The organism is Cupriavidus sp. IDO, assembly GCF_000812465.1.
Taxonomy (GTDB): domain Bacteria; phylum Pseudomonadota; class Gammaproteobacteria; order Burkholderiales; family Burkholderiaceae; genus Cupriavidus.
The window spans coordinates 169777-224760 of the sequence record NZ_JWMA01000104.1 but is presented as its reverse complement, the minus strand read 5'-3'; the positions used below and the strand labels follow the sequence as shown (position 1 = coordinate 224760).

Sequence of the window (54984 nt, the reverse complement as noted above, 5' to 3'; positions counted from 1 at the left end):
GCGAGACCGGCACCGGCAAGGAACTGGTGGCGCGCTGCCTGCATGAGGCCAGCCAGCGCCACAAACGCCACTTCGTCGCCATCAATTGCGGCGGCCTGCCGGAGCAGTTGTTCGAGAGCGAGATCTTCGGCCACGAGGCCGGGTCGTTCACCGGCGCCGCGCGCAAGCGCATCGGCAAGATCGAGCACGCCGAGGGCGGCACCCTGTTCCTCGACGAAATCGAAAGCATGCCGATGCCGCTGCAGATCAAGCTGCTGCGGGTGCTGCAGGAGCGCGTGGTGGAGCGGCTGGGCTCCAACCAGCCGGTGCCGGTCGACGCCCGTGTGGTGGCAGCCACCAAGGCCGACCTGAGGACCCTGTCCGATGCCGGCCAGTTCCGTTCGGACCTGTACTACCGCCTGAACGTGATCACGCTGGAATTGCCGCCGCTGCGGGAGCGACGCGAAGACGTGCCGCTATTGTTCGAACACTTCGTCGCACAGGCCGCGCTGCGCTTCGAGCGCGAAGCCGTGCCGGCCAGCCCGGCCGAGCTGGCCGCGCTGGTCGCTTATCCGTGGCCGGGGAACGTGCGCGAACTGCGCAACCTGGCCGAGCGCCATGTGCTTGGCCTTGGCTGCAACCCCGGACATGGGACCGACACGCCCGCCGCGCTGCCGCTGGCGCAGGCCGTCGAACAGTTCGAGCGGGCCCTGATCGCCGACGCCATGCGCCGCCACGACGGCAACCTCAGCCGCGCCAGCGAGGCGCTTGGGGTGGCCAAGACCACGCTGTTCGACAAGGTACGCAAGCACGGCCTCTGATCTCTGCCGTGTACGGGAACCACGCTCGGGCAGGCCTGTCTCCATACAGGAACGCCAATCTCCGCGCGCAAGGTGTGACCGATATTCGACTTACACCAATGTGCGCCAAAGTACAAAAATGTGAGTCAAATGTTGTTTCTTCTCACTTATATTATGTGCACTAAGGCATATTATTGGCTTCCGTAAAACCGGAGTCCCCGGGCGCACAAAAGTGACAAAGATCACAGGCATCCGCGGAATAACAAAAACGGCAGATAAGCAGCAATCAGCAACTGCAGCCCGATCGGCAGGGGAGCGGATCGGCACACAGGGTCACGAAACCATTGGCAGCCGGCATATCGAACGCGGCGCAACCGCCTGGCGCACAACGCGTCGGCCGGCGTCCGCGGGCGCGGCTGCCATCAGGACTACGGGTGATTGGATGAAACTGGATCCGGCACTGGCCGAAAAGCCTTACTACAGCACGCGTACAGCGGCGAAACTGCTCAATGTGTCGTTGGGCACCGTTCAGAAGATGGTCGAACGCGGCGAGCTTGGCGCCTGGAAGACCAATGGCGGCCACCGCCGCATTCACAAGGAGACCGTGCATCGCCTGCTGGCGACCCGCATCGGGCAGGAGACACCATCCCCACACGGGCTCGACCTCGTGGTATTCCATCCAAACCACCAGGAAGCACAGCGTATCCACAGCCAGCTGGCCAAGTGGGGCCTGCCGCTCAAGAGCGTGGTGGTGGACGACGTGCTCGACACGGTCATCACCTCGGTCAGTTCGCATCCGCGCGTAGTGCTCTACTACGTGGACGAACTGAACGACGCGGAATCCGCGACCATCGAAAAGCTTCAGAACTTCTTTGCCAGCCAGCATGTGATCTTTGCCGTCATCACCAACCGGCAGGCTTATGAAGGCGTGGCGGACGCGCTGCAGCATTGGGGCATTATGGTGTTTCTGAAGACGCCGTCGCTGGAGGAAGTGAAGGGATTTCTGCGTGCGCAGTTGATGATGGGGCGGGCTGGGTGATTGAGGTGGTGGCGACTTGCTCGAGAAGGCCGATTTGAGGTTGGTGGCTGCGGTTTGGCCCTGTCGTTGCTCTAAGGCCCCGTTTCGCCCGGCAGGGCGAAACGGGGCGGTCGACCATCGACAGCGCCAAACCGCAGCCACCAACCCCAGCCGCAAACCCTCAAGCCACCGCCACCTCCCTCACCCCAACCTCGCCGCCAGCCTGCGCCTCAGTCATCCAGCCATAAAGATTACGCGGATCCGGCGGCATCGCCACCAGTTCGATATGCTGGCCGGCATGGTGCGCATGGGATGCCGCATACAGCCACCGCAGCGCCGAATAATCTTCCAGCGCAAACCCCACCGAATCGAATATCGTCACCTCGTCCGCCGCCGCGCGTCCGGGCGCGTGGCCGGCAAGCACCTGCCACAGCTCGGTCACGGGCGCGTCAGCCGGCAGTTGCTGGATTTCGCCTTCGAGCCGCGTCTGCGGTGCGTACTCCACCACGATCCGTGCGCCCTCCAGGATGGCCGGATGCAGCTCGGTCTTGCCCGGGCAATCGCCGCCAATCGCATTCAGGTGTACGCCTGGCTGCACCATGTCCGGCGTCAGGATGGTCGCGCGGGTCTTGTCGGCGGTGACGGTCGACACGATATCGGCGCCCGCCAGCGCCGCGCGCACCGACTTCACCGGCACGATCGTCAGGCCGGGCACACCGGCCATGTTGCGGACCAGCTTTGCGGTGGCATGGGGATCGATGTCGTAGGCGCGGATCTCGCTCACGCCCAGCAAGGCATGGAACGCCAGCGACTGGAATTCCGCCTGTGCGCCGTTGCCGATCAGCGCCATGGTGGCGGCGCCGTGCCGCGTCATGGCGCGGGCGGCCAGCGCCGAGGTGGCTGCCGTGCGCAAGGCAGTGGCCAGCGTCAGGTCGGCCAGCATCAGCGGAAAGCCGGTCTCCACCTCGGCCAGCATGCCGCAGGCCATCACGGTCGGCATGGCGTGCTGTGCATTGCGCGGATGCCCGTTGACATACTTGAAGGCGTACTGGACGCCGTCGGTGACTGGCATCAGCTCGATCACGCCGAGCGGCGAATGGCTCGCGAGCCGCGCGGACTTTTCGAATGACTCCCAGCGCAGGAAGTCCTGCCGGATGTGGTCGGCCAGTTGCACGATGGCGGCCTGCACACCGATGCCGCCCACCAGGCGGGCGACGTCGGTGGCGTCCAGGAAGCGCGTCATGGCGGTTTCTTTCATGATGGTTTCCTCGCTAATTCATTCCTCGCTCGTTCATGCCAATGTCAGGCGGCGGCGGCCGCGCCGGCCGCGGCCGTCACGCCGCTGCTGCGATCCAGGCGCAGCGTCATGCAGTAGGCGCCCCCGCCCGACAGCATGAACGGCGACAGGTCGACTTCGCGCAGGTGGTAGCCGCGCCCGCCCAGCTCCGCACGCAGGTGCGGCGTGGTGCGGGTCATCACGACCTGGTCGTGCAGGTTGACGGCGTTCACGCTGAAATGGCGCAGGTCGTCCTCGGTGGCCTCGATGCGCAGGTGGGCCGGCACGCGTGCGCGCAGGTCGCGCAGCGACGCTTCGGTAAAGGCAGGCGGGTAGTACAGAACCTCGCCGCCCGACAGCGGGCAGAAGCACACGTCCAGGTGATAGCTTTGCTCCGTGGCCAGCTCCAGCGCGACCACCTCGCGGTCGAAATGCGCGGACATCGCGTCCGCCGCGACACGCGAGGATCGCGGGCCGAATCCCGCCCAGAAATGCCCGCGGCCGGCATCCCAGATGCAGTCGCCGGCGCCTTCCTGGTAACAGCCTTCAGGCAGCGTCGTCACCTCGTCCAGCAGGCCGCGCTGGCGGAGGTTCTCGAAGATCTGTTCGAACGGTACTTCCTCGCCGCGCCGCTGCGGATAACGGAACCGTGCGAGCACGGCCCGGCCGTCCAGCACCACGGCGGCGTTGGCCGGGAACACCATGTCGGGCAGCCCGGGGGCGCCCGGCGCGGCCTCGACCGTGAATCCGGCTTGCTGCAGCGCAGCGTGCAGCGATTCGAAGGCACGCGTGGCATTGCGGTGCATGCCGCGCGGATCGCGCGCCCAACTGGCCGGATCCATCCACGGATTGATGCTGTAGGACACGTCATAGAAAGTCGGTTCGACAAGCAGGATCGTGGGGGTAGTGATCACGGCGGCTCCTTTTGAAGGTGATGGGTTGCGGGGCTTAATCGCGCTTCGGTTGCGCTTCGGTTGCTTGAATTCTCGTGCAAGGTCGGGTTAACTAATAGCCAGCAACTTGCGCAAAATGCGCGCAGCATCTTGCAAATCGCCAGCACAATTCAGCGCTTTGCAAGATACGCATCGATAACCCGAGAAAACGCCCCGAATGGATGCCACCGATCAACAACTGCTCGCCCTGCTGCGCGACAACGCGCGCACGCCCGTCACGGCGCTGGCCCAGGCCCTGCGCGTGTCGCGCGCCACGGTCCAGAACCGGATCGACAAGCTGGAACAGGAAGGCGTGATCGTCGGCTACACCGTGCGCCTGCGGCCGGAGGCCGAGGCGCACCGGATTCGCGCATGGATGACGGTGGCGGTGGAAGGGAACAAGGCGCGCACCGTGCTGCAGGCACTGCGCGGCGAGCCCAACGTGCAGGCGCTGCACACCACCAACGGACGGTGGGACATCATTGCCGAGCTGCGGGCCGATACGCTGGAGGCGTTCGACCGCACGCTGGACCGGATCCGGCTGATCGATGGCATCAGCGCCACCGAGACCAGCATCCTGTTGTCGACCTACAAGCTATAGCTAAGCAGCTGTCAGGCGGCTGCCGCGCCGCGCAGGCGCTCGCGCCTGGACTCCTCATGGAAGACATGGCCGCTTGGCCGCAGCAGGTCGCGCAAGGAGACGATGCCGACCAGCTTCATGGTTTCGTGGCTTTCCACCACGGGCAGCCGCGCGACGCTGAGTTCGGCCATGCTGCCCGCTGCCACGCGCGCGGTCTGTGCCGGCACCAGCACCTGCGCCGCGGCGGTCAGCAGATCGCGGCAGCGCAGCCCGGCCGGGACCTCGCCGGCGGCTACCCCGCGGATAGCGGCGCGATCAAGCATGCCCAGCACGCGCGCGCCGGACACCACCGGGTAAGCCCGGTGCGCGGCATGCTCGCCGAAGTAGCGGGCGATGGCCTCGGCCACCGGCAGGTCGGCGTCAATCGACACCACGTCGCGCGTCATCAGTTCGGCCACATGGGCGCGCTCGAGCGGATCGACGCCGTACTCCCTGTAGATATGCAGGCCGCGCCGTGCAATCTTTTCGGTCATGATCGAGCGCTTCATGGTGAGCACCGAGAAACCGTAGGCCACGGCCGTGGTCAGCAGCAGCGGCAGCAAGGCCTCGGTGTCGTGCGTCAGCCCGAAGGCGAACACGATCGCGGTCAGCGGCGCGCCGAGCACGCTGCCCAGCACGCCTGCCATGCAGACCAGCGCCCACATCTGCGGCGAGCCGCCCGGCAGCCACGGCGCCAGGACCACGCCCAGCCCTGCGCCGAGCATCAGCAGCGGCGCCAGCACCCCGCCCGAGGTGCCTGAGCCCAGTGCCGCGATCCAGATCAGCGCCTTGACCGTCAGCAGCGCCACGGCCACGCCAACGGCGATGTGGTTGTTGAGCAGGTCGCCAATCACGTCGTAACCCACGCCCAGGGCGCGCGGCTCGAAGTAGCCGCCGATCCCGACCAGCAGGCCGCCGATGGCCGGCCACCACATCCAGTGCAGGGGCAGGCGCCCGAAGGCATCTTCCGTCCGGTACAGGGTCAGCGTCAGCGCGGCGCCCAGTGCACCGCACAACAAGCCGGCCACCACGCAGGAGCCAAGCGCGATGGTGCTGGCGGGCGCGGTCTGCAGCGGGAACAGCGGGCCGGACTCAAAGAAGAACGGACGCAGGAAGCCTGCCACCGCGCAAGCCAGCGCCACCGGCAGCAGGCTGCGCGGGCGCAGTTCGAACAGCAGCAGTTCGATCGCCAGCAGCACTGCCGCCACAGGCGTGCCGAAGATAGCCGTCATGCCCGCGCAGGCGCCCGCCACCAGCAGCGACTTGCGCTCGCCGGCCGTGAGGTGCAGGTATTGCGCCAGCAGCGAGGCCAGCGAGCCGCCCGTCATGATGATCGGCCCTTCCGCGCCAAACGGTCCGCCGCTGCCGATCACGATGCCGGAAGACAGCGGCTTGAGCACGGCCACGCGCGGCGACATCTTGCTCTTGCCGAACAGCACCGCTTCGATGGCCTCGGGAATGCCGTGGCCGCGGATCTTGTCGCTGCCGTAGCGGGCCATCAGCCCGACCACCAGCCCGCCGATGGCCGGCACCGCAATCACCCATGCGCCCAGCGCATGGTGTGCCGGCGAGCGATCGGCCAGCGACAGGGACTGGTAGAAGAACAGGTTGGTGAAGAACCGGATCAGGTTCAGCAGAACGTCCGCGGCCACGGTGCTGATCGCCCCGATCAGCAAGGCAATGGCTGACAGCATCAGCAAGCGCCGGTTGACGGTGTAATCGCGTTTCTCGAAATGCATTGGGGGCGAACTCCTGGCTTCCTTATTTTGCGGCATAGCAGCAAAACCGGCCGCCGCCTGAGGCGGCCAAATATATCACCACGTGATATATTGCGCGAACCATTCCAACGCGCCCCCGTTCCCGAATGCCCAGCGCCCCCTTTACCTCCAACTTTGCGCAGACTGCCCGTGCCTGGCTGCGCACATTCGTACCCCTTCCGATCTCTGCGAGCCGCCGCGAGCGCATCAAGAGTTGCATCGGCGCGCTGCTGGGACTCTTCCTTACCGAATGGATCAGCCGCCAGACTCTGGGCGGATTCAACCCGTGGTTCGTCGCGCCGATGGGGGCTTCGGCCGTGCTGCTGTTCGCGGTGCCGTCGAGCCCGCTGGCGCAGCCCTGGTCGATCATCGGCGGCAACCTGGTTGCGGCGCTGATTGGCGTGGCCTGCGCGCGCTGGATTTCGGACCCGGGACTGGCGGCCGCCACGGCGGTCGCCCTGGCGATTGCGCTGATGTTCCAGTTCCGCTGCGTGCACCCGCCCAGCGGTGCGGTCGCCATCACGGCGGTGTTTGGCGGCCCGGCGGTCCATGCGCTCGGCTTCGGCTTTGTGGTGGTGCCCGTCCTGTTCAACTCGATGCTGCTATTGCTGATGGCGCTGGCCTTCAACAATCTGTCGCGGCGCCGCTACCCGCACCGTCCGCCCGAGCCCGCGGTGCAGCATCACACCCGCGACGTGCCGCCCACCCAGCGCGTGGGCTTCACCCGCGCCGACCTGGATGCGGCGTTGCAGGCGCGCGGCGAGTTCCTCGATATCGAAGAAGATGATCTCGAGGCCATCCTGGTAGCGGCGCAGTTGCGCGCCTACCGGCGCCGTTTCGGCAACGTGCTCTGTGCCGACATCATGTCGCGCGATATCGTCACCGTACGCCCCGAGCAACCCGCCAGCGAAGCCTCGCACCTGCTCGCGCGGCACCGCATCAAGGCGCTGCCGGTGGTGGACGAGCACCGCAGGCTCGAAGGCATCATCACCCAGAGCGATTTCTTTGCCGCGCAGCGCGACACCGGCGCGCGCCGGCTGGCCGGCACCGTGCGCCAACTGATGACGCGTGCCGTGGTAACGGCCCGCGCCGACCAGCCCATGGTCGAACTGGCCCAGGCGTTCTCCGACGGCGGGCTGCACCATGCACCGGTCATCGACGAGCATCGCCACGTGGTAGGCATGGTCACGCAATCGGACCTGGTTGCAGCGCTGCTCAAGGACGGCGCGATGGCGGCGGCGGACTGATCCGCCGCCCCACCTGGGCTTCCCGATCCCCCACGGACGCAGGCCGGTTGCCCGCGTCCGGCCCTCGCCCCTCCCTCCCCCGGCACGCCCGTCCGCGGCGCGCAGCCAATTGCCGCAAGGCGCTGTTCAATGTCACCCGGCTATGGCACTGTAAGTTGCGTCGGTGCGGCGCAACAGAACCGCCCATGGCGTCTGCTGCACTTGCGAACTTGTAACAAGACACTGGCTGGCGCGCGACCGACCTAGGCTATATTTACGGCGTTTCCGTCACACCGGCTGCCTGAGGAGGTGCCCCCAATGAGTTCAGGCCAACTAATTGAAAAGATCGCCGCGGTCTTTGCGCTGATCATCCTGATCGGCGGCTCGCTGCTGGTGCTGGCGCCATTCACCACCGCTTTGCTGTGGGGCGCGATCCTGGCCTTCAGTTCCTGGCATCCTTATTCGGTCCTGTCGCGCTGGCTTGGCAACCGGCGCAGCCTGGCCGCGCTGATCTGCGTGCTGCTCGCGTCCGTGGTCGTGCTGGGCCCGTTCGTCTATGCCGGCGCCAGCTTTTCGGCGCATATCGACGAGCTCTCGGCCCTGGTCGACCGCTATGTCGAGCAAGGCATCCCCCAGTTGCCGGACTGGCTGAGCAGCCTGCCCTATGTCGGCTCGTACCTGCAGTCTTCCTGGAGCCAGCTGGGCCACGCCGATTCCGAGATGGTGGCCAACCTGCGCAAGCTGATCGCGCCCGTCGGCCATGTGCTGCTGGGCGCCGGCCTCTCGATCGGCGCCGGGCTGGGCCAGCTGGCGCTGTCGATCATCCTGGCGTTCTTCTTCTATACCGGCGGTGAATTCGCCGTGGCCTGGCTGCGCGCGGGCATGCGCCGCATCGCCGGCGAACGCGCCGACCACCTGCTGTCGCTGGCCGGCAGCACTGTCAAGGGCGTGGTCTACGGCGTGCTCGGCACGGCCTTCATCCAGGCTGTGCTTGCCGGCATCGGCTTCTGGATTGCGGGCGTGCCGGGCGCGGCCATCCTCGGCTTTGTCACGTTCTTCCTGTCGGTGATCCCGGTCGGGCCGCCCCTGGTCTGGCTGCCGGCCGCGCTGTGGCTGTACCACACCGGGGCCACCGGCTGGGCCATCTTCCTGGTGATATGGGGCGTGGCAGTGGTGAGCATGGCGGATAACATCGTCAAGCCGCTGCTAATCAGCAAGGGCACCGGGATGCCGCTGATATGGATCATGATGGGCGTGCTCGGCGGCGCGCTGGCGTTCGGCTTCCTCGGCGTGTTCATCGGCCCGACCCTGCTGGCGGTGGCCTATGCGCTGCTGCGCGACTGGACCGTCGGCTCCTACAGCGGTGTAGCGATGGGTGAACCGTCACCGGTTGCGCCCGCTGAGACCCTGCCCGCCACCACCGACAACCCCGACGTGCCCGCCGTGGCCCCGGGCAAGCATACGGGCTGAGCCGCCTCACGCATGCAAGACCACGAAACGCCCGCGCCCGCCGATCTCTCGTCGCCCGCCGCGCTGCACGGGCTGGTGGCCTGCGAATACTGCGACGCGGTCTATGAGCGCACGGTTGTCGCCCCGGGTGAACGCGCACTGTGCCTGCGCTGCGGCGGGCAGCTGTATCGCGAGAGCAGCCAGGCCTATCGCCGGCTGCTGCCGCTGGTACTGACGGCGCTGATCCTGTTCGTGATCTCCAACGCCTTCCCGATCGTCGCGATGGACCTGAAGGGCGTGCGCACCGAGACCACGCTGCTGGGCGCCGTGCAGGCGCTCTACGCCGACCAGATGGGGCTGGTGGCCGTGCTGGTCTTTGCCACCACGATCTTCGTTCCGCTGTCGGAGATGCTGATGATGGCCTACCTGCTGGTGCCGATGGCCGGGCACCGCATGCCGGCCGGCTTCGACCGCATCGTGCGCGGCATCCGCCAGACGCGCCCGTGGGGCATGATCGAGGTGTTCATGATCGGCGTGCTGGTCACGCTGGTGAAGCTGTCGACCATGGCGCAGGTGCTGCCGGGCGTTGCCCTGTGGTCGTTCGGCGCGCTGGTGGTGGTGCTGGCCGCGATGCTGTCGTTCGACCCGCGCGATCTGTGGGACTACCTCGAAGCGCCCGAGGCCAGCGCCGCGCAAGCGCGAGACGAGCCATCCCCATGAGCCATACGCCAGAACCGTCCCGCCCTTCCGGGCCACGCCTCACCGCGCGCGAGCGCCTGGAGCGCTCGCGCCGCCTCGCCGCCGGCGTGGTGGCGGAGCTCACCGATGACGACGAACGCACGCCGATTGCGCAGGTGCCCACCGCCACCACGCTGGGCCTGCTGTCCTGCCACGCCTGCGACCTGGTCAGCCCGCGCACGCTCGAAGGCGAGCCGTGCCCGCGCTGCGGCGCGACCCTGCACCACCGCAAGCCGAACAGCGTGGCGCGCACCTGGGCCTTCCTGCTGTCGGCCTATATCCTCTATATTCCGGCCAACCTGCTGCCGGTGATGGTGACCCAGTCCATCCTTGGCACGCAGAAGGACACCATCCTGTCTGGCGTGCTCTACCTGTGGCTGTCGGGATCGCACCTGCTCGCGGGCGTGGTGCTGATCGCCAGCATCATCGTGCCGCTGCTGAAGATGCTGATCCTGACGCTGCTGCTGCTGTCCGTCCATTTCCGCTCGACCTGGCGCATCCGGCAACAGACCAAGCTCTACGGGCTGGTCGAAGTCATCGGGCGCTGGTCCATGCTCGACATTTTCGTGGTGGCGCTGCTGGCCTCGCTGGTGCGGGCCGGCGCACTCGCCACCATCATCCCCGGAGGCGGCGCGCTGGCCTTTGCATCGGTCGTGGTGCTGACCATGCTGGCCTCGCTGAGCTTCGATCCGCGCCTGTTGTGGGATTCGCTGGAACAAAAAGATGCCCGACACTGAAATCCCGACACCCTCGCCCTCGGCGCCGCCGCCGGGGCTGCCCCGGCCCGAACACCGCCGCCGCGCGCGCTGGCTGCCTTCGCTGGTCTGGCTGATCCCGATCGTTGCCGCCGTGGTCGGCATCTCGCTGCTGGTGCATACGCTGGCGTCGCGCGGGCCCGAGATCACGGTCACCTTCCGCTCCGCCGAGGGGCTGACACCGGGCAAGACCGCGGTGCGCTACAAGGACGTGGATATCGGACTGGTGAAGTCCGTGCGTCTCGCCCCTGACCGCTCGCACGTGGTGGCGATGATCGAGCTGACCAAGGATGCTGAGAGCTTCGCCGTGGCCGATTCGCGCTTCTGGGTGGTGCGCCCGCGCTTTGCGGCCAGCGGCGTGTCGGGGCTGGAGACGCTGCTTTCGGGCGCCTATATCGGCGTGGACGCGGGCAAGTCGGCGGAACGCAGGCGCGACTTCAAGGGCCTGGAAGTGCCGCCGGTGGTCACCACGGATTCGTCCGGCAAGCAGTTCGTGCTGCGCGCCTCGGACCTGGGCTCGCTCGATATCGGCTCGCCGGTGTACTACCGCCGGGTGCAGGTCGGACAGGTGGTGGCCTACCAGCTCGATCCGAACGGGCGCGACATTACGCTGCGCGTGTTCGTCAACAAGCCCTATGACAAGCTGGTGACGGCCGATACCCGCTTCTGGCACGCCAGCGGCGTCGATCTCAAGCTCGACGCCGGCGGCCTCAAGCTGTCCACGCAGTCGCTGGTGACCGTGCTGCTGGGCGGCGTCGCCTTCCAGGCGCCGGACAATTCGCCGACCACCGACGCGGCGGCGGAGAACACGCAGTTCCTGCTGGCGAGCGACCAGAGCGATGCGATGAAGGAGCCCGAGGAACTGGCCCCGACGCTGGCCGTGCTCAACTTCGACCAGTCCGTGCGCGGCCTGTCCCCCGGTGCGCCGCTGGACTTCCGCGGCGTGGTGGTAGGCCAGGTCCGCTCGATCGGCATCGAATACCAGCGTGACAAGAAGGCCTTCCGCATGCCGGTGGTGGTGGAGTTCTATCCGTCCCGCATGGGCTTCCGCCAGCGCGACGTGCAGGACCAGAACCAGCGGCGCGCCATCCTGGAGGGCCTGCTCAAGCGCGGCATGCGCGCACAGCTGCGCACCGGCAACCTGCTGACCGGCCAGCTCTACGTGGCGCTCGATTTCTTCCCGAAGGCCCCCCCGGCCACCGTCAACCTTGACGCGCCGATTCCGGAACTGGCCACCACGCCGGGCACCTTCGACCAGCTGCAGGCCCAGGTGGGCGACATCGTCAACCGGATCGACAAGGTGCCGTTCGACAAGATCGGCGAGGACCTGCGCACCGCGGTTGCCAGCACCAACGCCATGCTGGCCAGCGCCGACAAGCTCGTGCAGCAGCTCCACGGCGATGTTGCGCCGCAAGTGCTGGCCGCGTTGCAGGACGCGCGCAAGACGCTGAACTCGGCCAACGGCACGCTGGCCTCCGACGCGCCGCTGCAGCAGGACACACGCCGCATGCTGCAGGAGCTGACCCGCACCGCGACCTCGCTGCGCACGCTGACCGACTACCTCGAACGCCATCCCGAAGCGCTGCTGCGCGGCAAGACGGAGTAAGAATGATGACTCGCATCCACGCCGCACGCCGGCCCGTCCTGCTCGCTGCGCTGGCGCTTGCCCTGCTGGGCGGCTGCGCCTCGCCCGAGCCGCGCTACTACACGCTGGCGCAGGGCCCGGCCGCCGCCGCTGCCGGCGCCGCGATCCCGACCGACAACCCGATCTGGATCGAAGTCGCGCCGGTGCGCGTGCCCGAACGCCTTAACCGGCCGCAACTGGTCGTGCGCGACGCCAACGGTGGCGACGATGCCACGCTGCGGTTGCTGGACCTGGCACGCTGGTCATCGCCCCTGCCTGACGAGCTGCGCGACGCGCTGTCGCAGCGGCTGCAGGCAAACCTGGGCGCGGTCGACACCTACCAGCAGGGCCTGGCGGACGTCACGCCGGTCTATCGCATTACCACGGAAGTGACCCGGCTGGATGCCGACCTCGGCCAGCGCGCTGGCGCCAGCATCAACTGGACGGTGCGCCGCCTGCCGGACGGCAAGGTGGTGGCCGGCCGCACGCAGGCCGAGCTGCCGGCGCCGGGCTCGGTCGATGGCGTGGTGGCGGCGTACCGGGAAATCGTGTCGGGCGCCGCGAACGAGATCGCGTCGGGGCTGCGGTCGCTGCGGCAATAGGCGGCGTCGATAAGGGGGGGCGCCAGGCCGCGCGATCAGTCGTTCGCGTCCCAGTTCGATCCATCGCGTTCGCGCCGGGCGGCGGCCTCTGCTGCCCGCCGCCGCGCCCTTTCCGCGATCGCCTCCAGGCACTCCTTCGCACCTCCCGCCACCAGCCGCACCGAGCAGGCCAGCATCAGGTTCTTGGCCAGGCCGAAGTCTTCCACCACGAAACCGCGCGCGTCGAGCGCCATACCGTCAGCGTCCTTGCTCACCGCAACGCGGTCCAGCAGCGTGCCGGCGTCGGCGCTGTAGGCCCATACGGGCTTTTGCAGGGCCACCGCAAATCCGACTTCGAACGCCGTGCCGGAATCGGGCTCGCCCGGGCCGCGGAAATCGTCCAGGTTGGCCATGACCATGTCGGCGCGGCGGATCAGGGCCAGGTTGGCGTCGTAGATCCAGCGCGCGGTTTCGGGGCCCGGCATGCCGGCGGGCGCTGCCTTGTCGAGCGGATAGAGGCCTTCGAAGTCATACGCCGCGCACAGCGCCTTGAGCTGCTCGCCGTGGGCAAGCGCATCTTTGCGGAAGACATCGAAACCTGCGAGGTAGATGGTTTTCATGACGAAGCTGCGGAACACGCCGGCGAATTGAAGGAATGGCAGGGAGCATAACCCGGCGGGCGCCCGCAAAACCGTGGCATACCGCTCTAAGTGACGCGGTCACGGCAGCCCGCCAGCATGGCCTGCGGTCTTGCGCTACCATTTGCCGGCCGGATTCCAGCCCTCATCCCCTCCCCTGGCTTTCTTCATACCCATGTCCGCTCCCCAGATTCTCCAGGTCGGCCCGCTGGCGCCGCAGACCAACCATACGCTGCAGGAACAGCACGGCGCGGCAGCGCTGTGGCAGCAGGCCGAGCCGCTGGCATGGGCGCGCGAGCATGGCCGGCAGGTGCGCGTGGTGGTGACGTCGGCCCGCCACGGCTGCAGCGCGGCACTGATCGCCGCGCTGCCGAAGCTCGAAGCCATCGTCAGCTTTGGCGTCGGCTACGACTCCATCGCGCTGGACGCGGCCCGCGCACGCGGCATCCAGGTCAGCAATACGCCCGACGTGCTCAATGACTGCGTGGCCGACCTCGCCTTCGGCCTGCTGATCGACGCCGCGCGCGGCATTGCCTTTGGCGACCGCTTCGTGCGCGCGCAGCGCTGGCCGCAAGGCGGCTTCCCGCTCACCACGCGCGTTTCCGGCAAGAGGCTCGGCATCCTCGGCCTGGGCCGCATCGGCAAGATCGTGGCGCGGCGCGCGAGCGGCTTCGACATGGAAATTGCGTACCACAACCGCCGCCCGCGCGACGGCGCGCCGTGGCGGCACGAGCCGGACCTGAAGGCGCTCGCCACGTGGTCGGACTTCCTTGTGGTGACCTGTGTCGGCGGGCCTGAAACCGCCGGGCTGGTGTCGCGCGAGATCATCGATGCGCTCGGGCCGAAGGGCATCCTAGTCAATGTCTCGCGCGGCAGCGTGATCGACGAGGCGGCCATGGTCGAAGCACTGGCCGGGAAGCGCCTTGGCGGCGCCGGGCTCGACGTGTTCCGCGACGAGCCCAATGTCCCGCCCGCGCTGCTGGCGCTCGACAATATCGTGCTGGCGCCGCATATGGCCAGCGGCACGCACGAAACCCGTGCCGCCATGACGGCGCTGACGCTGCGGAACCTTGAGGCATTCCTCGCTACCGGCAAGGTGGTCACGCCAGTCATCTGAAGCCCCGCCCCGCGCCCTATACTTCAAGACGCCGGCCGCCGGGCCGGTGTCAGGAGGCAATATGGGACGCAAGTACATCGATTGCCGCGACTACCCGAGCGAGAACAACTGCACCGTGGCGCTGAGCGCCGACAGTGAAGGCGAACTGCTCGAAGCCGCGGTCCAGCATGCCGTGGCGGTGCACCAGCATCAGGACACCCCTGAGCTGCGCGCCCAGTTGAAAACCTTGTTCAAGGACGGCTCCCCGCCGGCCTGAACCCGGGTCGGCGCGCCGGAAAGGCGGCGCGCCGAAATCCGCTTCCGTTTCCCGCTGCCAGCCGGCACAACGGCCGCCCGGTATGCGGCGCCGCTGATACGCCACTTCCGAGTTCCGGAATACCCAGGTCACGCGTCATGGCGCATCATTGACGCCCCGCTATATACAGACTTATATTGCGCCTGACAGTACATATCAGGCCTCGCGGCGGCATATTCCCTTGCCCGCCCTCCTTAACCCCAGGAATCGCCCAATGTTCAGCCGACGTCTCGCCCGCTCCGACCGCCCTGCTTTCGCGCGCCGCGCCGCCCACCTGGCCAGCGCCGCCATTGCCGCGCTCGCGCTGGCTGCGCCGCCCGCCTTCGGCGCCGACCTGGTCGTCTCCGCCGCCGCGAGCCTGACCAACGCATTCAAGTCGCTGGCCGAATCGTACGAGCGGGGCCACCCCGGCACCAAGGTCGTGCTGAACTTCGGGGCGTCGGACGTGCTGATGCAGCAGATCGTCAAGGGCGCGCCGGCCGATGTCTTTGCTTCGGCCGACCAGGAGGCCATGAACAAGGCCGAGGCCGAGAAAGTGGTTAATCACGCCACCCGGCACGACTTTGCCGCCAACCAGGTGGTGCTGATCGTGCCAGCCGACAGCAAGCTCAATATCAGCGCTCTGCAGGACCTGGCCCGGCCCGAGGTGAAGCGCGTGGCCTACGGCAATCCGGCATCCGTGCCGGTGGGCCGCTATACCAAGGGGGCGCTGGAAGCCGCCGGCCTGTGGGACGCCGTGTCCGCCAAGGGCGTGCCGGCGCAGAACGTGCGCCAGAGCCTGGACTACGTGGCGCGCGGCGAGGTCGAGGCAGGCTTTGTCTTCGCCACCGATGCGGCCGTCATGCCGGACAAGGTGAAGGTCGCCGTGCGCGTGCCGAGCCGCACGCCGGTGACCTATCCGATCGCCGTCACGAGCCAGACGAAGCAGGCTGCGCCGGCCGCGAGCTTCGTCAGCTACGTCATGTCGCCGGAAGGCCAGGCCATCCTGGCGCGCTACGGCTTCCAGAAGCCCTGACTGGGACGATCGCCATACCATGGACGCCGTCTGGGTACCGCTGCTGCTGTCGCTCAAGGTGGCAGGCTGGGCCACCGCGCTGAACACCGTGCTGGGCGTCGCCACCGCCTACGCGCTGGCACGCTGGCGTTCGCCCGCGCGCGACGTGGTCGATGCCGTGCTGACGCTGCCGCTGGTGCTGCCGCCTACCGTCCTTGGCTACTACCTGCTGGTGCTGGTCGGGCGCCGCGGCGTGTTCGGCGAGTGGCTGGACAAGCTGGGCATCGAACTGGTCTTCACCTGGCAAGGCGCGGTGCTGGCCTCGACCATCGTGGCGTTTCCGCTGGTGCTGAAATCTGCGCGGGCCGCGTTTGAAGGCGTGGACCATCAGCTGGAGAACGCCGCCCGCGTGCTGGGCGTGCCCGAGGCCGGCATCTTCTTCCGCGTCACGCTGCCGCTGGCCGCGCGCGGCATCGTTGCCGGCGTGCTGCTGGCCTTTGCCCGCGCGCTGGGCGAGTTCGGCGCCACGCTGATGGTCGCCGGCAACCTGCCCGGGCGCACCCAGACGCTGTCGGTCGCCATCTACGAAGCCGTGCAGGCTGGCGACGACAACACCGCCAACCTGCTGGTGCTGGTCACGTCAGTCACCTGCGTGCTGCTGCTGGTGGTAGCTGGCAGGCTGGTGCCCGCTGCCGCGCGCAATCCGGCCGAAATCTACGAGCGCGGCCGCCTGCGCCGTTCCCGCGCGTCACAGTGAGCCGCCCATGAGCATGCAAGTCAGCATCCGCAAGCGCATGACCTCGGCCGACCGCCAGTTCTCGCTCGATATCGCCTTCGACTCCGACAGCCGCCGCATTGCGTTGTTCGGCCCTTCGGGCGCGGGCAAGAGCCTGACACTGCGCGCGATTGCCGGGCTGCTGATGCCGGACAGCGGCCGCATCGTCCTTAACGACCGCACCCTGTTCGATGCCGACGCCGGCATCAACGTGCGTCCCCAAGAGCGCCGAGTGGCCTACCTGTTCCAGGAATATGCGCTGTTCCCGCACCTGACCGTGGGGCAGAACATCGCGTTCGGGCTCTCGAAAGGATGGCGCAATCCGCGCCGCAACGGCACGCATCCGGAGGCCGTGCGCTGGATCGACGCCTTCGGCCTGCGCGAGATCGTCGGCAACTATCCCGCGGAAATCTCGGGCGGGCAGAAGCAGCGCGTGGCGCTGGCGCGCGCGCTGGTGGCGCGGCCCGACATCGTGCTGCTGGACGAGCCGTTCTCCGCGCTGGACCCTGCCCTGCGCAGCCGCATGCGCGCCGAGCTGCGCGCGCTGCAGGCCAGCCTCGACGTGCCGATGCTGGTGATCTCGCACGATCCGGCGGATGTGGAAGCGCTGGGCGACCACGTGCTGGAAATCCGCGACGGCCGGATCTTCGGCAGCGGTACCAGCAAGCAGCATCCGCCGGTCTACGCGCCCTTGTCGGCGCGCGTGGCCTGAGCCTCGCGCAGCAGATCCACGTACGCGCCTTCGATCAGGCTGCCGGCATCGATGCCGAGCTTGCCCAGCAGCACATGGGCCTCGGCAATGCCGTCTTCCACGCTTTCATCGTCGGCCAGCACGACCTCCAGTTCGAGGAAGTCGCCAAGCCCTTCCACGCGGTCAAGGTGCACGCGCGTGCGGCCAGCCATGAACAGCGTGCGCACTTTGCGCACGCGTCCGCCCTGCCCATGCGCGGCGGTCAGCGCCGCGCGCAGGGTGTCGGGCGCTGCCGTGGGCGAGAGGATGTAGAAGCTCTCTTTCGGCCCGGCTTCGTCTGCGCGTGCGTAGAAGATCAGCTCGCCGTGTCCCGAACCAAATGCCCGCAATTTCAGTCGTCCGTTGGTGCAGGGGAAGAAGGTATCGTCCTGGTGGATCAGTTCCGGGCCATGATCTGCGATGCCGGCCGCGCGTGGCTGGATGGCTTCCACGCTGGGGATTCGCGCCTTGATTTCCACGTTTCTTGACATGATGCCGGGGCCTTTCAGCTCACACCCAATATCACGCTGGACGCCTTGAAGATCGCCAGCGCCCGCACGCCGGGCGCCAGCCCGAGTTCATCCACACTGCCGTTCGTGATGATGGCAGCGACCGTGCCGCCGCCGTCCAGGTCGAGCACGACTTCCGCATTCACCGCCCCCGGCACCACGCGGGAGACCACGCCAGGCAGCTGATTGCGCGCGGAGAGCCGCGCCGCCGGGTCAGGCAATCCGATCAGCACCGACGATGCCTTTACCAGCGCAAACGCTTCCGCGCCCTGCTTCAGTTCCAGCGTCTCGACGCTCTCATGCGTGATGGTCGCCACGATCTTCTGGCCGCCCGGCAGGGCCAGCGTGACTTCATCGTTGACCGCGCCGCCGTGCACACTGGCGACGTGGCCGAAAAGCTTGTTGCGGGCACTGGTCTTGATCATGAATCGCCTTATCAGGTGGAGATCGTCGGCTGCCGCTTCGCCAAGACGGCCGAGGTGGGCCACGAAGCGCCGGTGCTCGTCCTCGAGCGCGCGGTAGGTGCGGATGAGCTGCTGGCCTCGCTCGGTCAGGTGCGTGCCGCCGCCGCCCTTGCCGCCTGCCGCGCGCACGACCAGCGGCTCGCCGGCGCTGTTGTTCATCGCGTCGATGGCATCCCACGCTGCCTTGTAGCTGATGCCGACCGCGCGCGCAGCCGCAGTGATGGAGCCGTGTTCGCCAATCGCTGCCAGCAGGGCAATGCGATCCTTGCCGCCCCAATCCCGTGAGCCGGACCGGAACCAGATCGCGCCTTCGAGTTCGAGCATTGAAAGCATGGCGCTACCTGCGAGGCAGCGCGCCAGAGTCGGAATGCAGCTATGGTAATCCCAACGATCCTGGCGCGGTGCTGTGGCTGGCGCAGCAAGGCATGACCGCCAGCGACATCCAGGCGATGCTGTACCAAGACTCTGGATTGAAAGGGATTTCGGGGGTCAGCAGCGACATGCGTGCGCTGCTGGCAAGCGAAGAACCGTGCACACGGCTCGCGATCGATTTCTACGCATACCGTGCCGCGCAGGAAATCGGCAAACTGGCGGTCACGCTGGGGGGGCTCGACGGCCTGGTCTTCACCGCCGGCATCGGCGAGTGCGGCAAGCTGTAACGGCCTGGGAAGCAGGCGGCCGGCCGCCCGCCGCTCAGTCTTCCAGGTAGTGCGCGCGCAGGCGCTGGACATCGATGCCCAGCCCGCGCGACAGGTAGGCATCGATGTTGCCGTAGGTGCGCTCGATGGTCTGCACCGAGGCGGCGAGATAATCGGGACGAACCTCAAGCAACGGCATGATGACCTCGGGCCGGATGCCGAATTCGGCGATGCGGGCCAGCGCGGCCTGGTTGAAGCGCTGGTTGCGGCGGTTCGATTCGAGATAGTTGGCAAGGATGTCATCCGGTGCCACGCCCAAGGCCGACAGCAGCAGCATCGATGCAAAGCCGGTGCGGTCCTTGCCCGCCGTGCAGTGGAACATCAGGGTCTTGCCCGACTGCGCGGTCTGCATGAAGCCGCCGAACGCATCGCGATAGCGCACCGGGAAATCGCGGTAGACCTCCAGCATGAACGCATCCACCTGCTCCGGCGTGCTGTCGCGCAGGCGCGGCATCAGCACGTCCATCGCCATGCTGCCCTCCAGCACCGGCACGGCGACCCAATTGAAGCGCTCGCCAAAGCCGGTTTCGTCCGGAGACTTCTCCCCGGGCGAACGGAAGTCCACCACGATGTCGAGACCGAGCGCATCCAGGCGCTCGATATCGGCGCTGCTGGCCAGCGCGGGATTGCCGCTGCGATAAAGCCTGCCCCGGCGCACGCGCCGGCCATCGGCGCCCGCCAGTCCGCCGAGGTCGCGCGCGTTGCTGATGGTCTCGAGTCCCAGTTCGCCGTCAATTGCCGCGGGGGCTTGCGGCACCACCGCGTGAGCATGCATGCCGGAACCCATCGGGAATCCCGTCCATGCGAACCATTGCCTGATCATTGTCTGTCTCTTCTCTGTAACGGCCGTCCAGGCGCGCCACCAGCTTCTACACGGTCATCGCGCTGGCCGCGACGCCGGCCCACGCCCACGGACGCTCCGGGTCACCCGAACGCACCATTTCCACATCGCGTATGTCGGCATGCGCTGCCAACGCCTTGCGCAGCGTTTCGGCATCCAGGCCCGCTTTCAGGCCACAAACTAAAACCTTCCTCACCGCTCAATTATTTCAGATCGCCCCGACGTATGCATCACCTTGCGCAACCAGACCGCAGGTGACGCGGAAGAGTCGGCCGCATCTGGACATCATCCGGCGATCTGGCGCAATCGCGAGCAGCTCGCGCAATCGCTGAAGGTGCCCGTGCCGCTGCCGCAAGCTTGATGCCAGTGCCCTGCGGGGCTGGCACAATACGCGGCATGAAGCGCCTCATTTCCACCTTTTTCAAGCTGGCGCTGCTGACGGTAGTCGGCGGCGCGCTGCTTGCCACCGTTGCCGTGCTGGCAGCGAACCGGCAGTTGCCATCGCTTGATGCACTGACTTCGTTCCGCAGCACGCCTGACTACGTTCCCATCGGCCGGTTTCCACGCGAGCTGACGGAAGCCGTAGTGGCCATTGAAGACGAGCGCTTCTATCTGCATGACGGCATCGACTACGTTGGCGTCATCCGTGCGGGCGTCGCGAATCTCTCTGACGAACTCTCGCAGGGCGCATCCACCATCACCATGCAGGTGGCGCGCAATTTCTTCCTGTCACGTGACAAGACCTATACCCGCAAGCTGTACGAAGTGCTGCTGTCCTATCGCATCGAGCATGCGATGAGCAAGGATGAGATCCTTGAGCTGTACATGAACAAGATCTACCTTGGACAGGGGGCGTATGGATTTGCCGATGCGGCGCAGACCTACTTCGGCAAGCCGCTTTCCCGGCTGACGCTGGCGGAGAGTGCGATGCTGGCCGGGTTGCCCAAGGCGCCGTCGGCGAACAACCCGGTGGTCAATCCGCGGAGGGCGCGGCAGCGGCAGGCTTATATCCTGCATCGGATGCTGGAGTTGGGGAAGATTTCGCGTGGTCAGTATGCCAGTGCGTTGTTGGAGCCGTTGAGGTTGAGGTGATGGGGCATTACGGTCGCGGGTCGTTCTTGGCAGGCGCTTTTTGGTTACTTTCTGGCGCCGTCAGAAAGTAACTCGCCCGGCAGGGCGAAACGGGACCGTCGACCTACGACAGCGCCAAGCCAGAGCCAGAGCCAATCAATTACTCCAAAACCCCCCGATACCTCCCCACCGCCTCCCTCACAATCTCCATCAGCCCATCACCGCCATCAGCATCCACATGTCCAAGCAAGGCCCGCCGCATCCGCGGCTCCCAGAACCGCTTGATATGCCCGGCGATATCCGAGACCGCTTCCTCGCGATCCGGCATCGCCTCGAAAAAGCTGCCAATCTGGTTGGCCATGGTGATGAGGTTGTCGATCTTCATGCCAGACTCGCTTCGTGTTGCAGACGTTGGGGATGCGCGTAGACGACGTGGCCGCCTGCGCGGACAAAACCGGCGAGCGTGATATTGGCCTGCTCGGCCAGGCGCACGGCCAGCGCAGTAGGCGCCGATACCGCCGCCAGTAGTCCCGCGCCGATGGCGGCAGTCTTCAGCACCATTTCATAGCTGGCACGGCTGGTCACCAGCACTGCGCCAGTGGCGATATCCTCGCCGCTGCGTGCAAGTGCTCCGGCGAGCTTGTCGAGCGCATTGTGGCGGCCCACGTCTTCGCGCACCATCGACACATGCCCGTCGGCCCGCAGCCAGGCGGCGGCGTGCGTGGCACCAGTGTGGCGCTGCAAATCCTGCCGCAGCTGCAGCTGCACGAACGCAGCCTGGATCACGTCGGTATGAAAACTGGCGTCGCTCTGCACCGGCGCCGGCATACGCATGACCTGCTCGAGCGATTCAGTTCCGCACAGCCCGCAGCCGGTTCGCCCAGCCAGCGAGCGGCGGCGCTCCTTCAGGCCCATGAACGACCGCGAAGCGATCTCCAGCCGCACCGCGATGCCATGCTCGCGGGTTTCGATCTCGATGTCGTAGACGTCGCGCGGACTGGCCACGATGCCTTCGCTCAGGCTGAAGCCGAGTGCAAAGTCTTCCAGGTCGGCCGGCGTCGCCAGCATCACCGCATGCGAGATGCCGTTGTATTCCAGCGCAACGGGCACTTCCTCGGCCACTTCATCGGGACTGAGCACGATCTCGCCCTGCCGCCAGCGGCTGACGGCAAAGGTGCTGTGCGTGGCCGGCGCACTGGCATCCACTACCGCGGGCTCCACTTCAGGAGATTGCATGCAGCGCATCATGATACGTTCCTCCGCTCAGCCCGCGGCGGCTTGCGCCGGGTCCGCGCTGGCAGCTTCGAGCAGGCGCAGCTGCTCCGTATTGAAGTCGTGATACTCGCGCTGCCATGCCGACGGCTGCGCCACCGGCATCACCTGCACCGCGGTCACCTTGTACTCGGGGCAGTTGGTGGCCCAGTCCGAGTTGTCGGTGGTAATCACGTTGGCGCCCGATTCCGGGAAGTGGAAGGTGGTGTAGACCACGCCCGGCTGCATGCGCTCGCTGACGATGGCGCGCAGCACGGTATCGCCTGCCCGGCTCTGCACGCCGACCCAGTCTCCGTCCTTGATGCCGCGCTCCTCCGCATCATGCGGATGGATCTCCAGCCGGTCCTCCGCATGCCAGTGGACGTTGTCGGTGCGCCGTGTCTGCGCGCCCACGTTGTATTGCGACAGGATGCGGCCGGTGGTCAGGATCAGCGGGAAGGCGCGCGTGATCTTTTCGGTGGTCGGCACGTACTTGGTGATGATGAACTTGCCCTTGCCGCGCACGAATGCATCGATGTGCATGGTCGGCGTGCCTTCCGGCGCGTCGGCGTTGCAAGGCCACTGGATGCTGCCCAGCTCGTCCAGGCGCTTGTAGCTGACACCCGAGAAGGTCGGCGTCAGGCGCGCGATCTCGTCCATGATTTCCGAAGGATGCTTGTAATCCATCGGGTAGCCGAGCGCATTGGCCAGCAGGATGGTCGCCTCCCAGTCGGCGTAGCGTGCCTTGGGCGGCATCACCTTGCGCACGCGCGAGATACGGCGTTCGGCGTTGGTGAAGGTGCCGTCCTTTTCGAGGAACGACGAGCCCGGCAGGAATACGTGGGCGTACTTGGCGGTTTCGTTCAGGAAGATGTCCTGCACCACGATGCATTCCATCGACGACAGCGCCTCCGACACGTGCTGCGTGTTCGGATCGGACTGGACGATGTCCTCGCCCTGGCAGTACAGGCCCTTGAAGCTGCCGGCCAGCGCGGCTTCGAACATGTTCGGGATGCGCAGGCCCGGCTCGGGGCTGATCTCGACATTCCACGCGGCTTCGAACAGGCCGCGCGTGGTCGAGTCCGACACGTGGCGATAGCCCGGCAGCTCATGCGGGAACGAGCCGATATCGCACGAGCCCTGCACGTTGTTCTGCCCGCGCAGCGGATTCACGCCCACGCCTTCGCGGCCGATATTGCCGGTGGCCATGGCGAGGTTGGCGATGCCCATCACGGTGGTGGAGCCCTGCGCGTGTTCGGTCACGCCCAGGCCGTAGTAGATGGCCGCATTGCCACCGGTGGCGTACAGGCGGGCAGCGCCGCGCAGTTGTTCGGCCGGAATGCCGGTGACTTCGGCCATCGCCTCCGGCGAATTCTCCGGCAGCGAGACAAAGTCGCGCCACTGGTTGAAGGCGCGATCCTCGCAGCGCTCGGCAATGAACGCTTCGTTGAGCAGGCCTTCGGTCACGATCACGTGCGCGAGCGACGTCACCAGCGCCACGTTGGTACCCGGGCGCAGCTGCAGGTGATAGTCGGCACGGATATGCGGGGAATCGACCAGGTCGATGCGGCGCGGGTCGACCACGATCAGCCTGGCGCCGGCGCGCAGGCGCTTCTTCATGCGCGAGGCGAACACCGGGTGGCCGTCGGTCGGGTTGGCGCCGATGACCATGATAACGTCGGCTTTCTCCACCGACTTGAAGGTCTGCGTGCCGGCCGATTCGCCCAGCGTCTGCTTCAGGCCATAGCCGGTCGGCGAATGACACACGCGGGCGCAGGTGTCGACGTTGTTGTTGCCGAAGGCGGCGCGCACCAGCTTCTGGACCAGGTAGCCCTCTTCATTGGTGCAGCGCGACGACACGATGCCGCCGATGGAGTCCTTGCCGTGCTCGGCCTGGATGCGCTTGAACTGCGACGCGGCATAGTCGATCGCTTCTTCCCACGACACCTCGCGCCAAGGGTCGGTAATCTTCGCGCGAATCATCGGCTTGAGGATGCGGTCCTTGTGCGTGGCGTAGCCCCAGGCAAAGCGGCCCTTGACGCATGCGTGGCCTTCGTTGGCCTTGCCGTCCTTGTACGGCACCATGCGCACCACCTCGTTGCCCTTCATCTCGGCCTTGAACGAGCAGCCCACGCCGCAGTAGGCGCAGGTGGTCACGGTGCTGTGCGAAGCCTGGCCCAGCTTGATGACCGAGGTCTCGGTCAGCGTGGCGGTCGGGCAGGCCTGCACGCAGGCGCCGCACGAGACGCAATCCGATTCCATGAACGACTGGCTGGTGCCGGGCGAGACGCGCGAATCGAACCCGCGGCCGCTGATGGTCAGCGCGAACGTGCCCTGCGTCTCTTCACAGGCGCGCACGCAGCGGTTGCAGACGATGCACTTGGAAGGATCGTAGGTGAAGTAAGGATTGGATTCGTCCTTCTTCATCTCGGTGTGCGTGGCAATCGGCTTGGCTTCCGGGCCGCCGTCGTTGTAGCGCACTTCGCGCAGCCCCACCACGCCGGCCATGTCCTGCAACTCGCAGTTGCCGTTGGTCGGGCAGGTCAGGCAATCGAGCGGGTGATCGGAGATATAGAGCTCCATCACGCCGCGGCGCAGGTCGGCCAGCTTGTCGCTCTGGGTCTTCACCTTCATGCCCGCTTCCACCGGCGTGGTGCAGGAGGCGGGATAGCCGCGGCGCCCTTCGATCTCCACCAGGCAAAGGCGGCACGAGCCGAATGACTTGAGGCTGTCGGTGGCGCACAGCTTGGGCACGGCGATCTGGGCTTCCATCGCGGCGCGCATCACCGACGTGCCGGCGGGCACGGTGACGCTGACGCCATCGACCTCAAGGGTGACCAGTTCGGTGGCTTCACTGGCGGGGGTGCCGAAATCGATTTCGTTGCGGGCGTTCATGACTGGTTGTCTCCCGATTCTTGTGTGGACCCGGCGCTCAGGCGGCCTTGGCGGGGTTGGAGGCGAGGCCGAAGTCCTCGGGGAATTCGTTCAGTGCCGAGAGCACCGGGTACGGCGTCATGCCGCCCATCGCGCAAAGCGAACCGTTGAGCATGGTGTCGCACAAGTCGCGTACCAGCGCGACATGTTTCACCGGCTGCTCGCCGGCGATGATGCGGTCCATCACTTCCACGCCGCGCGTCGAGCCGATCCGGCACGGCGTGCACTTGCCGCAAGACTCGATCGCGCAGAACTCCATCGCATAACGGGCCTGCTTCGCCATGTCGACGGTCTCGTCGAACACCACGATGCCGCCGTGGCCCACCACGCCGCCGAAGGCGGCATAGGCTTCGTAGTCGAGCGGCACGTCGAAGCGCGATTCCGGCAGATACGCGCCCAGCGGGCCGCCAACCTGCACCGCGCGGATGGCGCGGCCGCTGCGCGTGCCCTGGCCGTAGTCGATCAGCAGTTCGCGCAGCGTGACGCCGAACGCCTTCTCCACCAGGCCACCCTGTTTGATATTGCCCGCCAGCTGGAACGGCAGCGTGCCGCGCGAGCGCCCCATGCCGAAGTCGCGGTAGAACTGCGCGCCGCGCGCCAGGATCACCGGCACCGTCGCCAGCGAGATCACGTTGTTGATCACGGTGGGCTTGCCGAACAGGCCTTCCAGCGCCGGCAGCGGCGGCTTGGCGCGCACCACGCCGCGCCGGCCTTCCAGGCTCTCGAGCAGCGCGGTTTCCTCGCCGCAGACGTAGGCGCCGGCGCCCTTGCGCACTTCGAGGTGGAAGCGCTTGCCGCTGCCGCGGATATCGTCGCCGAGCCAGCCCGCCGCATTGGCGATGCCGATCGCGCTTTCCAGCACGGCAATCGCATGGGGGTATTCGGAGCGGCAGTAGATGTAGCCCTGCTCGGCACCCACAGCGAGGCCCGCGATGGTCATGCCTTCGATCAGCATGAACGGGTCGTCTTCCATCACCATGCGGTCGGAGAACGTGCCCGAGTCGCCTTCGTCGGCATTGCAGACGATGTACTTGACGGCAGACTTCGCGCCCAGCACGGTCTTCCACTTGATGCCGGTCGGGAACGCCGCACCGCCACGGCCGCGCAGGCCTGAGTCGGTGACTTCCTGCACGATCTGCGCAGGCTCCATCGCCAGCGCGCGCTCCAGGCCGGCATAGCCTTCGTGCGCGCGGTAGTCGTCGAGCGACAGCGGATCGGTGACGCCGACGCGGGCGAAGGTCAGGCGCTCCTGCTTCTTCAGGAACGGGATCTCTTCGGTCAGGCCTTGCGACAGCGCGTGCGAGCCACCTTGCAGCAGGCCGGCGTCGAACAGCGCGGGCACGTCAGCCGCGCTGACAGGACCATAGGCCACGCGGCCGGCATCGGTCTGCACCTCGACCAGCGGCTCCAGCCAGAACATGCCGCGCGAGCCGTTGCGCACCACGCGCACGCTTTCGCCGCGTGCGGCGGCTTCGCGCGCAATGGTGCGGGCCACATCGTCTGCACCGAGGGCCAGCGCGGTGGAATCGCGCGGCACGAAGATGGTGGTAGTCACGGCGCTCATGCCCGGGCCTCCGTCTGTTCAGCCGAATGGTCCTGCGCGTCGCGCAGCGAGCGGATCAGCGCATCGAAACGCTTGGGGTCAACGTAGCCGTGCAACTGCTCGCCGATCATCATGGCCGGGCCGCAGGCGCACTGGCCGAGGCAATAGACCGGCTCCAGCGTGACCTGGCCGTCCGCGGTGGTTTCATGGAAGCCGCAGCCGAGCGCACGCTGTGCGTGATCGGCCAGCGCCTCCGCCCCGACCGACTGGCATGCTTCGGCGCGGCAGACCTGCACCACATGGCGGCCAGCGGGCTGCTGGCGGAAGTGGTGGTAGAAGGTGATCACGCCATGCACTTCGGCGCGCGACAGGTTCAGCGCGCGAGCGATCACGGGGACGGCGTCGTCCGGGATGTAGCCCTGCGTGTCCTGGATTTCGTGCAGGATCGGGAGCAAGGCACCCGGCATGTCCTGGCGCGCCGCCACGATCGCAGCAATGCGCGCGGCGTCGGCCTGGGCCGGTGCGGGAGTGGCGATATCTGGCATGGCGTCTCCTGTGGGGCTCGCACGATCCGGCAGCGCGGCCTTTTATATGCTATTTTTTTCCTATTTACGGGCTTCTGGGTGTGGCGTTTTGCCCGTGGAACCGACTATATGAGAGTGTCGGCAGGCCATCAATAAGCTATTTTGTACATATGATCCGCATCTCGATCCATCCGCACCTGCAGATCCGGGACGATGACAGCCCCGGCGGGGAGCCGCTTGACGTATCGCGGCTGGTGGCCCTGCTCGGCCATATCGAAGACTCGGGCAGCATCAGCCAGTCGGCGCAGGCGGTGTCGTTGTCGTACCGCTACGCCTGGGGCATCCTGCGCGACGCCGAGGCCCTGTTCGGCGGCCCGCTGATCGACAAGACACGTGGACGCGGCAGCGCGCTGACGCCGCTGGCGCAGCAGCTGGTGTGGGCCAGCAAGCGCATTGGCGCGCGGCTGTCGCCAACGCTGGACAGCCTGGCTTCCGAGCTGGAGATCGAGCTGAAGAAGCTGATGGACCAGTCCGATCCGGCCGTGCGGCTGCACGCCAGCCACGGCTTTGCGGTGGCGGCACTGCGCGACTTCCTCGACGAGCAACAGGTGCGGCACGACTTGAAGTACTGCGGCAGCGTGGAGGCCGTGGCGGCGCTGGCCGAGGGCGCGTGCGATATCGCGGGCTTCCATGTCCCGGTCGGCGAGTTCGAGCACGCCATGTGGTGGCACTTCACCACGTGGCTCAAACCCGACACGCATTGCCTGGTCCACCTGGCGGTGCGCAGCCAGGGGCTCTTCGTGCGGCCGGGCAACCCGCTCGGCATCCGCACGCTTGAGGACCTGACGCGGCGCGAAGTGCGCTTCGTCAATCGCCAGGTTGGCTCCGGCACGCGCCTGCTGCTGGACCTGATCCTGGCCGCGCACGGCATCGATCCGGGCCACATCGAGGGCTACAGCAACGGCGAGTTCACGCACGCGGCAGTGGCGGCGTATATCGGCAGCGGCATGGCCGACGTGGGGTTCGGGGTGGAGACCGCGGCGCGGCGCTTTGGCCTGGAGTTCGTGCCGGTGCTGAAGGAGCGCTACTTCTTCGCGATCGAGAAGACGATGCTGCGCAGCAGTGCGCTGGCCGGCGCGGTGGACGCGCTGACCAGCGAGGCCTTCCGCCAGCGCGTGAACGCGCTGCCGGGCTACGATGGCTCGCTCACCGGGACCGTGCTCACGCTGGAGGAAGCCTTTCCGGAATACAGCAGCGCGCTGCGCGGCTAGCGCACCAGCAAGGAAAGACGGTCAGGATGATCGGCCCAGTCCTCGTGGCCGGCAACGGGGCCCTTGGCCTTCAGCAGCGGCGGCCAGTCCGGGCGGCGCGACAGCTCGGCGTTGAGGGCAAGGAAGTGGCGCTGCTCTTCGGGCAGGTCGTGCTCGGAATAGATCGCCCCTACGGGGCAGAGCGGCACGCACATCGAGCAGTCGATGCACTGGTCGGGATCGATCGCGAGAAAGTTCGGGCCCTCGTGGAAACAGGACATCGGGCAGACTTCGACGCAATCGGTGTGGCGGCACTGGATGCAGGCATCCGTCACAACAAAGGTCATCGAGGTGGGGCAGCAGTGGAGAACGGGAGTCCTGCGCCGAAGGTGCAGGACAGGCACAGATGTTAGCCCGGCAGGCTGCCAAGCAGGGCGGCGGGCATTGTCCGAGTCTTTGACCTCCTCCCCGGCCTAAAGACCGGAGATTCCTACGGCGCTCATCCCGGCATCGAGCCGGAATGAGTCGCTTCGGTGGGTTCCTGCTGCTGGTGGCATTCCTGCACCACTCACTTCACAGGCTAACCGGGCGTGTCCCGCCCTTAGAACATTGATCGCGCCGACTACATCGGCGTTTTCCTCGAAGCCGCATTCCATGCACTTGAACCGGGCTTGCGCCTGCCGGTTGCTCGCCGATACATGTCCGCAGCACGGACAGGTTCGGCTCGTGTTCTGCGGTGGCACGGCGACCAGCCAGCCGCCGTTCCATGCCAGCTTGTAGTCCAGTTGGCGGCGGAACTCGAACCAGCCCTGATCGAGGATGGATTTGTTCAGGCCGGACTTGGCCCGAACTTGCTTTCCCGGTTGTTCGGCGCTGCCCTTAGCGGACTTGGACATGTTCCGCACCTGCAAGTCCTCGATACACACCATCGCGTGTTTTTGGCTGATCGCGGTTGAGGTCTTGTGCAGGTAGTCGCGGCGGGCATCGCCGATACGGGAGTGAATGCGCTGGACGCGGGCTTTCTCCTTCTTCCAGTTGTTGCTGAATTTCACCTTGCGGCTCATGGCCTGCTGCGCTTTACGCAGCGCAGTCTCCTGCCGCTTGAAACTGTTGAGCGGCGCGTAGAACGTGCCGTCCGAGAGGGTGGCGAAACGCGCCACGCCCATATCGATACCGACCGCACCACCCTGCGGGACAGGCTGCGCCACTTCCCGCTCAGTCTGAATGCTCACATACCACTTGCCGCCCGACTGGCTGACGGTGATGTTCTTCACCGCACCGAGCACGTCCCGGCTGTTGCGGTAGCGCAGCCAACCAAGCTTGGGCAGGAACAAGCGACTGTTTCCCTGATCCAGCTTGATCTGTTTCGGGTCGGGATACCGGAAGCTGTCCGCCTGGCCTTTCTTCTTGAAGCGTGGGAACTCGGCTCGCTTGGCAAAGAAGCTGGTGTAGGCCCGCTCCAAATCCTTCAAGGCCTGTTGCAGCGGGTGAACGGGGGCCTCGGCCAGCCATGCCGTTTCCGTGCTGTTGCGCCAAGCTGTGAGTTCCTTACAGAGCCCGACGTAGCCGAGCTTCTTCTCCCCTTGCTCGTAGCGCTGCTTCTGCAGCGCCAGTGCCTTGTTGAATACGAACCGGCACGACCCGGCGAAGCGGCGCATGTTGCGCTGCTGCACGCCGGTCGGCATCAATTCGTATTTGAAGGCTTGAAGTCGCTGCATCGGCCCATCATACTCTTGGTCTATGAGCGATAGCAATGACATTAGGCACGGCAGACATTGCATTTTTAAGATGCATGTCCATTTGGTCTTTGTGGCGAAATATCGCCGCAAGGTGTTCGATGGCGACGCTATTCAGCGGCTTCGCGCCATCTTTGCTAACGTCTGCGCCGACTTCGAGGCCGACCTGATCGAGATGGACGGGGAGGACGATCACGTCCACCTGCTGGTGGAGTATCCACCAAAGGTGGCGGTATCGAATCTGGTAAACAGTCTTAAGGGCGTGTCCAGCCGCCTGCTGCGCAAGGAAAGACCTGACATCCAGAAACGCTACTGGAAAGGCGCGCTCTGGTCGCCGTCCTACTTCGCTTCATCCTGTGGCGGCGCACCAATTTCCATCGTGCGCCAGTACATCGAGCAGCAGCAAACTCCACACTAAAACCCAACGGCAAGGACGGCTACGCCGTCCGCACTATCCTTCCCCGTCCTGAAGGATTCCTGAAGGACGGGGCTTGCCGCGCACCGGGTCAGCATCGGTTTGTTGTTCATTGGCCGCCAGCGACTGTATCGACAGGCGGCTCACCGAGGAGCTGATCACCGACGGCGTCACCGTTGGCATGATCTGCGGCAGGCCGGTGGTATTGGTCAGCTACAGCGACACCGATTGGCCGCTCAGGCCCGCGATGGAGAACTGCACGTCGGCGGCAGCGCCGGTGCCGTTGGCGCGGGTCCAGATTCCGACACCTGAGCCCGCATAGCTGGCCGGCGTTGCCGCGCCGCAGCCGGTGCAGGCCTGATCGAGGCCCGTGATCACCAGCGGCGTGCTGGCCTGGGGAGGCGCCGGCGGGGCCGGGTCCGGCTGGGCAGGCGTAGTGGGCGCGGTTGCGGCCGGCGTGCCGGACGCGCTGGCCGACGGCGAATCCCCACCGCCTCCGCCACAGGCGGCAAGCGCTGCCGCAGCCAGTATCGAGGCAAGGGGGCCCAGGTATGAACGACTACCAATACTGCTCATCAGAACACTCCAGAATCCAGAAAAATGGGCACCCGCATGGTGCCGCCGTACCGATGAATATCGGCGCGGCAAAGCAACGCTTTAGCCACTTTTTATGATTGACGCACCTCACGCTGCGCAGTTGCGCAAGCGTGGCGGGAGCGGATTATGGAGTCGGAGGCGCCAAAAAAGGCGCAGCCTCTGCACTTTAGTGCAGTTCAGAACACTTCTGGCACGATCATGTTTCCGGGCACGGGCTGGCGGGTGTAGTCCGGACGCCGCTCCCGCTCGGGCAGCTCGATGGCTGGCTGCTCGACCTCCTCGTAGGGCATCTGCCCGAGCAGATGATGGATGCAGTTCAGGCGCGCCCGCTTCTTGTCGACCGCCTGCACGATCCACCACGGTGCCTCGGGAATGTGCGTGCGCTCCAGCATGATTTCCTTGGCGCGCGTGTAGTCCTCCCAGCGGCGGCGCGACTCCAGGTCCATCGGGCTGAGCTTCCACTGCTTGAGCGGATCATGGATGCGGCCCAGGAAGCGCAGGTGCTGCTCTTCGTCCGAGATCGAGAACCAGTACTTGATGACCTGGATGCCGGAACGCACCAGCATGCGTTCGAACTCCGGCACCGAGCGGAAGAATTCTTCGTACTGCTCGTCGGTGCAGAAGCCCATCACGCGCTCGACCCCCGCGCGGTTGTACCAGCTGCGATCGAACAGCACGATCTCGCCCGCGGCCGGCAGGTGCGAGACGTAGCGCTGGAAATACCACTGCGTGCGCTCGCGGTCGTTGGGCGCCGGCAAGGCCGCAACGCGGCAGACGCGCGGATTCAGGCGCTGCGTGATGCGCTTGATGACGCCGCCCTTGCCGGCCGCGTCGCGCCCCTCGAATAGGATCACCACCTTGTGGCCGGCGGCGACCACCCAGCTCTGCAGCTTGACCAGCTCACCCTGCAGCCGGAACAGCTCGCGGAAATACTGTTGCCGTTCGGCATGTTCGCCGGGCCCATCCGGCGCGATCCCGATGCTGCCGTCCGGCCCTCTCACGAAGCTGCGGTCTTCCAGCTCCAGTTCGAGCTCTTCGTCATAGTAGTCAGCCACCTCGCGGTGGATGCGGCGGACCAGCGCCTCGTCTTCGTATCGCATCGCTCGCTCCCAGGCGTCTCTTCTGCCGCCCGATGCTAGCGCAATTGCGTGGCAGTCCTGTGAAAGGCGTCGGAATTCACCGGCGCTCCTTGCGAAAGGCCCAGCGCCCGGCGAGCACGGTAAAGGCGGCAACCAGCGCCACCAGCACCCAGAAGCCGTGCGGATGGTCCGCCAGCGGAATGCCGCCCACGTTCATGCCGAAGAAGCCGGCCACGATGTTGATCGGCAATGCCAGCACCGTCACCAGCGTCAGCGTGAACAGGGTGCGGTTGGTCTGTTCGTCGAGCTTGGCGGCGATCTCTTCCTGCAGCAGCTTGATGCGCTCGACCAGTGCGGCAAGGTCGTTCAGCACCAGCGAGAACTCTTCGGTCGATTCGCGCAGCTCCTGCAGGTCAGCGTCGCGCATCCACGCAGGCGGCCGGTTGAGCAGGCGAAACAGCGCGCCAGGCTCGGGCGCGAGCAGGCGCTGCAGCCGCACCAGGCCCCGGCGCATGGCGCCAAGGTCGGCACGGTTGTCTTGCAGCCGTTGCGACAGCAACTGGTCTTCGATCTGGTCGACGTTGATGCCGGTCTCGCGCACGATCTGCACCAGCACGTCGGCCTGGTCGCGCAGGAGATGCACCAGCAGGTCCAGCGGCGAGCGAAAGCCCTCGCCCTGGCGCACTGCGGCACGCAGCTTGTCGACGGAACGCAGCGGCCGCGCGCGCTGTCACCAGCAAGCGGCGGTCGGCACAGGCCCAGAGCGTGGAGATATCGGTGGACGTCACGCCAAAGTTGTAGATGACGTCATTGACCACCGCCAGCAGCGCCGCATCCTGGCGCTCGATGCGTGTGGAATGCGAGCCCTGGCGCAGCGATTCGAAGAAGTCCTCCGGCAGCCCGAGCTGGCCCTTCATCCAGCGCTCGCAGGCGCTGTGCGACAGGTTGAAATGCAGCCACAGGAACTCGTCGCCGGGATCCCCGCCCTGCAACCAGGTTGCGGCGGCGGGCGAGTCAATCGGTTGCGCCGGCTGGCCTGCCTTGAAACGGAATCCGTTAACCAGTCCGACGGGATCGGAACCATAGCCGGATTCGACGGTGGCAGATTGCATGCGTGACCTCGCTTGCCGGAAATCAGGAAGCCGGACACATTAGCATGGCCGGATGACAATCCGCCGCGCACGGACTCTTACGCACCACACTGTGGAAACTTCTGCATGCCTGGCGATGCGGAAGGACACGTGGACCCAATGGTTGATGTGGAATGGCGCCCTATACTGGAAACCGCCTGACAGGACATCAGGAGAACGTCATGGATCCTCTGCAAGCCCGATCGTGGGCCGTTGCCGTGTTTGCTGCTTTGGCAGCACTCGCCGCAGGCATCGGCAATGCAAACGCCACGACAAACCGCCAGCCGGTCACCAACTCAGCGTCAGTGAGCGTGCCATCCGTGGTGGAACTGGCCGTTTCCAGGCCAAAGGACTGCGACCCGCATTGTGGCGGCGAGCGGCAGCCTGAATCAAACGGAGTCGCCTGAGTGGCGGCGTTTTCACTAACGAAGACGATGCTCGAATTCGCATGGGGATGCCGGGAGGCCCGGCGGGGGCCTTCCTGACTCCCCGTGCGGTACATCTCACGGGATTCGCGCATAAGCCTGGCGCACACAGTATCCATGAAGCCCTGCACCATGCGTGCCTTGCGAGCCTGCTGCGCCCTCAGCGCACTTGGCGCCGCAGCCATCGCGCCCGCGCCGGGCACAGCGGCTGCGCGGGACTACGCATACACCATCAATGTCCAGGTGCGCGACGGCAAGACCGTGCAATGTGCGGTCAACCTGCCGCCGCAACCGCCGGCCGTACCGACACCGCCACTCAGCGCCGATGAGCGCGTGGAAGCCGAAGTGCTGGCAACGCAGCGCCTGCGCCTGCTGTCCGGTCCGCGCGCGCCGTATCCGACGCCATATACCGCACCGGCGGTGAGCTGCTTCGCGCTTCCCGGTTAAGCGGCCTGGTCAGGCGGCCAGCGGCAGGCTGACCGTCAGCGTGACGCCCTTGCCACCGATGCCGGGTGAGAGGCCGACCGAACCCTGCGCCGCCAGCACGATCTCCTTGACGATCGCCAGGCCCAGGCCGCTGCCTTGCTGGTGCGGCTCGGCGTTGCGGTAAAAGCGATCGAATACCTTGGGCCGCGCCTCGGCCGGAATGCCAGGCCCGTCATCGCTGACGGACAGCGTGGCATAGCCATCCGCCGTGGACAGAGCGACGGTGACCTGCCCGCAGTCGGGCGTATAGCGGATGGCATTGTCGACCAGGTTGGAGACCATCGACGCCAGCAGCCATTCCTGGACGCGCACCTGCGCACCGCTGACCGCCAGGTCCGCACCGAGATCGATATGCTTGCGTTGCGCCAGCATCACGAGGTCCTCCAGCACCGTCGTGACGACCGGCACCAGGTCGGCGGACGCATTGCCGGCCTGCCCCCCGGCGGTCTGCGCTTCGGCCTGCGAGAGCAGCAGCAGCTTGTTAGCCAGGTCGGTCATGGCCTGCGTGCTGCCCTCCATCGAACAGAGGATCTCGCGCAGCTTGCTGTCGTCGCGCAACTGCGAGGCGTATTGCAACTGCGCACCGAGCACCGCGAGCGGGGTGCGGATCTGATGCGCGGCATCCGCGATAAAACGCTTTTGCTGCAGCACGTATTCGTTCAGCCGCTGGATGCACTGGTTGATGGCCTCGACGATCGGACGCAGCTCCTGCGGCAGGTCGCCCGGCCTGATCGGCTGCAGGTCCATCGGATCGCGTCCCGCCACTTCATTCCTGACTCGCACCAGCGGACGCAACTCCACCGTCAGGCCACGCGCCACCAGGAAAATCGCCAGCATCAGCAGGACGATCTCGCGCGTGAGCGCGGGCACGCTGAGCGTTTGCGCCAGGTCCCGGTTTTCTCTCAGGGTCTGGCCGACTGCGATGGTGACCTTGTGCGCGCGGCCCGAGTTGAACATCCGGCGCGATATCTGCACCACACGTACCGGCAGGCCCTGGAAGGTGGAGGCATAGAACACGGGCGAAGCGGCGCCCGCCAGCGGGGGCTGCGCGAACACAGGGTTGCCGGCCAGGATCAGCCCGGTGTCGTCCACCACGCTGTAGAAGACCTGGTCACCGAAAGGCGAGTCGAACAGCGACAGGGCTGCGGGTGGCACCTGCACCACCAGGCGGCCGTCGCTCCAGTGGACCTGGCCTGCAATGACTTCGGCCGATGCCCGAAGCGCGCGGTCCTGCACGCGATTGGCGGTATCGACCCCGCGCAGATAAGACGCAATGCCGCTGCCCACCACAAAGATGGCCATCGGCAACAGCAGCCAAAGCAGCAGCCGCGCGCGCAGGCTGTGGATCATTGCTTCTGCTGCAGCAGGTAGCCGAGCCCGCGCAAGGTCACGATGGCGGCCTGGCAACCCTCCAGCTTCTTGCGGATGCGATGGATATAGATCTCCACCGCATCCTCGCTGGCGTCTTCCTCGAGCGCGTAGATACCCTCCATTAGCGTCGTCTTCGACACGGTCTTGCCCAGGCGCTTGATCAGGATCTCGAGCGTCGCGTGCTCCTTGAGCCGAAGCGCCAGCGGCTCGCCACGGACATGGAACTGGCGCGTATCGTTGTTGTAGCTGAGATCGCCGCAGGTCAGATCCGACTGCTTCTCGCCCGCCTGCCGGCGCGCCAGCGCCTTGATGCGGGCCACCAGCTCGCGCACTTCGAAGGGCTTGACCAGGTAGTCGTCGGCGCCGAGGCCGAGGCACTCCACCTTTTCATCGACCGAGCCGCTGGCCGTCACCATCAGCACCGGCACGTTGTTGTGCCGGGCACGCAGGCGGCGCAAAACGCTCTTGCCGCTCAGGCGCGGGATCTGCAAGTCCAGCAGCACCACGTCGTAGTGCTGCATCTGCAGCAACTGGTCGGCCACTTCCCCATCCAGCGCGGTATCGACTACGAAGCGGTCCTCCTTCAGCAGCCTGGCGAGCCAGTGGATCAGTGAAACGTTATCTTCGATCAGCAATACCTTCATGAACTGTTCTGGCGGTCGGGGCGGTCGGGGCGGGCTCGCGGCTTACTTTTAACGCCGCACGCCGGTTTCGGATGCCTCGGGATTTCCCCTAGCACCGGGGAAAGCTGCGTGAAGGATTGGGCTGCCTAGAATCAGATTTGGCTGCGACCCTGCGCCGCATCCACACCGAGATCAAAAACACAAAGGTTGGAGACAGGCATGAAAGGAATCCGAAAGGTTGCACTGGCCACGATGCTGGCAACGCTCGCGGTGTCTGGCACCGCACTTGCGGCCGATGGCAAGGTGACGATCATGGTCGGCGGTGCGACCAAGATCATCTATCTGCCAGCCAGGCTGACCGAACAGCTTGGCTACTTCAAGGACGAGGGACTGGACGTCGAAATCCAGTCACAACCGGCGGGCGTCGATGCGGAGAACGAACTGCTGGCCGGCGCCGTGCAGGGTGTGGTGGGCTTCTATGACCACACCATCGACCTGCAGAGCAAGGGCAAGGAAGTGCAGGCCGTGGTGGTATTCGGGCAGGTGCCGGGCGAGGCCGAGATGGTCGCCACCAAAGCCGCCGGGCAGATCAAGAGCATGGCTGACGTCAAGGGCAAGACCCTTGGCGTGACGGGACTGGGATCATCGACCAACTTCCTGACCCAGTACCTGGCGTTCCGCGCCGGCGTCCAGCCCAGCCAGTACACCGTGCTGCCGGTGGGGGCGGACAACAGCTTCATCGCCGCGATCCACCAGGGCCGCATCGATGCCGGCATGACGACCGAGCCGACCATTTCCCAGTTGCTCAAGACCGGCGAAGCGCAGGTGCTGGTAGACATGCGCACGGCCGAAGGCACCACGCAGGCGCTGGGCGGTCTCTACCCCGCTTCCAGCCTCTACATGCAGCGGAACTGGGTAGACAGCCACAAGGACCAGGTCCAGAAGCTGGCGCGGGCCTTCGTCAAGACACTGCACTTCATCAAGACGCATACGGCCGACGAGATTGCGCAAAAGATGCCCAGGGACTACTACGGCAACAACCGCGAGCTCTACGTCAAGGCGCTGGGCGCATCGCTGCCCATGTTCACCGCCGATGGCCGGATGCCGGCCGGTGGCCCGGAAACCGTCCTGAAGGTGCTGGCTTCGTTTGATCCTACGGTCAAGGGCAGGCATATCGAGCTGTCCCGTACCTATACCAACGCTTTTGTCGACCAGGCGAAGTAGGCCGCCCGGCACCGGCCCCGAGGATTCTTCATGACAACCCCAGCATCGCAGGACGCGCCCGCCATCGAGTTCGAGCGCGTATCCTGCCGCTTCATTTCGCCGGATGGCTCCGCCACGGTAGCCCTGCGCGATTTTTCGATGACCGTCGGCAAGGGCGAGTTCGTAGCCCTGGTCGGGCCGACCGGCTGCGGCAAATCGACCACGCTCAGCCTGATCACAGGCCTGCTGCGGCCGAGCGCGGGCGAGGTGCGCCTGATGGGCAAGCGGGTCGACGGCATCGATCCGCGCATCGGCTTCGTGTTCCAGGCCGACGCGGTTTTCCCGTGGCGCACCGTGCTGCACAACGTCGCGGCAGGCCCGATGTTCCGCGGCAGCTCGCGCGACGCCGCCTACGCGCTGGCCGAACAGTGGATCCGCAAGGTCGGGCTGGACAAGTTTGCCAACCACTACCCGCACCAGCTCTCGGGCGGCATGCGCAAGCGCGTGGCACTGGCCCAGACCTTTATCAACAACCCCCAGATCCTGCTGATGGACGAACCCTTCAGCGCGCTCGACATGCAGACCCGCACGCTGATGCAGGATGAACTGCTGCAGCTGTGGTCGCAAACCGCGGGCTCGGTGGTGTTCGTCACGCACGACCTGGAAGAAGCCATCGCCATGGCCGACCGGGTGCTGGTCCTGACCGCGCGGCCGGCCACGCTCAAGCGGGTCTATGAGATCGACCTGCCGCGCCCGCGCGTGACTTCCGAGATCCGCTATGACAAGCGCTTCGTGGAACTGTCGCGCGAGATCTGGGCCGACCTGCGCGAAGAAGTCCACATCGACTGACGGCACTCCTGCCAACCAATCCAACGAGCAAGACAATGGAAGCAGACCTTGCATACGCCGCGCAGGACGAGGCATTCGAACTCCAGGCACGGGCCGCCGCACGCCGCCGCTACTGGCTCATCGTCACGCTGCGCGTGGTGCTGCTGGTAGCCGTTCTGGGCGGGTGGGAGCTCGCCGGTCGCCTGCAATGGATCGATCCGTTCTTCTTTTCCATGCCGTCGCTGATCGCGGAGCAGATCTACGACTGGTTCGTCAACGGCACGTCCCAGGGGCCGCTGCTGACCCAGGTGGCAGTCACGCTCGAAGAAACCGGCCTCGGTTTCCTGATCGGATCGGTGGCCGGCGTGCTGTGCGGCATCGCGCTGGGACGCAACAAGTTGCTGGCCGATGTGTTCAGCATCTACATCCAGATCGCCAACTCGATTCCCCGCGTGGTGCTCGGCTCGATCTTCGTGATCGCGCTGGGGCTGGGGATGGCGTCGAAGGTGGCGCTGGCCGTGGTGATGGTGTTCTTCGTGGTGTTCGGCAATGCCTTCCAGGGCGTGCGCGAGGCCGACCGCTACCTGATCGCCAATGCCCAGATCCTGGGGGCCTCGAGGCGGCAGCTGACCTTTGCCGTGGTGGTGCCGTCCGCGCTGAGCTGGATCCTGGCCAGCCTGCATGTCAGTTTTGGCTTTGCCCTGGTGGGCGCGGTGGTTGGCGAGTTCCTCGGCTCCAAGCAAGGCATCGGCCTGCTGATTGCCACCGCGCAGGGGGCGTTCAACGCCAGCGGGGTGTTTGCAGCGATGATCGTGCTGGCGGTGGTGGCGCTGGCTGCGGATTATCTGCTTACGCGGTTGGAGAATCGGTTGCTTAAGTGGAAGCCTAGTAATCTTGGGTGACTGGGGTATCTGGATTCTGGATTCGTATATTTGGTGTTGGTGCCTACGGCTTGGCGCTATCGAAGGTCGACAGCCTCAGGTTTCGCCCCTGAAGGGGCGACCTACTTTTAGACGGCGCCCAAAAGTAGGCAAAAAGCGCCGTCTTGCCCGCCGGGCGGGAGCTTTATCGTAGTGTTCGACGGTTTTTGTACGGGTACGGGCTTCAGGGCATAGCTACGATGCCTGCCGCGTTGTGACGAGACGGCGCGAGGCATTGACAGGCCGTCCTCCCGACCTCGTGAGAGCGGAGTGGCACGCAGCTTGAGCCCCATCACTCTGCGAAGCTCCATCGCGCACCACGGTTGTGGTCCAGAACCTCTTGCCGTAGGCAGCCCGCTCGATCACGGAGCCACTCCGCTCTCACGAGGTCGGGAGGACAGCGCCGTTCCCGGCGTTGCCTCTGGCGATCTGCGCGGCAGGCAGTCCAGCTATGCCCTGAAGCAAATACCCGTACAAAAACACGCGCACACTACGATAAGACTGGCCGTCCGCCGAGGACAGAAGGCGCTTTTTGCCTCCTTTTTGGCGCCGTCAAAAAGGAGGTCGCCGGCTACGCCGGCGAAACAGCAGCGCCCGCCAAGAACCCAGACCCGCAATCCAGCGAAGAACAAAAAAACCCGGCCTATAGCCGGGAACAAGGAAAGCCCAGAGCACCCACGGCGCACCGCGCCGCAGCCATATCAGAACCGCGTCCGCATACCCACCGCAAACTCGCTCTGATGCGAGAAGCCGTTGGACTGGGCCGCATGATAGCCATGCTGCAGGAACATGTAGTCTGCAGCGAGATAGACCTCGGTACGCTTGGAGAAGTGGTAGAAGACCGAGCCGTAGATCGTATTCTTGCGGCCGCTGTCGGTGGCGGTCGACGCGGTGGTGTCGGTGAAGGCGTTGAGCGTGAAGCCGCCGGCGTTCAGTGCCGCATTGCCTGCCTTCATCATCTGGTAGCCCAGTTCGTAGTCGAACGCGCCTGCTGGTGCCACCTTGAGCGATACCGTGTAGGCATCATCCTTGCGCTTGCCCAATGCACCCTGGTCGGCGGTGTAGTGGAAGTAGCCGGCATTCGCGCGCACGATGCCCCAGACGTAGTTGCCGCCGACCGAATAGGAGCGGTGCCAGAGATCGCCCAGCTTGGCCTGCGTATAGAAGCTTGAGACGTGGAAATTGGTGCCGTTGTAGCCCAGCGTCACGCTTTCCGTGGTGCCGCGCGAAGGGTTGCCCGGCACTTCGCCGAACTGGTAGGCGGCACCGGCAGTCAGGCCGTTGGTGAATATCTTCTTCCACACCACGCCGTTGTTCATGCGCGTGCCGGTGGCACTGCCCGCGTAGAAGACCAGCTGCTTGAAGTTGTTGTTGTTCGTATAGCCGCCCTCGTCGGTACTGATCACGGCCGATCCATACGGGTCGGCGTAGATGCCGGAAGCGATCGGGTCTCGTGCCAGCGCATCCTGGCGGCCGAAGGTCACCTTGCCGACGGTGTCGTTCTCGATCCCGACCCAGGCGTCGCGGTTGAACAGCACGCCCGGCGTATCCATGGCGCCATCAAAGCTCTGGAATTCGCTCTCGAGCTTGAAGATGGCCTTGGTGCCGCCGCCAAGGTCTTCGGCACCTGTCAGGCCCCAGCGGTTGCCGCTGAACCACGCGGGCTGGTGAAAGCCCGTCAGGCGGTGGCCCTGTGCATCGGCATTGCTGATGGTGCTCAGCGTCGTGTCGATCAGGCCATACAGTGTGACGGATTGCGCGTGGGCCTGGCCGGCGCAGACGGCGCCGACCGCCAGCGCGAGCGCGGTGTACTTGCTCTTCAAGATGTTCTCCTCGGATCTCTTGGTTGTTGTGGAAAGCTCAGTGCTGGCCGCCGGCAAACTGCGTGCGCGCCCACGGGCGATCAGTGCGAGGAATCGTAGTCCCGCGAAGCCTTCATCGAGCTTTCCTGCCGTGGCGCTTTGGACTCAGGGGAAACACTGACGTGACATCGCTTCGGATGTCTCCGGCGCTCAGTCCTGGCTAAGTCATCGGCGTTAGGCTCTGCTGTCGCGCAATGCCGTGCCGGCGCCCCACTGGCCGAAGCCATCATGGAAACACTCAACCGAAACCTCTTTCTGCTGATCAATGCGCCGGATCATCCCGGTGCGCCGGCAGTGGCAGCCGCCACGTTCTTTGCCGAGTATGCGATCTGGATCCTTCCCGCCATGGTGGCGATCGGCTGGCTGCGCGGTGGCGAATCCTTCCGGAAGGCCTTGCTCGCGGCCACCGTATCGGGATGCCTGGGATTGCTCGCGAACCAGCTTATCGGGCTGTGCTGGCAGCATCCCCGCCCTTTCATGACCGGACTGGGGCACACCCTGATTCCGCACGCTCCGGATTCGTCCTTTCCCAGTGATCACCTGACGCTGCTTTGGGCGGCAGCGTTCAGTCTCATGATGACCATCCGCTCAAGGGTGGCGGGCCTGGCGCTGGCCTTGCTCGGGATCCCGGTGGCCTGGGCCCGCATCTACCTGGGCGTGCATTTCCCCTTCGACATGGCGGGATCCGCCGTGGTCGCCCTGCTGTGCGCCTGGATTGCGCAGTGCGCCGGACGATGGCTCGAAGCGCCTCTTTACCGGGTCGCCATGAGCCTCTACAGCCACTTGTTCGCCGCGCTGATCCACCGGGGCTGGGCGCGGCCCTGATCTGCTATGGCTGTCCTAAGTCTTGCCGGCCAGACTGTGCACCGCCGCCCCAGCGATGGGGCAATCCGTCCCGGAGAAAAGCATGAGCACATTGAATACGCGATCCCCGGCTGCACAGAGCCTCAGCAAGGTGCCGGAAGTCACCCTGGTTTTCTGGATCATCAAGATAGCGGCAACCACGCTCGGAGAGACCGGCGGCGATGCGTTGTCGATGTCCCTGAATCTTGGCTACCTCGTCAGCACGGCGATCTTTGCCGTGATCTTCCTGATCGCGGTATCGGCACAGATTTCATCCACGCGCTTTCGCCCTGCGCTCTACTGGGTAACCATCGTCGCCACCACAACCGTGGGCACGACCCTGGCTGACTTTGCCGACCGCTCCCTCGGTATCGGCTATGCCGGCGGAACCACGCTGCTGTGCGTCTTGCTGATGCTCTCGCTGGCGACCTGGTACCGGACGCTGGGAACCGTATCGGTCGACACCGTGAAGTCTCCACAGGCCGAGATGTTCTACTGGGTGACGATCATGTTCTCCCAGACGCTCGGCACGGCCCTGGGCGACTGGACCGCAGATACGGCCGGGCTCGGCTATCTGGGCGGCATGCTGGTGTTCGGTGCGCTGCTGGCAGCGCTGGTCGCGGCCCGATACTGGACGCGCATATCCCGCACCGCGCTGTTCTGGGCAGCCTTTATCCTGACGCGCCCGCTCGGCGCCGTGGTGGGCGACTTCCTCGACAAGCCGCTGCATGCCGGCGGACTGGCCATGGGCCGCTTCTCCGCTTCGGCCGCGCTGATGACGCTGATGGTGGCCTGCATCGTGTTCTTTCCGCAGCGGGCGGCGGCGCGCGCGGGACACTGACCCGTTCTCCGCGGCATGGCTTCGATCTGCATTTTGGAGGCGATATGATGTGGAACCCGGAGACTGCCATCCCGCCGGACGGGCAGCATTCCGCAGGCAATGGAGAATGGATGCGCGTACTGCTGGTCGAAGACGATCCGATGATCGGGCAGGCAATCCGGGAAGCACTGCAAGATGCTTCCCACGCCGCCGACTGGGTCAGCAACGGGCAAGCGGCGCTTGATGCGCTCGCCTGCCAGGACTACGACATCGTGCTGCTCGATCTCGGCCTGCCGGGCAAGAACGGCATGACGGTGCTGGCTTCGCTTCGCGCCCGCGACAACCCAGTGCCCGTGCTCATCATCACCGCGCAGGACGACCTGGACGACCGGATCCGGGGCCTTGACGCCGGCGCCGACGACTACGTGCTCAAACCGTTCGAGATGACCGAATTGCTCGCCCGCATGCGCGCCGTATGGCGGCGCAAGGGCGGCGTGGCGGCACCGGTCCTGAGCAACGGCAAGCTCTCCCTCGATCCGGCCACCAGGCAGGCGACTGCCCGGGGCAGCGATGCCGTGCAGCTCACCAACCGCGAGTTCGCGCTGCTGCAGGCCCTGCTGGTCCGCCCGGGCGCCATCCTCTCGCGCAGCGAGCTCGAAGAGCGCATCTACGGCTGGGGCGAGGAAGTGGAAAGCAATGCGGTCGAATTCCTCATTCACGCCCTGCGCAAGAAGCTGGGGAGCGACGCCGTCAGGAATGTCAGGGGCGTGGGATGGATGGTCTCAAAAGCAGGCTGAAGGAGTCGGTCCGCCTTCGCCTCTCGCTCTGGCTCTCGCTCGCCATCCTCGCGATTGCACTGGTGGCCGGGGTGTTTTCCTTTGCAGCCGCCTTCCGGGAAGCCAACGAGCTGCAGGACGACATGTTGCGCCAGGTCTCCACCCTGTTCGACCGCCAGCACCTGCCAGTACCCCACCTTGGAGACACCGGGCGGCTGCCGCACAGCGACGAGGAAGCGCGCGTCATCGTGCAATACCTGCCGCAGGCCGGCGCCGGTAACGGCAGCCCGGAAGCCGGCATGGCGTTGCCGGCAACGCTCGCGGATGGCTTGCAAACCCTCAGCATCAGGGGTGAGCACTTCCGTGCGATGGTCCGAACGCTTTCCTCGGGCGAGCGCATCGTCGTGGCGCAGGAAACAGGCATTCGGGACGAGATCGCCCGGGATGGCGCGCTGCGCACTATTCTCCCTTTCCTGGTGCTCGTGCCCGTGCTGCTCCTGATCGTTGCCAGGCTGGTGGGCCAGATGTTCCGGCCCATCGCTGTGCTCTCGGCCGAGATCGACCGGCGCGGGGAGCAGGAACTGCACCCGTTGCCGCAAGAGCATGTGCCGACGGAAGTCCGTCCGTTCGTGGTGGCCATCAATCGCCTGCTGGGCCGGGTCTCGCAATCGATGGAAGCGCAGCGGCGCTTCGTCGCCGACGCCGCGCACGAACTGCGCTCGCCGCTGACGGCGCTCTCGCTGCAGGCGGATCGGCTCGCCGGCACCGAGATGTCAGAGACCGCCCGCGCGCGGCTCGCGACACTGCGCCAGGGCATCGAGCGAGGCAGGAACCTGCTGGAGCAGTTGCTGAGCATGGCCCGCGCGCAATCCGCCGTGCCTGTGCCGGCGGTCCCGCTGTCAGTGCTGCGGATCTACCGGCGCGTGCTCGAAGACCTGATGCCGCTGGCCGAGGCCAGGCACATCGACCTGGGCGTCGAAGGAGCATCCGATGCGCAGGTGCTGGCCAGCGAGGTCGACCTGCTCACCATCGTCAGGAACCTGCTCGACAATGCAATCCGCTATACGCCGGCCGGCGGGCGCATCGACCTGTCCGTGCGGTCGCTGGCGGGAGAGGCGATCCTGCAGATCCAGGACACTGGCCCCGGCATTCCGCCTGAGGAGCGAAGCCGCGTGTTCGATCCCTTCTACCGGGTGCTGGGCAACGAGACGATGGGTTCAGGGCTTGGCCTGTCCATTGTCCGGACGATCGCAGACCGCATCGGCGCACAGGTCAGCATTGGCTACACCGACGAACCTGCGCAACGCGGGTTGAGCGTGACCATCCGGATTCCGCAGGCACCGGCTTCAACCGTCGTGGCTGCCGTGGATGCCTGAACTCGGGCATGGCTCGCAAAAAAAGAGCCCGCATACGGCGGGCTCTGCTTCCAGTCATTTAGCCGTGACCTGCGGCGCTGCGCTGAACGTCTTGTTGGAAATCTTCCATACACCGTCGATTTCCAGCAGGTTCATGTAGTCGGTGAAGGTCACCTCCGGATACTGCAGCACGACCTTGGCCGTGCCGGCATTGCCGACGACGTCGAAGTGGGTGATGAAGCGTTTGCGCTGCGCTTCATCTGGTGCGGGCTGGCCCTGGAAGCGGGCCGAGAACTCGTCAACGCTCAGCGAATGCAGCACGCCGTCGCGGAATGAATTGATCCGGGCATCCGGATGGAAGGCCTTGCGCATGTACTCGGCCTTGCCGGTGATGTGGCCCTTCAGGTAGTTCTCGATCGGCTCGAGTGCCGCTACGTGTTGCGACGTCAGGCCTGTTTCACAGAATGTCATTTCGTCCTCCGAACCGATGGTGGGCTTGGGCCATGGCCCTCCCGCTGCTCTTCAAAGAGCAATGATTGTATTCTAGTTTTGCGTACAAAAATAGAGACAAGGGCGTCTGCTGTTGCCCCCTCAGCCTTGAAGGCGGAGCTATTACGGCAGCGGAGAGTGCTGGCGTGGTCGCCTCTGCCAATACAGTGCGGAGGTCTGGTACCGGAAACAACAAAGCCCCGGACCTTCTACGGTGCCGGGGCTTGCTCTACTGCGCGAGTTGGGCGATCGACGCGACGTCGACGCCAATCAGGCGGCGATGCTCCGAGGGCCGATCGTGGCTTACTCGATACGCATCTGAAACACGTCGATCAGCCAGCGAAGTTCTTGCCGGCGAAGTCCCAGTTCACGACGTTCCAGAATGCCTCGACGTACTTCGGACGGGCATTGCGGTAGTCGATGTAGTAGGCGTGTTCCCACACGTCGCAGGTCAGCAGTGCCTTGGCGTCGGTGGTCAGCGGGGTGGCGGCGTTGGAGGTGGACACCAGGTCCAGCGAACCGTCGGCCTTCTTGACCAGCCAGGCCCAGCCCGAGCCGAAGGTGCCCACGGCGGTCTTGGTGAATTCTTCCTTGAACTTGTCGAACGAGCCCCACTTGGCGTTGATGGCGTCAGCCAGCGCGCCGGTCGGCTGGCCGCCGCCGTTCGGCTTCATCGATTCCCAGTAGAAGGTGTGGTTCCACACCTGGGCGGCGTTGTTGAAGATGCCGCCGGACGACTTCTTGACGATCTCTTCCAGCGTCGAGTTTTCGAACTCGGTGCCCTTGATGAGGTTGTTCAGGTTGGTGACGTAGGTCTGGTGGTGCTTGTCATGATGGAACTCCAGGGTCTCCTTGGAGATGTGCGGAGCCAGGGCATCATGCGCGTACGGGAGCGGGGGGAGCTTGTGTTCCATTGTTCTGTCTCTGTGGGTTGGGGTTGCGGGTGAGGAACTGCCGATTGTAGGGGACTTGCCAGACCCGCGCAAACCGCGGCGCAATGCCCCCTGGCCTCATCTTAGTTTGTGCCGGGCACTGGATGGAACGATTCCGGAGCGTGCCCGGAAACGACCAGAAAGAACGATCAGAAATCCGCCAGCTTGGGCTGCACGCCCGCGATGGTGATATCGGCCACGCCCTCTGCCAGGCGGGCTTCCACCACGCTGCCGGCACGCAATTCCGCCGGCGATCGCAGTGCCCTGCCGCGCTGGTCCAGCAGCACCGCGTAGCCGCGCTCCAGCGTACGCTGCGGCGCAAGCAGCTCCAACGCGCCTGCCGCCCGTGCCAGGCGCTGCGTGGCCCGCTCATGCTGGCGCGCGGCGGCTGCCTGCATGCGCTGCGACAAGCGCGCCACGTCAGCCTGCGCCGCCACGGTATCCGGACGACACGCGGTCCAGCGCATCGCCAGCAATTGCTGGCGATGGCGCTGCGCGACAATCGTGTCACGCAATGCCGAGCGCAAGTGTCGGGCCAGATTGTCGACCTGCGCGCGACGCTCCTGCAACTGCGCCTGCGGGCTACGCAACCTGCGCGCCAGCCAGTCCAGGTGCTGGGCGCCCCGGTCCAGCTGGCGACGCATGGACTGTGCCAGCGCGTGGCTCGCCCGGCTCGTCTGCAGCAGCAGTTGCGCGCGGTCCGGACTGACCAGCTCCGCCGCGCCCGTCGGCGTGGGCGCACGCACATCGGCAACGAAATCGGCAATGGTGAAATCGGTCTCGTGGCCCACGCCGGAAATCACCGGCAACACGCAGCGCGCAATCGCCTGGGCAACCACTTCCTCGTTGAAGGACCACAGGTCTTCGATGCTGCCGCCGCCGCGGCACAGGATCAGCACGTCGCATTCGCGGCGCGCGCCGGCCTGGTCGAGCATGTCGGCGATCTTTTGCGCGGCGCCGGCGCCCTGCACCGGCACCGGATAGACCATCACCGGCACATGCGGCGCGCGCCGGCGCAGCGTGGTCAGCACGTCGCGCAAGGCCGCCGCCTGCAGCGAGGTGACGATGCCGATGGCCCGCGGATGGTCCGGAATCGGCCGCTTGCGCTCGGGTGCGAACAGCCCGGCCTGCGCAAGCTTTTCCTTCAGCCGCAGGAAAGCTTCGTAAAGATTGCCGAGTCCGGCGCGGCGCATGGCCTCGACGCCCAGCTGCAGTTCCCCACGCGCTTCATACATGGTCACCAGCGCGCGCACCTCCACCGCCTCGCCTTCGCGCGGCGCAAAGTCGACATGCTGGTTGCGGCCGCGGAACATCACGCAGCGTATCTGCGCCCGCGCGTCCTTGAGCGAGAAATACCAGTGGCCGCTGGCCGCGCGCGTGAAGTTCGAGATTTCGCCCCGCACCCAGGCCAGCGGGAAGTTGCGTTCGAGCATCGTCGCAATCGCGTGGTTAAGCTCACCGACGGGGATGGCTTCGCGAGCGCCGCGGGCTGCCAAGGACGGCATTTCGCGGGAAAAGTTCTGCGGGTCGGGCATAGCGCACAGCCGTGCGAGCGGCGTGGAATGGACATGTCCACAGCATAACGGGTCTGTCAAGGGGGTGGCGCTGATGGCGGCACGCTTCGCCGGAAGCCGCATGATCTGGTACAAGCCTTTGATTCTTAAGATTTTTCCGCCGGAAACAAAAATTAGGCAATATAACCAAAATCCTTTCGCGTCAAACACTTACCGGCCGCGCCCCAGGCTTGTTCACAAAGTTATCCACAGGAATTCTGAATAAAACAGCCGTGGGAGGCGCAATTCGGGCTCATGTGGCGTCCGGCAACCGTGCCATGTCCGAAATGCGGCGTCCGAGGCGATTGCGTCGCTGGCTTGCGTCTGGCGCAAGCGGGAATATCACCATCCCTCCATCTGCCCAATATTTAAGCAGCGGCGGCCGGCCCCTTAGCAATCAATTAGTTACAACGCTTCTCCCGGGCTTATCCACAGGCGCTCCACAAGACTCTCCCGCCAGGATGTGGAAAATACGAGACTTTCCCCACAGACGGCGTCGGCGCTGCCCTGTAAGGCCGCAAAGCGCCTCCTGCACATTCTTTGAGCAGCAGGAGGTGTACCCTTTCCAATCAACCACTTAGCGGTGTTCTCAGGCCGGTTTCCACAGGCCGTCCACAATCCTGTCCCGCATTGGTGTGGAAAGCCTGATGCCCGCCACCTGTGCCCACCTCATTTTGACTGCCCCTGCAGCGCGTGACGGCCTTCAGCATGGTTCGGACAAGGTCTGCATGATTTTTAGGCAGCCGCCACATTAGCCTTGCAGATCAATGGCTTAAGATTCTTGTCAGCCAGCTTTCCACAATCCATCCACAACGCTGTCCCGTACTGCTGTGGAAAGCTGCCGCCAGCACGGCGATGCGCCGCCGAGACAACGCCTGCCCGTGTCTTGCCGCGCGTCATGGCGCGGGTTAGAGTGGCGCCTGATTTTTTCGAGCAATGCCGGTGCGCACATGGTCCCCGACCCGCAGCGCAGCCAAGGCTTGCCGTATACGTGGTTGGGGTTGTCTGTCTCACCTGTTGTCGATCCGGGGGTCCAAGTGTTTTCCATCATTCAAGCGGCCGGCTGGCCGATCTGGCCGCTGTTGCTCGCCTCGATCATTGCGCTCGCACTGATCGTCGAACGTTTCCTGACGCTCAAGCGCAGCAAGGTGCTGCCCGCCAGGCTGTACGACGAGGCGCTTTCCGCTGCCCAGCAGCGCCGCGCCACGCCGGAAGTCGTGAACACCCTCGAACAGAACTCGCCGCTGGGCCGCGTGCTGGCCGCCGGCCTGCGCCACGTGGTGCTGCAACCGCATACCTCGCGCGATGCCGCCAAGGAAGTGGTGGAGGAAGCTGGCCGCGCGGTCGCGCATGACCTGGAGCGTTACCTGAACGCGCTCGGCACGATTGCCTCGGTGGCGCCGCTGATGGGCCTGCTGGGCACCGTGATCGGCATGATCGAGATCTTCGGCAGCCAGGGCGGCACCGGCGCCAACCCGGAACAGCTTGCCCACGGCATCTCGGTGGCACTCTACAACACGGCCTTCGGCCTGATCATCGCCATTCCGGCGCTGATCTTCTGGCGCTACTTCCGCCGCCGCGTCGATGACTATGTGGCCGAACTGGAATTCCGCGCCACGTCGTTCCTCGATGCCATCCTGCCGCAGCGCCGCGCCTGAACGCCATGCAATTCCGTTCCCGCCAACGGCGCGAAGAGCCGGAGATCAACCTGATCCCGCTGATCGACGTGCTGCTCGTGATCCTGATCTTCCTGATGATCACGACCACGTACTCGCGCTACACCGAACTGCAGATCCAGTTGCCGACCGCTGACGCCGAGCGCGCCCAGCAGCGGCCGCAGGAGATCGTGGTGTCGGTGTCGTCGCGCGGCGTGTATTCGGTCAACAAGCACGTGATGGAGCAAAAGGACGTCACCAGCCTGGCCGACCAGCTGCGTGCCGCCGCAGGCCCCGCCACCAATGGCCAGCCGCCCGTGGTCATCGTCAACGCCGACGCGCAGGCGTCTCACCAGGCGGTGATCAACGTGATGGAAGCCGCCCGGCTGGCGGGCCTGTCGCGCCTGACCTTCGCCACCCAGAGCGCGCAGCCGCGCTGAGCGGTACTTGTCCAGCCAGGCCCGGCCGTCCCGCCGGGCTTGCGGCATGCGCCGGGCAATGCCCATAATGTCTGAATCTGCCGGCACTGCCGCCGATGCGCGGGCCCTGCCCGCCGTCCCACCAGCCACCGCCCTCCAGCGTCCATGCCCGCTCCCCGCCACGCCCTTGCAGACTTCGTAACCGCCCAGTGGCAGCGCCGCGGCTGGTTTGCCTGGGTGATGTTGCCGTTCTCGCTGCTGTTCGGCGTCGTGGCGCGGATTCGCCGGCTTGGTTATCAGCGCGGCTGGTTCAAGTCGACCCGCCTGCCGATGCCGGTGGTGGTGGTCGGCAACGTGACCGTGGGCGGCACCGGCAAGACGCCGGCCGTCATTGCGCTGGCGCATGCGCTGGCCGAAGCCGGGCTCCGGCCGGGCGTGGTCTCGCGCGGCTATGGTGTACAACTCAAGCACCCGCGCCGCGTCAAGCCGACCTCGCAGGCGTCGGATGTCGGCGACGAGCCACTGCTGATCGCGCGCGCCACCGACGTGCCGGTCTGGGTGTTCCCGGACCGGGCCCTGTGCGCGCAAGCCATGCTGGTATCGCACCCGGGCGTGAACGTGCTGCTGCTCGACGACGGCCTGCAACACTATCGCCTGCAGCGCGATTTCGAGATCGTGATGTTCGATTCCCGCATGGGTGGCAACGGCCTGCTGCTGCCGGCCGGCCCGCTGCGCGAGCCGCTTTCGCGCCCGCGCGATGCCACGCTGATCAACGACCCGAACTTCCGCGCCACGCCGGATCGCCCCGATGTCTATGGCATGCGGCTCGAGCTCGACGACGCCTGGCAGCTGAACGACCCGACCATGGCGCGCCCGGTCACCACCTTCATCGGCCGGCGCGTGCTGGCTGCAGCCGGCATCGGCAACCCGGAGCGCTTCTTCGCCAGCCTGCGCAGCGCAGGGCTGGAGCCGAAGACGCTGCCGCTGCCGGACCATTACGATTTCGCCGACGACCCGTTTGCCGACAATCCGGCGGCGCTCGATGCCGACATCATCCTGATCACCGAAAAGGATGCCGTAAAATGCGAGCGTTTCGACGACCCGCGCATCTGGGTCGTCCCCACCACGCCCGTGATCGACGCGGGCCTGATCGATAAAATCCGCAGCGCCGTGCTGGCGCGCGTCCCGGCAGTGCCGGCCGCCGGAGCTGCCATGTCCATGGCGCCCACTGGCGAGCACAAGGCGGCGGCCGGACTCAACAAGGAACACCAAGATGGACAACCGGCTGCTTGAAATCCTGGTCTGCCCGCTGTGCAAGGGCAAGCTGGAGTACAACCGCGCCGCGCAGGAGCTGATCTGCCACGTAGACAAGCTGGCCTATCCGATTCGTGACGGGATTCCGGTCATGCTGGCCGACGAGGCCCGCCAGTCGGTGCCGGGCCGCGTGATCGACCCGGCCGCTCCGGCGGACAACGCGGGCAACTGAACGTCGCGCATCATGAGCATCCCGGCATTTACCGTCGTCATTCCCGCGCGGCTGGCCTCGACCCGGCTGCCCGACAAGCCGCTGGCCGACATTGGTGGGCGCCCGATGATCGTGCGGGTGGCCGAGCGCGCGCATGCGTCGTCGGCGCAGCGCACCGTGGTGGCCACCGACGCCCCGGCCGTGGCGCAGGCGTGCGCCGCGCATGGCATCGAGGCCGTGCTGACGCGCGCCGATCATCCGTCGGGCACCGATCGCCTGGCGGAAGTGGCTGCGCAGCTCGGCCTGGCTGACGACGCCATCGTCGTGAATGTCCAGGGCGACGAGCCGCTGATCGATCCGCAACTGATCGACGAAGTGGCGCTGCACCTGGCGCACCATGCCGACTGTGCGATCGCCACGGCGGCCCATCCGCTGCATGACGTGGCGGAGGTCTTCAATCCCAACGTGGTCAAGGTGGTGTGCGACGCCGCCAGCCGCGCGATGTACTTCTCGCGCGCGCCGATCCCGTGGTCGCGCGACGCATGGTCCGGCGTGCCGGCCGTGCCCGCCGCCATGGCGCAGGTGTCGCTGCCTGCCATGCCGGTGCTGCGTCATATCGGCCTGTACGCCTACCGTGCCGGTTTCCTGCGCCGTTTCCCCACCCTGGCGGCAGCGCCGGTCGAGCAGACTGAAGCGCTGGAGCAGCTGCGCGCCATGTGGCATGGCGAGCGCATCAGCGTGCTGCAGACCAACGCCGCCCCGGCGCCGGGCGTGGACACGCCGGCCGACCTGGAGCGCGTGCGGGCGCTATGGGCACAGACCATGGCACAGGAAGGCCCCTGACCGGACCGGCCTGCCCGCTCCGGTTCATACTGCTGCAACCGAATCAGCGGGCGGATTTCAGCCCGGAATTGCAGCGCGTCATGGCATAATGCTTGCCGATAAGAGCCGTCGGGCAGGCGCAGTCGAGCGCGTCGTCCGGCCAAGGCTCGGTGGGGAGATAAAGATAGAGCCCGTCCGGTGACCCGCGCCGCCTCCCGGCAAGCGCTACATCGGGCGTCAGCACGGCCTGCGCAGTAAGTCTTGCGTCAAGTTACGGCGTTACCCTCCTTCTGATCTTCCCCGCCACACCAGATTCAAAACTCTGAGGACCCGTAAATGCGTTTGATCCTGTTGGGCGCGCCTGGCGCCGGCAAAGGCACGCAAGCCAAGTTCATCTGCGAGAAGTTCGGCATTCCGCAAATTTCCACCGGCGACATGCTGCGCGCCGCGGTGAAGGCCGGCACGCCGCTGGGCGTCGAGGCCAAGAAGGTCATGGATGCGGGCGGACTGGTGTCGGATGACATCATTATCGGCCTGGTGAAGGACCGCCTGAAGCAGGACGACTGCAAGAACGGCTATCTGTTCGACGGCTTCCCGCGTACCATTCCGCAGGCCGAAGCCATGAAGGACGCCGGCGTGGCCATCGACTACGTGCTGGAAATCGACGTACCGTTCGACGCCATCATCGAGCGTATGAGCGGCCGCCGCGTGCACGTGGCTTCGGGACGTACCTACCACGTCAAGTTCAACCCGCCCAAGACCGAAGGCATCGACGACGAGACCGGCGAAGCCCTGATCCAGCGCGACGACGACAAGGAAGAAACCGTCAAGAAGCGCCTGGACGTGTACTCGCAGCAAACCCGTCCGCTCGTGGACTACTACTCGGAATGGGCTGCCAAGGGCGATGCTGCCGCCAAGGTCGCGCCGCCGAAGTACCGCAAGATTTCGGGCCTGGGCGACGTGGACAGCATCACCACGCACGTGTTCGAGGCGCTGAAGTAAGCGCAGCCTTCCATCAGTCCACAGAAAGCGACCTTCGGGTCGCTTTTTTGTTTGGGCTTGCACATGCGCCGCCGCTCCGTACAATACGATTCGAATTGACGTTTACGTAAACGACAACCCACGAACGAGGAGACAGCAGATGGAAATCCAGGGCAACGTATTCATCGTCACCGGCGGCGCCTCCGGCCTGGGCGCGGGCAGCGCGCGCATGATCGCCGAGGCGGGCGGCAAGGTGGTGATCGCCGACCTGAACGAAGCCACCGGCAAGGCGCTGGCGGCGGAGCTGGGCGGACAGTTCGTCAAGTGCGACGTGACCTCCGAGGCTGACGGCCAGGCGGTTGTAGCAGCCGCGCAGACATTGGGCCGCCTGTCCGGGCTGATCAACTGCGCGGGCATTGCGACAGCCAACAAGACGGTCGGCAAGAACGGGCCGCACCCGCTGGATGCCTTCGACAAGACCATCCGCGTGAACCTGATCGGCACCTTCAACATGATCCGGCTGGCCGCTGCGGCGATGGTGCAGAACACGCCCGACAGCGAAGGCGAGCGTGGCGTGATCATCAATACGGCATCGGTGGCGGCTTTCGACGGGCAGATCGGGCAGGCTGCCTATGCGGCATCGAAGGGCGGCGTGGTTGCCATGACGCTGGCAATCGCGCGCGACCTGTCGCGCGACGGCGTGCGCTGCATGACGATCGCCCCGGGTATCTTCGAGACGCCGATGCTGCTGGGCATGCCGCAGGAAGTGCAGGACGCGCTCGGCAAGATGGTGCCGTTCCCGCCGCGCCTGGGCCGCCCGGCCGAGTATGCCAAGCTGGCCAAGGCGATCATCGGCAACACCATGCTCAACGGCGAAGTGATCCGCCTGGATGGCGCGATCCGGATGCAGCCCAAGTAAGCCTCTGATGCTGCTGCCGGTCTCATGCCGGCATCAGCATCACCAGCATCAGCCCCGGCGCGGCCGCGGGTACCAGCGTCAGCTGTTCGAATTGCAGCGGACCGCGCGCCGGGTGCCGGAAGCCGCGACGCCCGCCCTCCCGATCCTCCACATCCTGCGACAGCCAGTCGGCGCGAAACGCCGGGCTGTCTGCCATCAGTCCCTCGATCAGTGCGCGCGTCGGCGGATCCTCCGCAAAGCGGATGCTGTGGGCGCGGAATTCCGCCACCAGCCGGGCCGCGCGGTGCGGCCAGTCTTCGACCAGTGCCTGCAGCGCCGGCGACAGGAACATGGCGCGCAGCAGGTTGCGCTCGTGGCTGCCGGCGTCCAGCCAGCCGACGAACAATTCGGCGGCGGCAGCGTTCCAGGCCAGCGCGTTCCATTGGCGGTCGAGCAGATAGGCCGGTCCGTTGATCGCCTGCACCGAGGCCAGCACCGCTGGCGGCACCGCCTCGTCTTCCGCCTGCCGCGGATCGCGGCGTCCGGCCAGCTCGAACAGATAGGCCCGCTCGGCCCGCGACAGGCGCAGGGCAGCCGCTAGGCTGTCCAAGGCACGCGCGGACAAGGTCACCGGCCTACCCTGCTCCAGCCAAGTTACCCATGTCGCGCTCAGACCGGCGAGCTGCGCCACTTCCTCGCGGCGCAGGCCGGGAGTGCGGCGGCGGCGGCCGGGAGAGAGACCGACCTCGCCGGGAGACAGCCGCTCGCGGTGGGCGCGCAGGAAGGCGCCCAGCACGGCTTCGCGGCTGGCTTCATGGGTAGCGGGAGCGGTTACGGATTGGAGGTCGGCGTCGGCCTGCATAGACTGGTGCCTGTTATACCAGGATAAATTGCTGACTTGTACCGGGAAAAT

The 54984-nt window shown here is 65.9% G+C and carries 57 protein-coding genes and 2 pseudogenes (1 of these 59 only partly in view); 34 read left to right on the top strand and 25 right to left on the bottom strand.

Features of this window, described 5'->3' with window-relative positions; translation table 11 throughout:
• Positions 1-800 carry the 3' portion of a sigma-54-dependent transcriptional regulator gene (locus RM96_RS25780; RefSeq protein ID WP_039014550.1) on the top strand. The gene continues 520 nt to the left of window position 1, outside the view, so 800 of the gene's 1320 nt are visible here — the last part of the coding sequence; the start codon falls outside the window, past its left edge; it ends in the stop codon at positions 798-800.
• A gap of 421 nt (positions 801-1221) precedes the next feature.
• The gene (locus tag RM96_RS25775; RefSeq protein WP_039014549.1) at positions 1222-1818 is read left to right on the top strand and encodes a helix-turn-helix domain-containing protein; all 597 of its coding nucleotides are present in this window, start codon (positions 1222-1224) and stop codon (positions 1816-1818) included.
• 160 nt (positions 1819-1978) lie between these two features.
• Here RM96_RS25775 and RM96_RS25770 read toward each other — a convergent pair whose 3' ends face one another.
• Together RM96_RS25770 and RM96_RS25765 are read right to left on the bottom strand one after the other, a co-directional pair.
• Positions 1979-3055: an ornithine cyclodeaminase gene (locus RM96_RS25770; protein WP_039014548.1), complete on the bottom strand. Its 1077-nt coding sequence runs from the start codon at positions 3053-3055 to the stop codon at positions 1979-1981.
• Positions 3056-3099: 44 nt separating this feature from the next.
• Positions 3100-3987: a dimethylarginine dimethylaminohydrolase family protein gene (locus tag RM96_RS25765; RefSeq protein WP_039014547.1), complete on the bottom strand. Its 888-nt coding sequence runs from the start codon at positions 3985-3987 to the stop codon at positions 3100-3102.
• Between the two features lie 196 nt (positions 3988-4183).
• Here RM96_RS25765 and RM96_RS25760 point away from each other — a divergent pair, with 196 nt between their 5' ends.
• Positions 4184-4606, top strand: a complete 423-nt coding sequence (locus tag RM96_RS25760) for an Lrp/AsnC family transcriptional regulator (protein WP_039014546.1) — start codon at positions 4184-4186, stop codon at positions 4604-4606.
• 11 nt (positions 4607-4617) lie between these two features.
• Here the strand turns inward: RM96_RS25760 and RM96_RS25755 are convergent, their stop codons facing one another.
• A complete protein-coding gene (locus RM96_RS25755) occupies positions 4618-6363 on the bottom strand; it encodes a chloride channel protein (protein ID WP_152624206.1) in 1746 nt (581 codons plus the stop codon).
• Positions 6364-6488: 125 nt separating this feature from the next.
• Between RM96_RS25755 and RM96_RS25750 the strand changes: the two genes are divergently transcribed.
• The 6 genes from RM96_RS25750 (at position 6489) to RM96_RS25725 (ending at position 12775) form a co-directional block, all read left to right on the top strand.
• Entirely contained in the window at positions 6489-7628 is a 1140-nt protein-coding gene (locus RM96_RS25750) for an HPP family protein (protein ID WP_039014544.1), read from the top strand.
• Positions 7629-7925: 297 nt separating this feature from the next.
• Positions 7926-9077 (top strand): AI-2E family transporter, encoded by a 1152-nt coding sequence (locus tag RM96_RS25745; protein WP_039014543.1) that lies wholly within the window; start codon positions 7926-7928, stop codon positions 9075-9077.
• A 12-nt stretch (positions 9078-9089) separates the two neighbouring features.
• Complete coding sequence (locus tag RM96_RS25740; RefSeq protein WP_039014542.1) at positions 9090-9776, top strand: paraquat-inducible protein A; 687 nt, start codon at positions 9090-9092, stop codon at positions 9774-9776.
• Positions 9773-10531 (top strand): paraquat-inducible protein A, encoded by a 759-nt coding sequence (locus RM96_RS25735; protein ID WP_039014541.1) that lies wholly within the window; start codon positions 9773-9775, stop codon positions 10529-10531. Before RM96_RS25740 ends, RM96_RS25735 begins: the two co-directional genes overlap by 4 nt.
• Positions 10518-12155, top strand: a complete 1638-nt coding sequence (locus RM96_RS25730; RefSeq protein ID WP_039014540.1) for a PqiB family protein — start codon at positions 10518-10520, stop codon at positions 12153-12155. Before RM96_RS25735 ends, RM96_RS25730 begins: the two co-directional genes overlap by 14 nt.
• 2 nt (positions 12156-12157) lie before the next feature.
• On the top strand, positions 12158-12775 hold the full coding sequence (locus RM96_RS25725; protein WP_039014539.1) for a PqiC family protein: 618 nt from the start codon (positions 12158-12160) through the stop codon (positions 12773-12775).
• Between the two features lie 35 nt (positions 12776-12810).
• Here RM96_RS25725 and RM96_RS25720 read toward each other — a convergent pair whose 3' ends face one another.
• Positions 12811-13374 carry a nucleoside 2-deoxyribosyltransferase gene (locus RM96_RS25720; RefSeq protein WP_039014538.1) on the bottom strand — a complete coding sequence of 188 codons (564 nt, stop codon included), beginning with the start codon at positions 13372-13374 and terminating at the stop codon, positions 12811-12813.
• A gap of 193 nt (positions 13375-13567) precedes the next feature.
• Between RM96_RS25720 and RM96_RS25715 the strand changes: the two genes are divergently transcribed.
• The 5 genes from RM96_RS25715 to RM96_RS25695 all read left to right on the top strand — a co-directional run bounded on the left by RM96_RS25715 (position 13568) and on the right by RM96_RS25695 (position 17285).
• Entirely contained in the window at positions 13568-14509 is a 942-nt protein-coding gene (locus RM96_RS25715) for a 2-hydroxyacid dehydrogenase (protein WP_039014537.1), read from the top strand.
• 61 nt (positions 14510-14570) lie between these two features.
• Entirely contained in the window at positions 14571-14765 is a 195-nt protein-coding gene (locus tag RM96_RS25710; RefSeq protein WP_039014536.1) for a DUF1059 domain-containing protein, read from the top strand.
• Positions 14766-15018: 253 nt separating this feature from the next.
• Positions 15019-15819 carry a molybdate ABC transporter substrate-binding protein gene (gene modA, locus RM96_RS25705; protein ID WP_052279737.1) on the top strand — a complete coding sequence of 267 codons (801 nt, stop codon included), beginning with the start codon at positions 15019-15021 and terminating at the stop codon, positions 15817-15819.
• 19 nt (positions 15820-15838) lie between these two features.
• Positions 15839-16555, top strand: a complete 717-nt coding sequence (modB, locus tag RM96_RS25700) for a molybdate ABC transporter permease subunit (protein ID WP_039014535.1) — start codon at positions 15839-15841, stop codon at positions 16553-16555.
• Between the two features lie 7 nt (positions 16556-16562).
• Positions 16563-17285, top strand: a complete 723-nt coding sequence (locus RM96_RS25695; protein WP_039014534.1) for an ATP-binding cassette domain-containing protein — start codon at positions 16563-16565, stop codon at positions 17283-17285.
• Here the strand turns inward: RM96_RS25695 and RM96_RS25690 are convergent.
• Both RM96_RS25690 and RM96_RS25685 read right to left on the bottom strand, forming a co-directional pair.
• Positions 17255-17794, bottom strand: coding sequence for a class IV adenylate cyclase (locus RM96_RS25690; protein ID WP_039014533.1), 540 nt, complete (start codon positions 17792-17794; stop codon positions 17255-17257). The two genes, RM96_RS25695 and RM96_RS25690, sit on opposite strands and share 31 nt — an antisense overlap.
• A gap of 14 nt (positions 17795-17808) precedes the next feature.
• Entirely contained in the window at positions 17809-18600 is a 792-nt protein-coding gene (locus RM96_RS25685; protein ID WP_039014532.1) for a TOBE domain-containing protein, read from the bottom strand.
• 65 nt (positions 18601-18665) lie between these two features.
• Between RM96_RS25685 and RM96_RS25680 the strand changes: the two are divergent.
• Positions 18666-18917, top strand: a pseudogene (locus RM96_RS25680) (acetate/propionate family kinase); the annotation flags it as partial.
• Positions 18918-18969: 52 nt separating this feature from the next.
• Here RM96_RS25680 and RM96_RS25675 read toward each other — a convergent pair.
• On the bottom strand, positions 18970-19797 hold the full coding sequence (locus RM96_RS25675; protein ID WP_082016707.1) for a tyrosine-protein phosphatase: 828 nt from the start codon (positions 19795-19797) through the stop codon (positions 18970-18972).
• A 253-nt stretch (positions 19798-20050) separates the two neighbouring features.
• On the opposite strand from RM96_RS25675, the gene RM96_RS40595 reads away from it, so the two are divergent.
• A complete protein-coding gene (locus tag RM96_RS40595; RefSeq protein WP_274520229.1) occupies positions 20051-20176 on the top strand; it encodes a hypothetical protein in 126 nt (41 codons plus the stop codon).
• A gap of 35 nt (positions 20177-20211) precedes the next feature.
• Entirely contained in the window at positions 20212-20907 is a 696-nt protein-coding gene (locus tag RM96_RS25665) for a transglycosylase domain-containing protein (RefSeq protein WP_039014529.1), read from the top strand.
• A 139-nt stretch (positions 20908-21046) separates the two neighbouring features.
• Here the strand turns inward: RM96_RS25665 and RM96_RS25660 are convergent, their stop codons facing one another.
• The 5 genes from RM96_RS25660 to RM96_RS25640 are packed head-to-tail and all read right to left on the bottom strand — an operon-like array spanning position 21047 to position 27159.
• The gene (locus tag RM96_RS25660) at positions 21047-21271 is read right to left on the bottom strand and encodes a formate dehydrogenase subunit delta (protein WP_039014528.1); all 225 of its coding nucleotides are present in this window, start codon (positions 21269-21271) and stop codon (positions 21047-21049) included.
• Positions 21268-22134: a formate dehydrogenase accessory sulfurtransferase FdhD gene (gene fdhD, locus RM96_RS25655; protein ID WP_039014527.1), complete on the bottom strand. Its 867-nt coding sequence runs from the start codon at positions 22132-22134 to the stop codon at positions 21268-21270. Before fdhD ends, RM96_RS25660 begins: the two co-directional genes overlap by 4 nt.
• Positions 22135-22149: 15 nt before the next feature.
• Positions 22150-25032, bottom strand: coding sequence for a formate dehydrogenase subunit alpha (gene fdhF / locus RM96_RS25650; protein ID WP_039014526.1), 2883 nt, complete (start codon positions 25030-25032; stop codon positions 22150-22152).
• A 37-nt stretch (positions 25033-25069) separates the two neighbouring features.
• Complete coding sequence (locus RM96_RS25645; RefSeq protein ID WP_039014525.1) at positions 25070-26635, bottom strand: formate dehydrogenase beta subunit; 1566 nt, start codon at positions 26633-26635, stop codon at positions 25070-25072.
• On the bottom strand, positions 26632-27159 hold the full coding sequence (locus RM96_RS25640) for a formate dehydrogenase subunit gamma (protein WP_039014524.1): 528 nt from the start codon (positions 27157-27159) through the stop codon (positions 26632-26634). The genes RM96_RS25645 and RM96_RS25640 overlap by 4 nt, the downstream gene beginning before the upstream one ends.
• A gap of 149 nt (positions 27160-27308) precedes the next feature.
• On the opposite strand from RM96_RS25640, the gene RM96_RS25635 reads away from it, so the two are divergent.
• Positions 27309-28409 (top strand): substrate-binding domain-containing protein, encoded by a 1101-nt coding sequence (locus tag RM96_RS25635; protein ID WP_039014523.1) that lies wholly within the window; start codon positions 27309-27311, stop codon positions 28407-28409.
• Here the strand turns inward: RM96_RS25635 and fdxA are convergent.
• Positions 28406-28735, bottom strand: a complete 330-nt coding sequence (gene fdxA / locus RM96_RS25630; RefSeq protein ID WP_039014522.1) for a ferredoxin FdxA — start codon at positions 28733-28735, stop codon at positions 28406-28408. The two genes, RM96_RS25635 and fdxA, sit on opposite strands and share 4 nt — an antisense overlap.
• Positions 28736-28861: 126 nt before the next feature.
• Positions 28862-30106 (bottom strand): RNA-guided endonuclease InsQ/TnpB family protein, encoded by a 1245-nt coding sequence (locus RM96_RS25625; RefSeq protein ID WP_052279736.1) that lies wholly within the window; start codon positions 30104-30106, stop codon positions 28862-28864.
• Positions 30107-30128: 22 nt separating this feature from the next.
• Between RM96_RS25625 and tnpA the strand changes: the two genes are divergently transcribed.
• Positions 30129-30542 carry an IS200/IS605 family transposase gene (gene tnpA / locus RM96_RS25620; protein ID WP_082016706.1) on the top strand — a complete coding sequence of 138 codons (414 nt, stop codon included), beginning with the start codon at positions 30129-30131 and terminating at the stop codon, positions 30540-30542.
• 33 nt (positions 30543-30575) lie between these two features.
• On the opposite strand, the gene RM96_RS39490 is transcribed toward tnpA, so the two are convergent.
• The 4 genes and pseudogenes from RM96_RS39490 to RM96_RS25605 form a co-directional block, all read right to left on the bottom strand.
• A complete protein-coding gene (locus RM96_RS39490) occupies positions 30576-30722 on the bottom strand; it encodes a hypothetical protein (RefSeq protein ID WP_193752519.1) in 147 nt (48 codons plus the stop codon).
• A 30-nt stretch (positions 30723-30752) separates the two neighbouring features.
• The gene (locus RM96_RS25615; RefSeq protein WP_039014520.1) at positions 30753-31115 is read right to left on the bottom strand and encodes a hypothetical protein; all 363 of its coding nucleotides are present in this window, start codon (positions 31113-31115) and stop codon (positions 30753-30755) included.
• Positions 31116-31312: 197 nt separating this feature from the next.
• On the bottom strand, positions 31313-32236 hold the full coding sequence (gene ppk2 / locus RM96_RS25610; RefSeq protein ID WP_039014519.1) for a polyphosphate kinase 2: 924 nt from the start codon (positions 32234-32236) through the stop codon (positions 31313-31315).
• Positions 32237-32312: 76 nt separating this feature from the next.
• Positions 32313-33327: pseudogene (locus RM96_RS25605) on the bottom strand (transporter).
• 560 nt (positions 33328-33887) lie between these two features.
• Here RM96_RS25605 and RM96_RS25595 point away from each other — a divergent pair.
• Positions 33888-34217: a hypothetical protein gene (locus tag RM96_RS25595; protein WP_238587404.1), complete on the top strand. Its 330-nt coding sequence runs from the start codon at positions 33888-33890 to the stop codon at positions 34215-34217.
• A gap of 9 nt (positions 34218-34226) precedes the next feature.
• On the opposite strand, the gene RM96_RS25590 is transcribed toward RM96_RS25595, so the two are convergent.
• Both RM96_RS25590 and RM96_RS25585 read right to left on the bottom strand, forming a co-directional pair.
• Positions 34227-35606 (bottom strand): sensor histidine kinase, encoded by a 1380-nt coding sequence (locus RM96_RS25590; protein ID WP_039014517.1) that lies wholly within the window; start codon positions 35604-35606, stop codon positions 34227-34229.
• Positions 35603-36271: a response regulator gene (locus tag RM96_RS25585; RefSeq protein WP_039014516.1), complete on the bottom strand. Its 669-nt coding sequence runs from the start codon at positions 36269-36271 to the stop codon at positions 35603-35605. Before RM96_RS25585 ends, RM96_RS25590 begins: the two co-directional genes overlap by 4 nt.
• A 231-nt stretch (positions 36272-36502) precedes the next feature.
• Between RM96_RS25585 and RM96_RS25580 the strand changes: the two genes are divergently transcribed.
• Genes RM96_RS25580 through RM96_RS25570 form a run of 3 tightly spaced genes read left to right on the top strand, consistent with a single transcriptional unit; the run spans position 36503 to position 39183 of the window.
• The gene (locus RM96_RS25580) at positions 36503-37474 is read left to right on the top strand and encodes an ABC transporter substrate-binding protein (RefSeq protein WP_443112274.1); all 972 of its coding nucleotides are present in this window, start codon (positions 36503-36505) and stop codon (positions 37472-37474) included.
• 30 nt (positions 37475-37504) lie between these two features.
• Positions 37505-38302, top strand: a complete 798-nt coding sequence (locus tag RM96_RS25575) for an ABC transporter ATP-binding protein (protein WP_039014514.1) — start codon at positions 37505-37507, stop codon at positions 38300-38302.
• A 35-nt stretch (positions 38303-38337) separates the two neighbouring features.
• Positions 38338-39183 carry an ABC transporter permease gene (locus tag RM96_RS25570; protein WP_039014513.1) on the top strand — a complete coding sequence of 282 codons (846 nt, stop codon included), beginning with the start codon at positions 38338-38340 and terminating at the stop codon, positions 39181-39183.
• 719 nt (positions 39184-39902) lie between these two features.
• Here RM96_RS25570 and RM96_RS25565 read toward each other — a convergent pair.
• Entirely contained in the window at positions 39903-41024 is a 1122-nt protein-coding gene (locus RM96_RS25565) for a porin (protein ID WP_039014512.1), read from the bottom strand.
• A 267-nt stretch (positions 41025-41291) separates the two neighbouring features.
• Between RM96_RS25565 and RM96_RS25560 the strand changes: the two genes are divergently transcribed.
• The 4 genes from RM96_RS25560 to RM96_RS25545 all read left to right on the top strand — a co-directional run bounded on the left by RM96_RS25560 (position 41292) and on the right by RM96_RS25545 (position 44878).
• Entirely contained in the window at positions 41292-41888 is a 597-nt protein-coding gene (locus RM96_RS25560) for an undecaprenyl-diphosphatase (RefSeq protein WP_039014511.1), read from the top strand.
• A gap of 82 nt (positions 41889-41970) precedes the next feature.
• Entirely contained in the window at positions 41971-42747 is a 777-nt protein-coding gene (locus RM96_RS25555; protein ID WP_039014510.1) for a COG4705 family protein, read from the top strand.
• 110 nt (positions 42748-42857) lie between these two features.
• On the top strand, positions 42858-43523 hold the full coding sequence (locus tag RM96_RS25550; protein ID WP_039014591.1) for a response regulator transcription factor: 666 nt from the start codon (positions 42858-42860) through the stop codon (positions 43521-43523).
• Complete coding sequence (locus RM96_RS25545) at positions 43499-44878, top strand: sensor histidine kinase (RefSeq protein ID WP_052279735.1); 1380 nt, start codon at positions 43499-43501, stop codon at positions 44876-44878. The genes RM96_RS25550 and RM96_RS25545 overlap by 25 nt, the downstream gene beginning before the upstream one ends.
• Before the next feature lie 54 nt (positions 44879-44932).
• Here RM96_RS25545 and RM96_RS25540 read toward each other — a convergent pair whose 3' ends face one another.
• The 3 genes from RM96_RS25540 to xseA all read right to left on the bottom strand — a co-directional run bounded on the left by RM96_RS25540 (position 44933) and on the right by xseA (position 47813).
• Positions 44933-45328 (bottom strand): nuclear transport factor 2 family protein, encoded by a 396-nt coding sequence (locus RM96_RS25540; protein ID WP_039014509.1) that lies wholly within the window; start codon positions 45326-45328, stop codon positions 44933-44935.
• 350 nt (positions 45329-45678) lie between these two features.
• Positions 45679-46260 carry a superoxide dismutase [Fe] gene (sodB, locus tag RM96_RS25535; RefSeq protein WP_039014508.1) on the bottom strand — a complete coding sequence of 194 codons (582 nt, stop codon included), beginning with the start codon at positions 46258-46260 and terminating at the stop codon, positions 45679-45681.
• A 167-nt stretch (positions 46261-46427) separates the two neighbouring features.
• Positions 46428-47813, bottom strand: coding sequence for an exodeoxyribonuclease VII large subunit (gene xseA, locus RM96_RS25530; RefSeq protein WP_039014507.1), 1386 nt, complete (start codon positions 47811-47813; stop codon positions 46428-46430).
• A 1055-nt stretch (positions 47814-48868) separates the two neighbouring features.
• Between xseA and RM96_RS25525 the strand changes: the two genes are divergently transcribed.
• The 7 genes from RM96_RS25525 to RM96_RS25495 all read left to right on the top strand — a co-directional run bounded on the left by RM96_RS25525 (position 48869) and on the right by RM96_RS25495 (position 54092).
• Positions 48869-49489: a MotA/TolQ/ExbB proton channel family protein gene (locus tag RM96_RS25525; protein ID WP_039014506.1), complete on the top strand. Its 621-nt coding sequence runs from the start codon at positions 48869-48871 to the stop codon at positions 49487-49489.
• Positions 49490-49494: 5 nt separating this feature from the next.
• Positions 49495-49926 (top strand): ExbD/TolR family protein, encoded by a 432-nt coding sequence (locus RM96_RS25520; protein ID WP_039014505.1) that lies wholly within the window; start codon positions 49495-49497, stop codon positions 49924-49926.
• 144 nt (positions 49927-50070) lie between these two features.
• Positions 50071-51198: a tetraacyldisaccharide 4'-kinase gene (gene lpxK, locus RM96_RS25515; RefSeq protein WP_039014504.1), complete on the top strand. Its 1128-nt coding sequence runs from the start codon at positions 50071-50073 to the stop codon at positions 51196-51198.
• Positions 51179-51391: a Trm112 family protein gene (locus RM96_RS25510; protein WP_039014503.1), complete on the top strand. Its 213-nt coding sequence runs from the start codon at positions 51179-51181 to the stop codon at positions 51389-51391. The genes lpxK and RM96_RS25510 overlap by 20 nt, the downstream gene beginning before the upstream one ends.
• Positions 51392-51403: 12 nt before the next feature.
• Positions 51404-52213, top strand: a complete 810-nt coding sequence (gene kdsB, locus RM96_RS25505; RefSeq protein ID WP_039014502.1) for a 3-deoxy-manno-octulosonate cytidylyltransferase — start codon at positions 51404-51406, stop codon at positions 52211-52213.
• A 315-nt stretch (positions 52214-52528) separates the two neighbouring features.
• Entirely contained in the window at positions 52529-53194 is a 666-nt protein-coding gene (gene adk / locus RM96_RS25500; protein WP_039014501.1) for an adenylate kinase, read from the top strand.
• Positions 53195-53333: 139 nt separating this feature from the next.
• Positions 53334-54092 carry an SDR family NAD(P)-dependent oxidoreductase gene (locus RM96_RS25495; protein WP_039014500.1) on the top strand — a complete coding sequence of 253 codons (759 nt, stop codon included), beginning with the start codon at positions 53334-53336 and terminating at the stop codon, positions 54090-54092.
• A 22-nt stretch (positions 54093-54114) separates the two neighbouring features.
• Here the strand turns inward: RM96_RS25495 and RM96_RS25490 are convergent, their stop codons facing one another.
• Positions 54115-54933 (bottom strand): helix-turn-helix transcriptional regulator, encoded by an 819-nt coding sequence (locus RM96_RS25490; protein WP_039014499.1) that lies wholly within the window; start codon positions 54931-54933, stop codon positions 54115-54117.
• Positions 54934-54984: the final 51 nt, after the last annotated feature.

Bases quoted from the DNA above. Each gene is read 5' to 3' on its own strand.
- RM96_RS25685 (WP_039014532.1), bottom strand. From the start codon at position 18,600: ATGCTCGAACTCGAAGGCGCGATCTGGTTCCGGTCCGGCTCACGGGAT.
- RM96_RS25740 (WP_039014542.1), top strand. From the start codon at position 9,090: ATGCAAGACCACGAAACGCCCGCGCCCGCCGATCTCTCGTCGCCCGCC.
- ppk2 (WP_039014519.1), bottom strand. From the start codon at position 32,236: ATGCGATACGAAGACGAGGCGCTGGTCCGCCGCATCCACCGCGAGGTG.
- tnpA (WP_082016706.1), top strand. From the start codon at position 30,129: ATGAGCGATAGCAATGACATTAGGCACGGCAGACATTGCATTTTTAAG.
- RM96_RS25770 (WP_039014548.1), bottom strand. From the start codon at position 3,055: ATGAAAGAAACCGCCATGACGCGCTTCCTGGACGCCACCGACGTCGCC.
- RM96_RS25725 (WP_039014539.1), top strand. From the start codon at position 12,158: ATGATGACTCGCATCCACGCCGCACGCCGGCCCGTCCTGCTCGCTGCG.
- sodB (WP_039014508.1), bottom strand. From the start codon at position 46,260: ATGGAACACAAGCTCCCCCCGCTCCCGTACGCGCATGATGCCCTGGCT.
- fdhD (WP_039014527.1), bottom strand. From the start codon at position 22,134: ATGATGCGCTGCATGCAATCTCCTGAAGTGGAGCCCGCGGTAGTGGAT.
- RM96_RS25550 (WP_039014591.1), top strand. From the start codon at position 42,858: ATGCGCGTACTGCTGGTCGAAGACGATCCGATGATCGGGCAGGCAATC.
- RM96_RS25710 (WP_039014536.1), top strand. From the start codon at position 14,571: ATGGGACGCAAGTACATCGATTGCCGCGACTACCCGAGCGAGAACAAC.
- fdhF (WP_039014526.1), bottom strand. From the start codon at position 25,032: ATGAACGCCCGCAACGAAATCGATTTCGGCACCCCCGCCAGTGAAGCC.
- RM96_RS25760 (WP_039014546.1), top strand. From the start codon at position 4,184: ATGGATGCCACCGATCAACAACTGCTCGCCCTGCTGCGCGACAACGCG.
- adk (WP_039014501.1), top strand. From the start codon at position 52,529: ATGCGTTTGATCCTGTTGGGCGCGCCTGGCGCCGGCAAAGGCACGCAA.
- RM96_RS25720 (WP_039014538.1), bottom strand. From the start codon at position 13,374: ATGAAAACCATCTACCTCGCAGGTTTCGATGTCTTCCGCAAAGATGCG.
- RM96_RS25595 (WP_238587404.1), top strand. From the start codon at position 33,888: ATGAAGCCCTGCACCATGCGTGCCTTGCGAGCCTGCTGCGCCCTCAGC.
- RM96_RS25755 (WP_152624206.1), bottom strand. From the start codon at position 6,363: ATGCATTTCGAGAAACGCGATTACACCGTCAACCGGCGCTTGCTGATG.
- RM96_RS25775 (WP_039014549.1), top strand. From the start codon at position 1,222: ATGAAACTGGATCCGGCACTGGCCGAAAAGCCTTACTACAGCACGCGT.
- RM96_RS25510 (WP_039014503.1), top strand. From the start codon at position 51,179: ATGGACAACCGGCTGCTTGAAATCCTGGTCTGCCCGCTGTGCAAGGGC.
- RM96_RS25520 (WP_039014505.1), top strand. From the start codon at position 49,495: ATGCAATTCCGTTCCCGCCAACGGCGCGAAGAGCCGGAGATCAACCTG.
- RM96_RS25585 (WP_039014516.1), bottom strand. From the start codon at position 36,271: ATGAAGGTATTGCTGATCGAAGATAACGTTTCACTGATCCACTGGCTC.
- xseA (WP_039014507.1), bottom strand. From the start codon at position 47,813: ATGCCCGACCCGCAGAACTTTTCCCGCGAAATGCCGTCCTTGGCAGCC.
- RM96_RS25590 (WP_039014517.1), bottom strand. From the start codon at position 35,606: ATGATCCACAGCCTGCGCGCGCGGCTGCTGCTTTGGCTGCTGTTGCCG.
- RM96_RS25750 (WP_039014544.1), top strand. From the start codon at position 6,489: ATGCCCAGCGCCCCCTTTACCTCCAACTTTGCGCAGACTGCCCGTGCC.
- RM96_RS25715 (WP_039014537.1), top strand. From the start codon at position 13,568: ATGTCCGCTCCCCAGATTCTCCAGGTCGGCCCGCTGGCGCCGCAGACC.
- modA (WP_052279737.1), top strand. From the start codon at position 15,019: ATGTTCAGCCGACGTCTCGCCCGCTCCGACCGCCCTGCTTTCGCGCGC.
- RM96_RS25645 (WP_039014525.1), bottom strand. From the start codon at position 26,635: ATGAGCGCCGTGACTACCACCATCTTCGTGCCGCGCGATTCCACCGCG.
- RM96_RS25580 (WP_443112274.1), top strand. From the start codon at position 36,503: ATGCTGGCAACGCTCGCGGTGTCTGGCACCGCACTTGCGGCCGATGGC.
- RM96_RS25545 (WP_052279735.1), top strand. From the start codon at position 43,499: ATGGATGGTCTCAAAAGCAGGCTGAAGGAGTCGGTCCGCCTTCGCCTC.
- RM96_RS25615 (WP_039014520.1), bottom strand. From the start codon at position 31,115: ATGAGCAGTATTGGTAGTCGTTCATACCTGGGCCCCCTTGCCTCGATA.
- RM96_RS25560 (WP_039014511.1), top strand. From the start codon at position 41,292: ATGGAAACACTCAACCGAAACCTCTTTCTGCTGATCAATGCGCCGGAT.
- kdsB (WP_039014502.1), top strand. From the start codon at position 51,404: ATGAGCATCCCGGCATTTACCGTCGTCATTCCCGCGCGGCTGGCCTCG.
- RM96_RS25690 (WP_039014533.1), bottom strand. From the start codon at position 17,794: ATGTCAAGAAACGTGGAAATCAAGGCGCGAATCCCCAGCGTGGAAGCC.
- RM96_RS25540 (WP_039014509.1), bottom strand. From the start codon at position 45,328: ATGACATTCTGTGAAACAGGCCTGACGTCGCAACACGTAGCGGCACTC.
- RM96_RS25495 (WP_039014500.1), top strand. From the start codon at position 53,334: ATGGAAATCCAGGGCAACGTATTCATCGTCACCGGCGGCGCCTCCGGC.
- RM96_RS25625 (WP_052279736.1), bottom strand. From the start codon at position 30,106: ATGCAGCGACTTCAAGCCTTCAAATACGAATTGATGCCGACCGGCGTG.
- RM96_RS25490 (WP_039014499.1), bottom strand. From the start codon at position 54,933: ATGCAGGCCGACGCCGACCTCCAATCCGTAACCGCTCCCGCTACCCAT.
- RM96_RS39490 (WP_193752519.1), bottom strand. From the start codon at position 30,722: ATGCCAACGGTGACGCCGTCGGTGATCAGCTCCTCGGTGAGCCGCCTG.
- RM96_RS25735 (WP_039014541.1), top strand. From the start codon at position 9,773: ATGAGCCATACGCCAGAACCGTCCCGCCCTTCCGGGCCACGCCTCACC.
- RM96_RS25660 (WP_039014528.1), bottom strand. From the start codon at position 21,271: ATGAAGATCGACAACCTCATCACCATGGCCAACCAGATTGGCAGCTTT.
- RM96_RS25695 (WP_039014534.1), top strand. From the start codon at position 16,563: ATGAGCATGCAAGTCAGCATCCGCAAGCGCATGACCTCGGCCGACCGC.
- RM96_RS25675 (WP_082016707.1), bottom strand. From the start codon at position 19,797: ATGATCAGGCAATGGTTCGCATGGACGGGATTCCCGATGGGTTCCGGC.
- RM96_RS25575 (WP_039014514.1), top strand. From the start codon at position 37,505: ATGACAACCCCAGCATCGCAGGACGCGCCCGCCATCGAGTTCGAGCGC.
- RM96_RS25640 (WP_039014524.1), bottom strand. From the start codon at position 27,159: ATGCCAGATATCGCCACTCCCGCACCGGCCCAGGCCGACGCCGCGCGC.
- lpxK (WP_039014504.1), top strand. From the start codon at position 50,071: ATGCCCGCTCCCCGCCACGCCCTTGCAGACTTCGTAACCGCCCAGTGG.
- modB (WP_039014535.1), top strand. From the start codon at position 15,839: ATGGACGCCGTCTGGGTACCGCTGCTGCTGTCGCTCAAGGTGGCAGGC.
- fdxA (WP_039014522.1), bottom strand. From the start codon at position 28,735: ATGACCTTTGTTGTGACGGATGCCTGCATCCAGTGCCGCCACACCGAT.
- RM96_RS25665 (WP_039014529.1), top strand. From the start codon at position 20,212: ATGAAGCGCCTCATTTCCACCTTTTTCAAGCTGGCGCTGCTGACGGTA.
- RM96_RS25570 (WP_039014513.1), top strand. From the start codon at position 38,338: ATGGAAGCAGACCTTGCATACGCCGCGCAGGACGAGGCATTCGAACTC.
- RM96_RS25555 (WP_039014510.1), top strand. From the start codon at position 41,971: ATGAGCACATTGAATACGCGATCCCCGGCTGCACAGAGCCTCAGCAAG.
- RM96_RS25635 (WP_039014523.1), top strand. From the start codon at position 27,309: ATGATCCGCATCTCGATCCATCCGCACCTGCAGATCCGGGACGATGAC.
- RM96_RS25745 (WP_039014543.1), top strand. From the start codon at position 7,926: ATGAGTTCAGGCCAACTAATTGAAAAGATCGCCGCGGTCTTTGCGCTG.
- RM96_RS25730 (WP_039014540.1), top strand. From the start codon at position 10,518: ATGCCCGACACTGAAATCCCGACACCCTCGCCCTCGGCGCCGCCGCCG.